49 protein-coding genes, 3 pseudogenes and 1 riboswitch (2 of these 53 cut by a window edge) are annotated in these 57,096 nt (G+C 61.2%); of the genes and pseudogenes, 26 read left to right on the top strand and 26 right to left on the bottom strand.

Going from position 1 to position 57,096, the window contains the following annotated elements:
* Window positions 1–536: the 3' portion of an SDR family oxidoreductase gene (locus QMO82_RS20555; RefSeq protein WP_183610589.1), read on the top strand. It extends 244 nt beyond the left edge of the window; 536 of the gene's 780 nt are visible here — the last part of the coding sequence; its start codon lies beyond the left edge, outside the window; its stop codon occupies window positions 534–536.
* A 20-nt stretch (window positions 537–556) separates the two neighbouring features.
* Here QMO82_RS20555 and QMO82_RS20550 read toward each other — a convergent pair whose 3' ends face one another.
* A complete protein-coding gene (locus QMO82_RS20550; RefSeq protein ID WP_183610588.1) occupies window positions 557–1,024 on the bottom strand; it encodes a MarR family winged helix-turn-helix transcriptional regulator in 468 nt (155 codons plus the stop codon).
* A 143-nt stretch (window positions 1,025–1,167) separates the two neighbouring features.
* On the opposite strand from QMO82_RS20550, the gene QMO82_RS20545 reads away from it, so the two are divergent.
* From QMO82_RS20545 to QMO82_RS20535, 3 genes and pseudogenes are all read left to right on the top strand, one after another.
* Window positions 1,168–1,962: an alpha/beta fold hydrolase gene (locus QMO82_RS20545; protein ID WP_183610587.1), complete on the top strand. Its 795-nt coding sequence runs from the start codon at window positions 1,168–1,170 to the stop codon at window positions 1,960–1,962.
* A gap of 185 nt (window positions 1,963–2,147) precedes the next feature.
* Window positions 2,148–3,782, top strand: a complete 1,635-nt coding sequence (locus QMO82_RS20540; protein ID WP_183610586.1) for a GMC family oxidoreductase — start codon at window positions 2,148–2,150, stop codon at window positions 3,780–3,782.
* Window positions 3,783–3,875: 93 nt separating this feature from the next.
* Window positions 3,876–3,980 (top strand): annotated as a pseudogene (locus QMO82_RS20535) (DUF3606 domain-containing protein); the annotation flags it as partial.
* A gap of 201 nt (window positions 3,981–4,181) precedes the next feature.
* Here QMO82_RS20535 and QMO82_RS20530 read toward each other — a convergent pair.
* Complete coding sequence (locus tag QMO82_RS20530) at window positions 4,182–4,313, bottom strand: hypothetical protein (RefSeq protein ID WP_275035615.1); 132 nt, start codon at window positions 4,311–4,313, stop codon at window positions 4,182–4,184.
* Between the two features lie 828 nt (window positions 4,314–5,141).
* Window positions 5,142–6,209: a cyclic nucleotide-gated ion channel gene (locus QMO82_RS20525; RefSeq protein WP_183610585.1), complete on the bottom strand. Its 1,068-nt coding sequence runs from the start codon at window positions 6,207–6,209 to the stop codon at window positions 5,142–5,144.
* A 236-nt stretch (window positions 6,210–6,445) separates the two neighbouring features.
* On the opposite strand from QMO82_RS20525, the gene htpG reads away from it, so the two are divergent.
* The gene (gene htpG, locus QMO82_RS20520) at window positions 6,446–8,332 is read left to right on the top strand and encodes a molecular chaperone HtpG (RefSeq protein WP_183610584.1); all 1,887 of its coding nucleotides are present in this window, start codon (window positions 6,446–6,448) and stop codon (window positions 8,330–8,332) included.
* A gap of 151 nt (window positions 8,333–8,483) precedes the next feature.
* The gene (locus QMO82_RS20515) at window positions 8,484–8,825 is read left to right on the top strand and encodes a hypothetical protein (protein ID WP_183610969.1); all 342 of its coding nucleotides are present in this window, start codon (window positions 8,484–8,486) and stop codon (window positions 8,823–8,825) included.
* A 202-nt stretch (window positions 8,826–9,027) separates the two neighbouring features.
* Here QMO82_RS20515 and QMO82_RS20510 read toward each other — a convergent pair.
* A pseudogene (locus tag QMO82_RS20510) lies at window positions 9,028–9,290 on the bottom strand (SMP-30/gluconolactonase/LRE family protein); the annotation flags it as partial.
* A 618-nt stretch (window positions 9,291–9,908) separates the two neighbouring features.
* Here QMO82_RS20510 and QMO82_RS20505 point away from each other — a divergent pair.
* The 3 genes and pseudogenes from QMO82_RS20505 (at window position 9,909) to QMO82_RS20495 (ending at window position 12,021) form a co-directional block, all read left to right on the top strand.
* A pseudogene (locus QMO82_RS20505) lies at window positions 9,909–10,702 on the top strand (hypothetical protein).
* 204 nt (window positions 10,703–10,906) lie between these two features.
* Window positions 10,907–11,695 (top strand): DUF2092 domain-containing protein, encoded by a 789-nt coding sequence (locus tag QMO82_RS20500; RefSeq protein ID WP_183610598.1) that lies wholly within the window; start codon window positions 10,907–10,909, stop codon window positions 11,693–11,695.
* A complete protein-coding gene (locus QMO82_RS20495; protein WP_183610582.1) occupies window positions 11,692–12,021 on the top strand; it encodes a hypothetical protein in 330 nt (109 codons plus the stop codon). The genes QMO82_RS20500 and QMO82_RS20495 overlap by 4 nt, the downstream gene beginning before the upstream one ends.
* Before the next feature lie 13 nt (window positions 12,022–12,034).
* Here QMO82_RS20495 and QMO82_RS20490 read toward each other — a convergent pair whose 3' ends face one another.
* From QMO82_RS20490 to QMO82_RS20435, 12 genes are all read right to left on the bottom strand, one after another.
* Window positions 12,035–15,217, bottom strand: a complete 3,183-nt coding sequence (locus QMO82_RS20490; protein ID WP_183610581.1) for an efflux RND transporter permease subunit — start codon at window positions 15,215–15,217, stop codon at window positions 12,035–12,037.
* Between the two features lie 41 nt (window positions 15,218–15,258).
* Window positions 15,259–16,455 (bottom strand): efflux RND transporter periplasmic adaptor subunit, encoded by a 1,197-nt coding sequence (locus QMO82_RS20485; protein ID WP_183610580.1) that lies wholly within the window; start codon window positions 16,453–16,455, stop codon window positions 15,259–15,261.
* Between the two features lie 288 nt (window positions 16,456–16,743).
* The gene (locus QMO82_RS20480) at window positions 16,744–17,508 is read right to left on the bottom strand and encodes a DUF4239 domain-containing protein (RefSeq protein ID WP_183610579.1); all 765 of its coding nucleotides are present in this window, start codon (window positions 17,506–17,508) and stop codon (window positions 16,744–16,746) included.
* Window positions 17,509–17,639: 131 nt separating this feature from the next.
* Window positions 17,640–18,773 carry a calcium:proton antiporter gene (locus tag QMO82_RS20475; protein WP_183610578.1) on the bottom strand — a complete coding sequence of 378 codons (1,134 nt, stop codon included), beginning with the start codon at window positions 18,771–18,773 and terminating at the stop codon, window positions 17,640–17,642.
* 295 nt (window positions 18,774–19,068) lie between these two features.
* On the bottom strand, window positions 19,069–19,776 hold the full coding sequence (locus tag QMO82_RS20470) for an SDR family NAD(P)-dependent oxidoreductase (protein WP_183610577.1): 708 nt from the start codon (window positions 19,774–19,776) through the stop codon (window positions 19,069–19,071).
* A 177-nt stretch (window positions 19,777–19,953) separates the two neighbouring features.
* Window positions 19,954–20,304, bottom strand: a complete 351-nt coding sequence (locus tag QMO82_RS20465) for a ribbon-helix-helix domain-containing protein (protein WP_105007475.1) — start codon at window positions 20,302–20,304, stop codon at window positions 19,954–19,956.
* Window positions 20,305–20,328: 24 nt separating this feature from the next.
* Window positions 20,329–20,925 carry a DJ-1/PfpI family protein gene (locus QMO82_RS20460; RefSeq protein WP_020051778.1) on the bottom strand — a complete coding sequence of 199 codons (597 nt, stop codon included), beginning with the start codon at window positions 20,923–20,925 and terminating at the stop codon, window positions 20,329–20,331.
* Between the two features lie 106 nt (window positions 20,926–21,031).
* Window positions 21,032–21,424, bottom strand: a complete 393-nt coding sequence (locus QMO82_RS20455; RefSeq protein ID WP_183610620.1) for a DUF779 domain-containing protein — start codon at window positions 21,422–21,424, stop codon at window positions 21,032–21,034.
* A gap of 165 nt (window positions 21,425–21,589) precedes the next feature.
* Window positions 21,590–23,098, bottom strand: a complete 1,509-nt coding sequence (gene adh, locus QMO82_RS20450; RefSeq protein WP_183610621.1) for an aldehyde dehydrogenase — start codon at window positions 23,096–23,098, stop codon at window positions 21,590–21,592.
* 166 nt (window positions 23,099–23,264) lie between these two features.
* The gene (locus tag QMO82_RS20445; RefSeq protein WP_183610622.1) at window positions 23,265–24,224 is read right to left on the bottom strand and encodes a helix-turn-helix domain-containing protein; all 960 of its coding nucleotides are present in this window, start codon (window positions 24,222–24,224) and stop codon (window positions 23,265–23,267) included.
* 115 nt (window positions 24,225–24,339) lie between these two features.
* Window positions 24,340–25,548 (bottom strand): TIGR03862 family flavoprotein, encoded by a 1,209-nt coding sequence (locus QMO82_RS20440; protein WP_183610623.1) that lies wholly within the window; start codon window positions 25,546–25,548, stop codon window positions 24,340–24,342.
* Between the two features lie 68 nt (window positions 25,549–25,616).
* Window positions 25,617–26,039, bottom strand: coding sequence for a helix-turn-helix domain-containing protein (locus QMO82_RS20435; protein ID WP_183610624.1), 423 nt, complete (start codon window positions 26,037–26,039; stop codon window positions 25,617–25,619).
* A 71-nt stretch (window positions 26,040–26,110) separates the two neighbouring features.
* Between QMO82_RS20435 and QMO82_RS20430 the strand changes: the two genes are divergently transcribed.
* From QMO82_RS20430 to QMO82_RS20405, 6 genes are all read left to right on the top strand, one after another.
* Window positions 26,111–28,372, top strand: a complete 2,262-nt coding sequence (locus QMO82_RS20430) for a heavy metal translocating P-type ATPase (protein WP_183610625.1) — start codon at window positions 26,111–26,113, stop codon at window positions 28,370–28,372.
* Window positions 28,373–28,588: 216 nt separating this feature from the next.
* Window positions 28,589–28,815: riboswitch (cobalamin riboswitch) on the top strand.
* A 280-nt stretch (window positions 28,816–29,095) separates the two neighbouring features.
* Entirely contained in the window at window positions 29,096–29,317 is a 222-nt protein-coding gene (gene nrdH, locus QMO82_RS20425; RefSeq protein WP_018243700.1) for a glutaredoxin-like protein NrdH, read from the top strand.
* Window positions 29,318–29,328: 11 nt separating this feature from the next.
* Window positions 29,329–29,733: a class Ib ribonucleoside-diphosphate reductase assembly flavoprotein NrdI gene (gene nrdI, locus QMO82_RS20420; RefSeq protein ID WP_183610626.1), complete on the top strand. Its 405-nt coding sequence runs from the start codon at window positions 29,329–29,331 to the stop codon at window positions 29,731–29,733.
* Window positions 29,712–31,916: a class 1b ribonucleoside-diphosphate reductase subunit alpha gene (nrdE, locus tag QMO82_RS20415; RefSeq protein WP_183610627.1), complete on the top strand. Its 2,205-nt coding sequence runs from the start codon at window positions 29,712–29,714 to the stop codon at window positions 31,914–31,916. The genes nrdI and nrdE overlap by 22 nt, the downstream gene beginning before the upstream one ends.
* Before the next feature lie 154 nt (window positions 31,917–32,070).
* Entirely contained in the window at window positions 32,071–33,045 is a 975-nt protein-coding gene (gene nrdF, locus QMO82_RS20410) for a class 1b ribonucleoside-diphosphate reductase subunit beta (RefSeq protein ID WP_183610628.1), read from the top strand.
* A 102-nt stretch (window positions 33,046–33,147) separates the two neighbouring features.
* Window positions 33,148–34,389 carry an adenylate/guanylate cyclase domain-containing protein gene (locus QMO82_RS20405; protein WP_183610629.1) on the top strand — a complete coding sequence of 414 codons (1,242 nt, stop codon included), beginning with the start codon at window positions 33,148–33,150 and terminating at the stop codon, window positions 34,387–34,389.
* Between the two features lie 76 nt (window positions 34,390–34,465).
* Here the strand turns inward: QMO82_RS20405 and queE are convergent, their stop codons facing one another.
* The 4 genes from queE to QMO82_RS20385 form a co-directional block, all read right to left on the bottom strand.
* Complete coding sequence (gene queE / locus QMO82_RS20400) at window positions 34,466–35,194, bottom strand: 7-carboxy-7-deazaguanine synthase QueE (protein WP_183610630.1); 729 nt, start codon at window positions 35,192–35,194, stop codon at window positions 34,466–34,468.
* Window positions 35,191–35,547 (bottom strand): 6-carboxytetrahydropterin synthase QueD, encoded by a 357-nt coding sequence (gene queD, locus QMO82_RS20395; protein WP_183610631.1) that lies wholly within the window; start codon window positions 35,545–35,547, stop codon window positions 35,191–35,193. Before queD ends, queE begins: the two co-directional genes overlap by 4 nt.
* Entirely contained in the window at window positions 35,547–36,257 is a 711-nt protein-coding gene (gene queC, locus QMO82_RS20390) for a 7-cyano-7-deazaguanine synthase QueC (RefSeq protein ID WP_183610632.1), read from the bottom strand. Before queC ends, queD begins: the two co-directional genes overlap by 1 nt.
* Window positions 36,258–36,366: 109 nt before the next feature.
* Window positions 36,367–37,419, bottom strand: coding sequence for a LacI family transcriptional regulator (locus QMO82_RS20385; protein ID WP_183610633.1), 1,053 nt, complete (start codon window positions 37,417–37,419; stop codon window positions 36,367–36,369).
* Window positions 37,420–37,724: 305 nt separating this feature from the next.
* On the opposite strand from QMO82_RS20385, the gene QMO82_RS20380 reads away from it, so the two are divergent.
* From QMO82_RS20380 to QMO82_RS20365, 4 genes are all read left to right on the top strand, one after another.
* Complete coding sequence (locus tag QMO82_RS20380; protein WP_275037925.1) at window positions 37,725–38,984, top strand: ABC transporter substrate-binding protein; 1,260 nt, start codon at window positions 37,725–37,727, stop codon at window positions 38,982–38,984.
* A 96-nt stretch (window positions 38,985–39,080) separates the two neighbouring features.
* A complete protein-coding gene (locus tag QMO82_RS20375; RefSeq protein ID WP_105005730.1) occupies window positions 39,081–40,034 on the top strand; it encodes a carbohydrate ABC transporter permease in 954 nt (317 codons plus the stop codon).
* A complete protein-coding gene (locus QMO82_RS20370; protein WP_183610639.1) occupies window positions 40,031–41,011 on the top strand; it encodes a carbohydrate ABC transporter permease in 981 nt (326 codons plus the stop codon). The genes QMO82_RS20375 and QMO82_RS20370 overlap by 4 nt, the downstream gene beginning before the upstream one ends.
* A gap of 3 nt (window positions 41,012–41,014) precedes the next feature.
* Entirely contained in the window at window positions 41,015–42,130 is a 1,116-nt protein-coding gene (locus QMO82_RS20365) for an ABC transporter ATP-binding protein (protein WP_283196521.1), read from the top strand.
* Between the two features lie 6 nt (window positions 42,131–42,136).
* On the opposite strand, the gene QMO82_RS20360 is transcribed toward QMO82_RS20365, so the two are convergent.
* The 3 genes from QMO82_RS20360 to QMO82_RS20350 form a co-directional block, all read right to left on the bottom strand.
* Window positions 42,137–44,380, bottom strand: a complete 2,244-nt coding sequence (locus tag QMO82_RS20360) for a glycoside hydrolase family 2 protein (RefSeq protein ID WP_183609394.1) — start codon at window positions 44,378–44,380, stop codon at window positions 42,137–42,139.
* Between the two features lie 101 nt (window positions 44,381–44,481).
* Window positions 44,482–45,480 carry a LacI family DNA-binding transcriptional regulator gene (locus tag QMO82_RS20355; RefSeq protein ID WP_183609395.1) on the bottom strand — a complete coding sequence of 333 codons (999 nt, stop codon included), beginning with the start codon at window positions 45,478–45,480 and terminating at the stop codon, window positions 44,482–44,484.
* Window positions 45,481–45,492: 12 nt separating this feature from the next.
* Window positions 45,493–46,497, bottom strand: a complete 1,005-nt coding sequence (locus QMO82_RS20350) for a Gfo/Idh/MocA family protein (protein ID WP_183609396.1) — start codon at window positions 46,495–46,497, stop codon at window positions 45,493–45,495.
* 203 nt (window positions 46,498–46,700) lie between these two features.
* Between QMO82_RS20350 and QMO82_RS20345 the strand changes: the two genes are divergently transcribed.
* The 5 genes from QMO82_RS20345 (at window position 46,701) to QMO82_RS20325 (ending at window position 51,785) form a co-directional block, all read left to right on the top strand.
* Window positions 46,701–47,993, top strand: a complete 1,293-nt coding sequence (locus QMO82_RS20345) for an ABC transporter substrate-binding protein (protein WP_183609397.1) — start codon at window positions 46,701–46,703, stop codon at window positions 47,991–47,993.
* Window positions 47,994–48,089: 96 nt separating this feature from the next.
* Window positions 48,090–48,977: a carbohydrate ABC transporter permease gene (locus tag QMO82_RS20340; RefSeq protein ID WP_183609398.1), complete on the top strand. Its 888-nt coding sequence runs from the start codon at window positions 48,090–48,092 to the stop codon at window positions 48,975–48,977.
* 1 nt (window position 48,978) lies between these two features.
* Entirely contained in the window at window positions 48,979–49,890 is a 912-nt protein-coding gene (locus QMO82_RS20335) for a carbohydrate ABC transporter permease (RefSeq protein ID WP_183609399.1), read from the top strand.
* A gap of 19 nt (window positions 49,891–49,909) precedes the next feature.
* Window positions 49,910–50,992 carry an ABC transporter ATP-binding protein gene (locus QMO82_RS20330; RefSeq protein ID WP_183609400.1) on the top strand — a complete coding sequence of 361 codons (1,083 nt, stop codon included), beginning with the start codon at window positions 49,910–49,912 and terminating at the stop codon, window positions 50,990–50,992.
* A 43-nt stretch (window positions 50,993–51,035) separates the two neighbouring features.
* Entirely contained in the window at window positions 51,036–51,785 is a 750-nt protein-coding gene (locus QMO82_RS20325) for a ThuA domain-containing protein (RefSeq protein ID WP_183609401.1), read from the top strand.
* Window position 51,786: 1 nt separating this feature from the next.
* Here the strand turns inward: QMO82_RS20325 and QMO82_RS20320 are convergent, their stop codons facing one another.
* The 3 genes from QMO82_RS20320 to QMO82_RS20310 form a co-directional block, all read right to left on the bottom strand.
* Entirely contained in the window at window positions 51,787–52,698 is a 912-nt protein-coding gene (locus QMO82_RS20320) for an SMP-30/gluconolactonase/LRE family protein (protein ID WP_183609402.1), read from the bottom strand.
* 95 nt (window positions 52,699–52,793) lie between these two features.
* Window positions 52,794–53,615, bottom strand: a complete 822-nt coding sequence (locus tag QMO82_RS20315) for an SDR family oxidoreductase (RefSeq protein WP_183609403.1) — start codon at window positions 53,613–53,615, stop codon at window positions 52,794–52,796.
* 88 nt (window positions 53,616–53,703) lie between these two features.
* Window positions 53,704–54,891, bottom strand: coding sequence for a phytanoyl-CoA dioxygenase family protein (locus tag QMO82_RS20310; RefSeq protein WP_183609404.1), 1,188 nt, complete (start codon window positions 54,889–54,891; stop codon window positions 53,704–53,706).
* 96 nt (window positions 54,892–54,987) lie between these two features.
* On the opposite strand from QMO82_RS20310, the gene QMO82_RS20305 reads away from it, so the two are divergent.
* The gene (locus QMO82_RS20305) at window positions 54,988–56,013 is read left to right on the top strand and encodes a LacI family DNA-binding transcriptional regulator (protein WP_183609405.1); all 1,026 of its coding nucleotides are present in this window, start codon (window positions 54,988–54,990) and stop codon (window positions 56,011–56,013) included.
* A gap of 70 nt (window positions 56,014–56,083) precedes the next feature.
* Window positions 56,084–57,096 carry the 5' portion of an adenylate/guanylate cyclase domain-containing protein gene (locus QMO82_RS20300; protein WP_183609406.1) on the top strand. It continues 205 nt past the right edge of the window, so only the first 1,013 of its 1,218 coding nucleotides appear in the window; its start codon is at window positions 56,084–56,086; the stop codon falls past the right edge of the window.

Genomic DNA, 57,096 nt, shown 5'->3' with positions numbered 1-57,096 from the left:
ATATGCTGGGTGGCTCTTCAGCAGCTGGCGGTGGATATTGCGCTCTTACGCACGACGAATGGCAAAAGGAACTGTCGCTCAACCTCTTTTCGGCCGTTCGCCTGGATCGGCAACTGGTTCCGGACATGGTCGCCCGGGGAAACGGTGTGGTGGTGCATGTGACATCCATCCAGAGAGTCCTGCCGCTTCCGGAATCGACGACCGCCTATGCTGCGGCCAAGGCGGCACTTTCCACCTACAGCAAGGCGATGTCGAAGGAAGTGTCGCCCAAAGGTGTCCGGGTCGTTCGGGTGTCGCCAGGCTGGATCGAAACGGAAGCTTCGGTTCACCTTGCAGAGCGCTTGGCGAAGCAGGCCGGAACAGACCTTGAGGGGGGCAAAAAGATCATCATGGACGGGCTTGGTGGCATTCCGCTCGGTCGTCCGGCAAAACCGGAAGAGGTCGCAAACCTGATTGCGTTCCTTGCCTCCGACCGGGCTGCATCGATCACTGGTACCGAATATACGATCGATGGAGGGACAGTGCCAACAGCCTAGGTGCCGACATGCACGGCAAATCAGGTCGGTGCGTCCCATCCGCCGATCTGGGAATAGATCGCGTTGCGGAGATGACGGACGTCGCGGTTCAGAGCGCCCAATTCCTGTGGCGTCTGGGTCGAAGCTGCAAGCAAGGTGTCGCTGAGACAACCAGCCTTATGCTGCAACGCCCGGCCTTCGTCGGTCAACGCAATCAGCACCTGCCGCTCGTTGCTCAGGTTTCTCGTCCTACGCAGCAGGCCGGATGTCTCAAGGCGCTTTAGAAGCGGCGTCAGCGTGCTGGATTCCAGGGCAAGGGCGTTGGCAATGGCACCCACCGTCTGCCCATCTTCGCTCCACAAAACGTTGAGCACGAGGTACTGCGGGTACGTCAGGCTCAACTCGTCGAGAAGAGGTTTGTAGGCGCGCTGGATTGCAATTCCGGCAGTATAAATCGCGTAGCACAGTTGGTCGTGCAGGGGGGGTGGGTCGTTATGGCGTTCGGTCATTCTGAGCTCCTGTGGATCTCCATATAACCTATGCAATAGCAAAATTAAATATCGCGATAAGAATTATGTTGACGCGGAATCTAAAATCTGACAGCTTATGTATATCGCGATAACAATTATCGCGGTTAACGAGGAGACAGCCCATGACACGCAAGACCACGACCACCGTAGCCGCAATCGCTGCTGCGGCCTCACTGTCCGCTGCCGCATTGCCGGCGAACGCCGCGGACACCATCTCTCAAGGCCAATCCGTGAGAAATGTTGTGCTCGTCCACGGCGCCTTTGCAGACGGTTCTGGCTGGAAGGGTGTTTATGACAACCTCACGAAGCGGGGCTATCGCGTTACCATTGTCCAGAACCCCCTGACGTCTCTCGAAGACGATGTCGCGGCCACCAAACGTGCGCTGGAACGGCAGGATGGTCCGGTCATTCTCGTTGGACATTCCTGGGGCGGCACGGTCATCACGGAAGCTGGCATTGATGCAAAGGTTGCAGGCCTCGTTTACGTCTCGGCTCTCTCTCCTGATGCAGGCGAGACGACGGCTCAACAATACGAAGGATTTGCTCCCGCATCGGAATTCGTCATCGAGACCACGAAGGATGGCTTTGGATATGTCAGTCCGGAAAAGTTCAAGGCTGGTTTCGCTCATGACGTCAGCGATGCGGATGTTGCGTTCATGAGGGATGCGCAAGTCCCGATCAACATGTCAGCGTTCGGCACGAAGCTCGAACATGCTGCCTGGCACACCAAGCCCAGCTGGGCTGTGATTGCTACCGAGGATAAGGCATTCGATCAGGCCATGCTGATCCACATGGCGGAACGCATCAAGGCGAAAATCACCAAGGTGTCAGCGAGCCACGCTCTGTTCATGACGCAGCCGACGGTGGTCGCGGATACCATTGATCAGGCCGCCAAGACTGTCTCAGCGAAGAAGTAATGACAGACGCAGTTTCATCGGGACAGCCCGCACTGTCCCGATGACGACGAGCAAGGGCTGTCGAACCGAGCGAGGTCGGCCCAAAGCGAGCACATAAAAGGCCGCACGATCTCGGACTAGGATCCATTGCCCGCATTCCCCAACACTTTTGCAATTTTCCTCAATCCATTCACGGAGGTAACCACGTGAAGCTGAATAGTCATGACAAGAATGCACCCGAAAATCCGCCCATTCCTCAGAGCGAGGTCGGTGTTGTTTTCGACTTCATCGTCTGCGGCGCCGGGTCCAGCGGCTCCGTTGTTGCCGCACGACTGGCAGAGGATGGAAACGCAAGTGTCCTGCTGCTCGAGGCAGGCGGGGACGATGCGGCCGAGACCGTTACAAACCCTGCGCAGTGGCCGCTCAATCTCGGCTCGATCCGGGACTGGGGTTTTGTCGGACAACCGGCACCTGGCCTGGACGGTCGACGTCTTCCTCTCAGCATGGGAAAAGGGCTCGGTGGCGGTTCGAGCATCAATGTCATGGTGTGGGCCAGAGGACACAAGGGAGATTGGGACCACTTTGCCGCTGAAGCCGGCGATGACGCGTGGGGCTATCAGTCTATCCTCAGCTACTATCGCCGGATCGAAGATTGGCAGGGCGCTCCGGACCCAACGCGTCGCGGCGTGGGAGGACCGGCCTACGTAGCGCAGCCGCAGGCCCCCCAACCGATCGCAGAGGCCTTGTTGCGTGCGGCATCCACTATCGGCATTCCGGTCTACGATAGCCCGAACGGTGAAATGATGGAGGGCCCGGGCGGCGCATCCATCGCTGAACTGCGGATCCGGGATGGCAAGCGGGAGTCTGTCTTTGGATCCTATGTCCGCCCGCTCATGTCGCGCCCAAACCTGACTGTGCTGACCGACGCACTGGTCACGCGCCTCATCTTCGATGGCAAGCGCGTGACGGGGGTGGAGGTTCTCGTCGATGATCAGCGATGTCAATTCACGGCGCGTTGCGAGACCGTACTGTCGCTAGGCGCGATCAACACTCCGAAAGTGTTGATGCAGTCGGGCATAGGTCCGGAAGATGAGCTGCAAGCCCACGGCATTCCCGTGGTTCAACACTTACCTGGCGTTGGGCGCAATCATCAGGATCATCTCGCATTCGGCTGCACCTGGGCATATCGAAAACCAGAAGCCGTCGGTGGTAGCGGCTGCGAAGCAAAACTCTACTGGAAAAGCGTCTCGCGTCTCGCGCAGCCGGACATTCTTCAGTGCCAGTTGGAGTTCGCTGTGCCGTCGCCGATCGAGACGGGTCTCGAAACCCCGCAACATGGCTGGACAATGTTTAATGGTCTCGCCCAGCCGAAAAGCCGCGGTCGGTTGCGGCTCTCCGGCCCGAATGCATACGACCAGATCCTGATTGAGCCAAATTCGCTCAGTGAGCCGGAAGACATGGGTGCCGCGTTGGCGGCGGTTGAGCTATGCCGCGAACTGGGAAACAGCGAAGCATTCACCTCGCTGGTATCCAGAGAGACTGCACCATGCGCACACGACCGATCGGGGATGATCGACTTTATCCGGCGTTCGGCCGTGACCTATTGGCATCAATCCTGCACAGCCAAAATGGGACGCGACAGCATGTCCGTGGTCGACAACGAACTCAAGGTCTACGGTATCGATGGCCTGCGCATCGCAGACTCCTCGATCATGCCGCGGATCACAACTGGAAATACGATGGCACCCTGCGTTGTCATTGGGGAGCGGGCGGCTGATCTCATTCGGACGACGCATAGCCTTCCGAACTTGAGCGGAGGACCGGCATTCTCTGGGGCCTGAATGTTGCCTCGAGCTTCGACAAGAGGCCGCGTATAATGTAGATACGATTTTGCGAAGCGTTGCTGGCATCGACCCCGATCGGTTGGAGCAGGGTACGAAGCAATGAAGGAAGCCGTCTCGAAAGGTGCCGTCAAGAAGGCCGTGAAGAGCGCTGGAAACTCACGGAAGAAGGTCGAGGCCGAGATTGGTCGCCGTTAGGCGGCCGCGCGGCGTTGCCTTGTCCGCGGACGAGGCAGTCCCTGTGATCCGACCGCGCCTTCTTCCAGTCGTAGACATATTCCCCTGGTCGATTGCCGAGCAGCTCCTTCCAGGCAATACGGTACCGGATGGATTGCTCGCTGCTTTCCGAGCGATGGACCGAGATGCCCTAGACGCGAGACCGGACGTCGAGCGCTACCCCTATTGCCCGCCGAGTTTCCAACTGTCCCCAGACGGGCAGGCTACGCCGTTGAAGCGCGTCATGCCGTCGAGCGATTGCCGACTAGTTACAAAACCGCGACATCCGTTCGGCCCATCGTTACTGGCATCGATCTGTTCGATTACGCCCGCGCTGCCCGTCGATGGGTTGGCCCATGCAAGAGCAGTTGCACCGACAGCACCGCGACCGACTGCACCGCCTGATCGGTCAAAGGCGGCTGGTGCTGAATTGCTGACTGGGCGAGGGGCGTCTCAAGCGGCTCGATATGCGAGCATGCCGCCAAAGCCGCGATGCTCATCGCCGAGATGAAGTGCTTCGGATTCATCGCTTGGATAAAGCGCTTTGCCTGTTGTGTTTCAAGTTACGAATAGTTCACAATCTGGCGAGGTCCGAAGAGAACGCGGTCAATTGGAGACGGCGCGAACTTGTTCTCCAAAGTGTGGAGAGGCCTTTAATGAGCTTGGGGCCCGAAGCTGCCATTGCGACGCTTCGGACGACTTCGATTTACCAATTTTTCCGAGCTGTCCATTTACGCTGCCTTTGCTCAAAAGAGGCGGCGATAATGGACCCGCTGGGAACCTCCGAAAGGACATCGAAACAGCACTGCTTCCTTTACCAGGGGGTGGATGAGCGTGGATGAAGGCAGCAATCACGCGGGCATAATCGGCCTCAGACTTGCCGTAGCTGCCGCTGGCCTTGTGATTTAGCCTCTCGGGCTGCCTACAACGATGGTCGCGCGGGACGCCTTGATCATTCCTTCGCCCCCCTGTTTGCCTCGACGAAGTCCAGCATATGGCGCTGAAGATTAATCTCGTAGGGAGCAGCATCATGAGCCGGCCGACGCTCCCCGCCGACGGCGGCCCGCGCAGTCATCCTGCGCTATGAGTCGGTCAGTGCGTAACCCCACCGGCTGCGGCAATGCCGCAGCCATCAGGCTTGGATTATTCCTTCGGCGGCCCACCCCGCCGCTCCAGCGCCGTCTTGCGGATGGTCTCCGCGATCTCCGGACTACTGCTCGACAACATCTGGAAATCCACGGCATAGAGCGACAGCAGCGATACCTCGGTTGCTGCGCTGACCGTCGCTGAGCGCGGTTCGCCACTGATCAGCGCCATCTCGCCAAAGAAGTTTCCGGCACCGAGTTCCACTGGATGGTCGGGTGTCGCCACGGTGACCCGCCCCTCGACAATGAAGAACATCTGATCGCCAATATCGCCCTTGCGGCAGATCACGGCACCAGCGGGGACAATGCGCGTTCGCAGCGCCCGAACGATCTCGATCAGTGCAGCGGAACCAAGCTTCTGGAACAGGGGTACGGCAGCTACCAACTGCCAGTTGCGAACGAAGTCTTGGCGGCGAACCTCTTCGTAGAAGCCGGTGGCGAGGATGCCGGCCCAAAGTGCAAAAATACCGATCCCGCTCATCATCACCAATCCGGCCAGAACTCGACCTGCAAGGCTCTGAGGGATCTCGTCACCGTAGCCGGTCGTCGACAACGTTACGACCGCCCACCACATCGCCTGCGGAATGCTGCCGAATTTCTCGGGTTGGGCATCTCGCTCGATGATATAACCGGCCAACGCAGCGCCAAAAAGAACGATGCCGAACACCGATGTCACGCCAAGCAGATTGCGCGATTCATTCGCGACCACCTTTGCCAGCAGCCTGAAAAAGGTCGAGTCGCGCAACGGCTTGAGAAGCCAAATGGCGCAATAGAGGTTTCGATCACGGGACCCGACGAACAAGAATGCAGCAGCCGGAACCAGAACCGCGAGTAAATCGATCACGAGGGCCGGCATCCCGCCCGACAAGCGGTGTCGCCGTGAAAGCAATGTGCCGCTCAATTGGAGGACATAGGCCAGCCAAATTGCCCCAAGTAGCAGCTCAAAGACAAGCCTCTCCTGACGACTAAGGCCCTGCGTCGTCAGTGTAGCAACGACCAAGAGACCGATTGTAGCGAACAGCGCGTTGAGCGGCGTCGAAATCTTTGAGAACGGCACTGCCGACATTACATACTCCCCAACCGCCCGGTATTCGTCGACAATAGATACCTTCGGGCCACACACAAGGGAACGAGGGACTGATGCAATGTGTCTTCATACCGGCCATTCAGCCGTTGCAATGAAAATGGCACTGCGCGACGGTATATTTCGGCCCGCGACTACCTGTTTTTGGATCTTGAATTTTGAGCCTGGTTTCGCCAATTGATCGGCGCAAATTGCATTTCTTTGGAGAATCCGAGCACATGACGACAACTGTCGAACAGACCGCTGAAAGCCACGTCTTTGAGGCCGATGTTGCCCGCCTTTTGCAGATGATGGTCCACTCCGTTTACTCGGACAAGGGCGTTTTCCTCCGCGAATTGATCTCGAATGGCGCCGATGCCTGCGAGAAGCTGCGCTATGAGTCGATCGAGACGCCGTCGCTGCTGGCGGCCGATCCCGAGAGCCGCATCACGCTGCGGCTTGATGAAGAGCGCCGGCAGCTTGTCGTGGAGGACAACGGCATCGGGATGCGGCGTGACGAGATGATTGAGGCGCTCGGTACGATCGCGAGGTCGGGGACGCGGGCGTTCATGGAGCGGATCGCAGAAAACAAGGCCGCTGAAGGCGCACAATTGATCGGACAGTTCGGCGTCGGCTTCTATTCCTGCTTTATGGTCGCCGAGCATGTCGATGTGATTTCCCGTCGCGCCGGCTCAGAGGAGGCCTGGAAATGGTCCTCGGACGGGAAGGGGAGCTATAGTGTCGAGGCGGCAAACCTCGTCGAAGCGCCACCCCGCGGTACGCGCATCGTCCTGCATCTGATGGAAGATGCCAAGACGTACACCTCAAGGTGGACCGTCGAAAGAATCGTCAAAGAACAATCCGGTCACGTCCCGGTCGCGATCCGCATTATCGACAAACCCGGTGGCGAGCCGGTCCAGATAACGGACGGGACTGCGCTGTGGACCAAATCGAAGAGCGAAGTCAGCAAGGAAGACTACACCGACTTCTACCGCGGCCTCTCTGGGCAATACGACGAACCGGCCCTGACCGTGCACTTTCGTGCCGAGGGGCGGCACGAATACACAGCCCTGGCGTTTGTACCGGGAACGCAGCCGTTCGACATGTTTGATCCGGAACGCAAAGGAAGGATGAAGCTTTACGTCAAGCGGGTCTTCATCACCGACGATGCGGAACTGATGCCCCGATATCTGCGCTTCGTGCGAGGGCTGATCGACACGGCTGATCTGCCGCTCAACGTTTCCCGCGAGATGATCCAGGAGAGCCCCATCCTGGCGGCAATCCGCAAGGGTGTCACCAACAGGGTTATCACAGCGGTCGAGAAACTGGCTGACAGCGAGCCGGAGACCTATCTCAAGTTCTGGGAGAATTTCGGACCCGTCTTGAAGGAGGGCATTTACGAGGATTACGAGCGGCGCGCGCAATTGATGGCGCTTGCACGATTTCACACGTCGGCTTCGCCGGAAGGGCACCGTTCACTTGCCGAATACGTCAAAGACGCCAAAGAAGGCCAGAATGCCATCTACTATCTTGCGGGTGGCAGCCTTGACCAGCTGAAGGCGTCGCCGCAGCTCGAAGGTTTCCGGGCGCGAGGCATCGAAGTGCTGCTGCTAACAGACTCGGTCGACAGCTTCTGGGTGGTGAACGCGCCGGAATTCGAAGGAAAGGCGTTCAAATCGATCACGCAGGGAACTGCGGATCTGTCGCAATTTCCAAGGCTCGACAATCAAACGCCGCCCGAACAGGACAGCGCCGGTTTGGCGACATTTATTGGCTTCGCTAGAGAAAAACTGGCCGGTCAAGTCGCCGATGTTCGGGCATCCGACCGCTTGACGGAGAGCGCGGTCTGCCTGGTTGCGCCGGAGGACGGCTATGACAGGCAGATGGAAAAGATCCTGCAAAACGCAGGCCGTCTCCAGGGAGCCACCAAACCGATCCTCGAAATCAACCTGGCACATCCCGTGATTAAAGCCATCGCGGCCGTCGAGGACGATGCGCCCTATCAAGAGGACGCAACGTTCCTGTTGCTCGACCAAGCGCGCATTCTCGACGGGGAGCGGCCACAAGATCCCCGAAAATTCGCGCAACGGCTGGCAAGGGTTTTGGAGAGGTCAGTTCGGACGTAGGGTTAGCCTGTTCACGCTTTGCTGACCGACGTGGCGATCTTGCTGGGTCAGCTCAAACCCGCTCGGCGCCATGTCAGGAGCCGAAGCCTTCCCGGCTCCCATGGCCAAGGGTTGCATCAGCTTGCTGTCGCGGCCCTCGCCGCTCGGGACAATGCGCATCATCATCGGCTGGCTGGGGTTCGGTGGCTGCGAGGAGTTCCGTCAATGCTCCAAAATGCTCCCGCGCCGTCCGCAGTACATCAGCGCCGGCAATAGGAAGATCGATGACGGCTTCGAGCGCACGAACGACACGGCGGGCAGCTCGGCGGATTTCACGAGAAGACATATCGGATTTCAGGATCTCCGTCGCCAGGATGAATTTGGCGCGGTAGCTCATCGCGTTCTGGGAAGAGAGCTGCCATTGGCGGTAAATCTGTTGCATGGCGTCTTAACGCGTCAGTTGCCGAAAACGTCGCCCATCATCTGCAAACATAGTGAATCGCATTTTAACTAAAACTTAAGCGTAAGTTAGTGGAGTCTTATTAAACTGTCGCGCTTGGGCCGGCGCTCGCATTGTTTCAGTGCCCTGCCAATAGCCAGATAGGGCGACGGCCGCCGGGGGCACGCCTCGATGAGAATCCCGTCATACAGGAAGTAGGAACGTGCCGTGTCCGCCGGGTGGCCCGATATAGGCGCCAGTTCGCCAGCCTACGCGTCTGGGCGCCGGTTGCTGCGACGTAGACCGAATAGAGTGAGCGGGTGGCGGCGATGAAGAGGTGGTTGCGTTTGGGCCCGCCGAAGGGTGAGGTTTGCAACCGTCAGGGGGACACGGATCTTGCCGATCAGTTTCCCCGTCGTGTCGAAGGAAAAGACGCCATCGGCTGCGCTCGACCAGAGTTCCGTCCACATCGGTGCGGATGCCGTCCGGAATGCCGTTGTCGAAGTGGCAGAAGACGCGACCGTTTGCGAGTCGGCTGCCAACTGCTCGGGTTCGATAACTTCAGGGACTTCCTACAGGTTTTCCGTCAGCACATCCGGGAGATTTCGATTCAAGTCGCGGACACCCTGTGCTGACAGGGAAGCCGCAATCCGCCACGAATGACATGAGTTCGATAAATAAGCGTTACGCCTCAGAGACACCCTCGAATCTCGACCAATTTTACAAGCCTCTGTGCGATCAGGCCCCCGCAACCAAACAAAAAGGCCCGCTGCAAAGCGGGCTTTTTGTTTGGTAATGGGTCGAGGAGTTAACGCCTCGTCAGAGGCCCGCAAGAAGGCGAAGCCGACGCGGCGGGACAGAAAACCACAAATCCTGCCCCCGCAACCAAATGCCTTCAAAGATAAGCTACACAAATGCCCGCCGCGTGCGGGCTTTTGCGTTGCTAGACGTCAGAAACGATAGTCCTCCGAGTTGCGATCGATCTTCGCGCGGCGACTAGATAGTTGCTAAAGAGATAATATTCTAATATACGTAGATCAGGCGCTTCTTATATTTCCATGAAAGCAAGCAACGTCCGCCCATTCGGCGGCGCCTATTATCCTATTCAGAGGGCATTCCGATTTCATGAAGTAGATCAGAGATTTATAGGGGGGAATCATGCGAAAATTTCGATCTTCTCTACCGACCTCTCCGTATCGGAGGCGTCGTCTTCTATCGGTAATCTCCGGGTTGTCCGCGTTCTGCGCGGTGGTGTTCTTCGCCGGGATTGCTTCAGCGCAAGCGCCGACCGAAGAGCAGCGCGATGCCATCAGGGCAGAGTGCCGCTCCGATTTCATCGCAAAATGCTCCGGGGTGACACCGGGAGGCATCGAGGCACTCACCTGTCTGCAGCAGCATAGCGCGACGCTTTCGGCGGGCTGCCGGAAAGCAGTTTCGGCGGTGAACGTCAAACCTAAATCGACATCCGCGGAGCCAACGCCGACTGCACCTGCAAATACAGCAGTGACCGCCCCGGCGCCTGCGACCGGCACGCCGGCGGCTCAACCGACGCAGGCGCAGCGAAATGCGGTCAAATCGGCCTGCCAGCGCGATTTCATGGCGCAATGTTCCGGTGTCACGCCGGGAGGTGCAGCGGCGCTCAGCTGTCTGCAACAGCATAACGCTGCTCTATCGACGCCATGTCAGCAAGCGGTTGCAGCATTGGGGGGATCGTCGGCGCCGACGACTGGCGATGCGGCTGCCACCGGTGCGATTACGCCGGCCCCTCGGGCAATGATGCCGGCCTTCTCCCCACGTGAGGAAGTGATGATCCTGCGGGAAACCTGCGGAGCGGACTTCCAGGCCCTGTGCCGCAGGTGCCTTTAGGCGGAGGGCGGGGCATTGCCTGCCTGCGCGACAATCTGCAACGCGTGTCACCGGCCTGCCATCGCGTGTTGACCTCGGGATTGTAGTGCGCGTTTGAAATTTGCACTCTGAAAGAGTTCATCGCGCGCCAGCGAGAAATTCGGTGCGCGATCCTGCAAAGGCCGGCTGACGGCCGTTTTTCCGCATGCATGCATTGCATCTCTCACATTTCATGTCCGGCTGCGGCAGGTCCGGCAGCCGCCATCTGCAATTCGATGAAATCAATGACGACACCAACGAAAGGCATTGCCATGTCATCGACTTTCTCTTTGCCGCGATTGAAGCGGATCCTCCTCTATACTTCGCTTGCCGCCAGCCTCGCGCCGGCGGGCAACGCATGGGCGGATGATGCGAAAGCCCTGCTCAAGACGATGTCCGATTTTCTGACGGCGCAGAAGACGATATCCTTCACCTACCAATCGTCGCTCGAAGCGGTAACGCCTGCCTTCGAGAAACTCCAGTTCGTAAGCTCGGGCACGGCCAACCTGACGCGTCCCGACAAGTTGCGCGTCACCAGGACCGGCGGCTTTGCCGACCTCGACGTCAGTTTCGACGGTTCGTCGCTGACGGTGCATGGCAAGAATCTCGACGCCTATGCCAAGATCGATGGCAAAGGTTCGCTCGATGAGTTGATCGACAGGCTGATGACCGCCGGCGTCGAGGCTCCCGGCGCCGATCTGCTGTCCACCAACGTCTACGACACGCTGATGTCCGATGTGACCGAGGGCAAGCATATTTCCAGCGCTTTCGTGGACGGGGTCGAATGCGAATATCTGGCCTTCCGGACAGCCGAGATCGACTGGCAGATATGGATACAGAGCGGCCCGCAACCGATACCCCGCCGTTATGTCATCACCAGCAAACATGTCGTCCAGGCGCCGCAATACACGCTCGAAATCAGCGATTTCAAAAGTGGAGCGGATGTCGCGGCCGTTTCCTACACCATCGAGGTTCCAGCCAGCGCCAAGACAGTCGATCTCAGTGAGCTGCAATCGCTTGATGAGTTGCCTGAGGCTGCCGATGTAGGAGAGGTAAAATGACCTATAGGAAGCTGTTTTTCGCCCTCGGCCTGGCCGGTGTTCTGACATTCACCGGCTTTCACATCGAGGGGCAGGGGTCCATGCCGGTGCCGATCGGCTTGGCCACGCCGGCGGGCGCTGTCATCGGCAGGCCGCTGACGCCGCTCTCTTATGCGGGCGTGGCCCGCCGGACGACGCGGCGGGTCGTCACACGCACGACGACGACCATTGCCGTGCTTCCGGCGGGCTGCCGCTATGGTCCTTATTACGGCGGCTATTATTACCGATGCGGCGGGTATTATTACGCCAAGAGCGGCAACGTCTATGTGCAGGTGATCGTCCAATAATGCTGCGATCGCCTTACCGGACGTTCGATATCTCCGGCTCCGCCACGCTCGCGGCCGTGTTTGCGGTCGCGCCGCGCCGCTTCCAGTATTCCTCGAGGCGCTGCAGCAGCACGTAGAAGGAGGGAACGAAGAGGATGGCGAGGCAGGTCGAGGCGATCATGCCGCTAAAGACCGATATGCCGATCGACTTACGGGCCGATGCGCCGGCGCCCGTCGCCAGCACCAGCGGCAGGACCCCGAGGATAAAGGCGAAGGACGTCATCAGAATCGGCCGGAAACGCAGCCGGGCCGCCTCGACCGCCGCCTCCAGGATTTCCAGGCCTTCCGCCCGTTTTTCCCGCGCATATTCGACGATGAGGATGGCATTCTTGGCTGCCAGCGCAATCAGCAGGATGAGGCCGATCTGCGTGTAGAGATTGTTGGCGACGCCGGCTGCCGTGAGTGCCGCCACCGTGCCGAGCAAAGCAAGCGGCACGGCTGATATGACCGCCAGCGGCAGGATCCAGCTTTCATATTGGCCGGCGAGCACAAAATAAACGAGCAGCATGGCGAGCGCGAAGATGAAGTAGATCTGCCCGCCCACGGCCTTCTCCTGATAGGAGAGCGCCGTCCATTCGAAGCCCGTCCCTGTCGGCAGCGTCTGATCGGCGATTTGCTCCATGACCGCGAGCGACTGGCCGGAGCTGAAACCGGCGGCCGGTCCACCGACGATGGTGGCGGTGGGATAGAGATTGTAGAGGCTGATCAGCGAGGGGCCTCGCGTCGCGGTGACATCGACGACGGTGCCGAGCGGCACCATCGTCCCGTCGCCCGCCTTGACCTTCAGATTGCGGATGTCGTCAGGGCTGACACGGAAATCGGAAGCGGCTTGTGCATAGACCTGGAAGGTGCGGCCGAATTTGTTGAACTGGGTCACATAGCTCGATCCGACATAGCCGGAGAGTGCGGAGAAGACCTGCCCCACGGTAATTCCCAGCCTCTCCGCCTTGATGCGATCGACGGATACTGCAAGCTGCGGCACGTTCGAGCGAAACGGCGTGCTCAGCCTCTGCAGCGATGATTGGGCATTGCCGTTCCTGACGATTGTATCGGCAAGCGATTGCAGCAGCGGATAGTCGGATACGCCGTTGCGGAGCTCCACCTGCATGGTAAAGCCGTTGGCATTGCCGACGCCCTGGATCGGAGGCGGAACGACCACCAGCGTTTTGGCGGTCAGCACATGCTGCAGCGCGTCGTTCAAATGCTGATAGATCGACAGCAGGTCCTGTCCTTTCTCCTTGCCGCGTTCGTCCCAATCCTTGAGAACGACATAGGCGACGCCGGCATTCTGCAGGCTGGCATTGTTGTCGAGAACGGAGAGGCCGCTGATGGTGAGTACCTGATCGACGCCAGGGGTGGCCTCGGCGATCTTGCCGACCTCTTCCATGACCGCATCGGTCCGCTCCTTCGAGGCGCCATCGGGCAATTGCGTACTGATCAGCACATAACCCTGATCCTCGATGGGCAGGAATGCGGTCGGCAGGCGGGCGAGGCCCCAGACGGCGACCGCGATCAGCACAAGTGCCGCGATCGCCATCATGCCGGCATGACGGGTCATCGATCCGATCAACCCGGCATAGCCGCGTTCGCCTTTGTCGTAGACACTGTTGAAGCCGCGATAGAGGATGTTGCGTTTCTCGGGCGGCGCCGGCGGGCGCAGCCAAAGCGCGCATTGCGTCGGTTTCAGGGTGACCGCATTGATCGCGCTGATCAGCGCGGTCGCGGCAATCACGAGGGCGAACTGCCGGTAGAGCTGGCCGGTCAGGCCGGGCAGGAAAGCGGCCGGAATGAAAACCGCCATCAGTACCAGCGTAATGCCGATGACAGGGCCGAGCAATTCCTCCATCGCCTTCTCGGCGGCCTTTCGGCCGGACATGCCGGCCTCGATGTGCCGGGCCACACCTTCGACAATGACGATGGCATCGTCGACGACGATGCCGATGGCGAGAACGATGGCAAACAGCGTCGACAAATTGACGGTGAAGCCCAATGCGGCCATGGCCGCGAAGGCGCCGATGATGGTGACCGGAACGGTGGTCGCCGGCACCAGCATTGCCCGCCAATCCTGCAGGAAGACGAGAATGACAATGAGAACGAGAATGCCGGCCTCGATCAAGGTGACGTAAACCTCGTCGATGGAGGCCTCGACGAATTTCGTCGTGTCGAACGGCAAGTGATATTCAAGGCCCGCCGGGAAGCTCTTCGAGAGCTCTTCCATTTTTGCGCTGACCGCCTGCGCCACTGCGATGGCGTTGGCCTCCGGCAATTGAAAAATACCGATGCCGGCCGCCGGCCGGCCGTTCTGCATGAAGGACTGGCTGTAGGTCTGGGCGCCGAGTTCGACGCGGCCGATATCGCGGACACGGGTGATGCGGCCGCCCTGTCCGCTCTCGACCTTGACGACGATGTTCTCGTAGTCGGCGGCCTCGTTCAGCCGGCCATTGACGTTCAGCGTGTATTGGAAGACCTGCCCCTTCGGCACCGGCGGAATGCCGATCTGGCCGGCGGCAACCTCCTGGCTCTGCTGCTGCACGACATTGACGACGTCCTGCGGCGTCAGGCCGCGTGCCTGCAGCAGGTTCGGATCCATCCAGATCCGCATGGCATACTGGCCGGCGCCGAACACGGTGACATTGCCGACACCCGGCAGGCGGGCGAGTTCGTTCTGCAGGTTGATGACGGCGTAGTTCGACAGGAACAGGCTGTCATAGCGGCTGTCGGGCGAGGTCAAGCTGACGAAGCCCAGGATCGCCGTTGATTTCTTCTGCGTCGTGACGCCCTGAAGCTGCACCGCTTCGGGAAGCGACGACATTGCGATGGCGACGCGATTCTGCACCAGAACCTGGGCCTGATCCGGATCCGTTCCGATGGCAAAGGTGACGATCAGCGAATATGTGCCGTCGCTGGCGCTGGTCGACTGCATGTAGAGCATGTCCTGCACGCCGTTGACCTGCTGCTCGATCGGCAGCGCCACGGTGTCGACGAGGGTCTGGGCGCTGGCGCCGGGAAAACGCGTCGTCACCTGCACCGTCGGCGGAACGACATTCGGATATTGCGCCACAGGCAGCTGGAACAGGGCGACCGCGCCGACGAGCACGAAGACCAATGCCAGGACGTTGGCGAGTACCGGTCGCTCGATGAAGAAACGCGAGATCATGCTGTTGTCCTCAGACTTTCAGATGAAGCATGGCGGCGAATTCATTGCGTCGTGGTTTTGGCCTCAGCATCGCCGGCGGCGTTGGCCGTCGGGTTCATTTCCATCTTCTCCGGCGTGACCTTGCTGCCGGGAATGGCCTGCTGGATACCTTGGGTCACCACCCAGTCAGCCGGATCGAGGCCGGACTGGATGACCCGAAGCGGACCTTCACGCTGGCCCGTCTTGATCTGCTTCTGTTCGACGACGTCGTCCTTGCCGAGAACCAGCACGTAGCTGCCGAGCTGGTTCGTTCCGATCGTATCGTCGCGCACCAGCAGAGCCTTGTCGTTGTGGCCGACCGGCACCCGAACTCTGACGAAGAGGCCCGGCAACATGGCGTGATCCTTGTTGTCGAACAGGGCACGGACTTGAAGCGTGCCCGTGGAGGCGTCGAGCTGAGGTGATGCGTAGTCGAGATGCCCCTTGTGCGGGTAACCTTCTTCCGTCTGCAGCCCGATCTCCGCCGGTATGCTCGGAAGGTCCGTCTGCCTGAAAGTATGTCCTTGTTTTGCCATGGCTTCCTTGATCATCAGCACCTGCGTTTCGCTGACGCTGAAATAGGCATAAAGCGGATCGGTCTGGACGATGCTGGCGAGTTTGGTGGGGCCGGACACGCCGACCAGCGTGCCGATATCGACGAGGTGATCGGTGACGATGCCGTCGAAGGGGGCGAGCACTTCGGTATAGCCGAGATTGATGGTCGCGAGTTCGACATTGGCCTGGGCGTTGAGGATGGCGGCATTCGCCTCGTCGAGGGTCGCCTTGGCGCTGTCGACAGCGGTCTGGGTGGTGACCTGTTGCTTCGACAGATTGAGCTGGCGGTCATACTCCTGTTTTGCGCCGACCTGGGAGGCCTGCTGCGAGGCGAGTGACGCCTTCGCCTGATCCAGTTGCGCCTGATAGGTGTCGCGCTCGATGCCGAAAAGCTTGGTGCCCTTCTTCACCATCATGCCGTCTTGGTAGTCGATGGATTGGATATAGCCCTGGACGCGCGCCTCGATATCGACGGCATTGAGCGGCGCAGTATTGCCGGTGAGCTCGAAATAGAGCGTCACCGCTTGCTGGACCGGCTGCGCGACCCGAACCGCAGGCAGCGGTGGGGGAATATAGCTGTTGCCGCTCTCCCCACAGCCGGCGAGAATGGCCATGCCGGCAAATGTCAAAAAAAGTCGCAGATCCTGATGCAATCTCCCACACATTGCCGCCGCCTCGACAGGTCAAGAGCCCACTGCATAATTCCTTCAATCGGAATCGATTGAAGGATAAATGATGCTGCAATTCAAAATGCGACAGCGTCCCTTGCATGTCTGAAAGACGCGCGGCGCTGTCGTCTTCATGCGTGCCTCGACGGCGGCCCCCAATCGACCTGCCGAAGGTTTTAGGCATGCGATATTATGTCGCGGCATTGCTAAAAATTGCAATAGCCCTTGGTGCACAATTGAACTGTGTTGGGGCCGGACTAGCCGAGGCCGGGGCGTGTACCGCGGTTACGGTTTCCCGAGCCGTTCTATGGCGGACTGCAAGGGTGCGTCGGAAACGCGGACCAGCCCGATATACGGATTGGCCATATCCGAGACCAGGAAGACCGCGCCGGCGACAGAGAGAGCGCAAACAAGGAGAATTGACATCACCGTCGGGTTCGGTGGCGCCTGCAATCCGAAAGTCGCAAAAAGCAGGGAGAGCCAACAGACGAGAACGGCGAGAAATGCCCAGGGCAGGCCCTCGCTGCCGGATTCGACCAGCAGCCAGTGGGTTTCCGCCACCATGCCGCTGACATCAAGAGCGCGCGTCTGGAGAGAGCGCTGGACGGCATCCCTGGGCGACAAGGATCGAAGGTCGCCCTGAACGGCCTCGATATCCTGATATTCTCCAAGTGCCTTGCCGGACGACGCGTCGGTGGTCTCGGCAGTCCAGCCGCGGCTCAGCCGTCTTTCGATGAGTTGGCGCAGCAGCCGGCGCGCATCGTCGGTTTCCGGGCCGTATTGCGCCATGACGCGATCCAGCAGGAGAACCCGCGCTGCCGCCGTTCTCATTTCCACCTCGGCATTGTCATAGGCCGATTCGGCGGATGCGATCAGCAGGCCGAGCGCCAAGGCGGACAGCGTCCCCACCACCGCGGTCGCCAGCCTGATGACGTCCTTGGATTCCGAGCTGAGATGATGATCGGGCAAGCGGCCGCGCACCATCATTCCTATCGATGTTGCCGCCGACAGAAAAACAAATACAAGCCCGCCAAGCAACAGTGAGCTCAAGTCCAGTCTCCGTATCGTCACGTCTATCCCGCGGTGCAATGCCTGCAAGCGGTGCAATAGCCTTTGTCAGCATAGCGGAAGACAGCGGTGGCGCGGAACCCTTTGCCTTCCTGGTCTTGCACGGCCTGGTGTCATTGCTGGAAAATGAGCAGCACGTAAGCCAGGAAAAGCACCAGGTGGACGGCACCCTGCATCAGATGCGTGCGGCCGCTGGCAAAGGTGATGATGCTGACCGCAAGAGTGAGCAGCAGCATCACCAGATCTCCATGCTCCAGGCCGAGTGTCACGGGGTGTCCGTAGAGTTGACTGACAACAAGCATCGCCGGCACCGTCAGCCCGATCGTTGACAATACCGAACCAAGGAAGATGTTGACGGAACGCTGAAGATTGTTGGCGATGGATGCACGCACGGCGCTGATTGCCTCGGGCGTCGCGACAAGGACGGCCATGACAACACCGCCAAATGCGGTTGGCGCGTGCAGGGTTTCGATGATGTAGTCTATCGGCCGCGCAAGCTGTTCGACCAGGAAGACGACAGGCCCCATATAGGCGACAAGCAGAATGGCATGAGGCCAGACCGGTCCATGGTGAGGGACATGTCCGCCGCGAGGTTCGTGACGGTCGGTGTCGTCAGCGAAATAGTCCCGATGGCGGCCGGTCTGCAGAAACAGAAACGTGGCGTAAAGGCCGACCGATATGACGCCCAGTATCAGTTGTCTTGCTGCCGACGGATGCTGTCCGTCCGGGCCTGCAAGAAATGTCGGCATCACCAGGCTCAAGGTCGCCAGCGGCACGATCACTCCGAGATAGGCGTTGGCGCCCTGCAAATTATGCTGCTGTTCCGGTCGCCGCCAGGCGCCGAGCAGCAAGGACAGGCCGACCATGCCGTTCAGAATGATCATGACGACCGCAAACAGGGTGTCGCGCGCAAGCGTCGGATTGTTTTCGCCGTGAAGCATGACGGCTGATATTGCCATCACCTCGATTGAGGTGATGGCAAGTGTCAGAATGAGCGTGCCGTAAGGCTCCTTCAGCCGCTCCGCCAAATGATCCGCGTGCCGGACAACCGACAGAGCGGAACCAAGGACGGCAGCGAACAGCCACGCGAAAACGACAGTGAACCAAAGCGGATCGGAAAGCTGCCCGAAGAGCTGCTCCTGGAAAACAAGAAACGCCAAGCTCGTCGCGACGCTGACGCCGAGGAACCATTCCTCGCGTATCAGGCTGCTTGCGCCGACAGCGCGCAATGCCGGACCGTCCGTCATCGAAACCACCCGCCTTCTGGCAAATGCCGCCGCAATGCGATCCTCAAGACCATTGTGTCCGCCTGCTGTCTTGTGCCCGTCACATGAGCAGGCGGAGACGAGGCTGCCTCAAGGCGAAGCGAAGCTCAAGCCAGATCGTGTGTCACTGACTAAAACTTGCAGGTCTCCCTATTCTTATCACCCATTGCTCCCGACAAGGGACTGCCGCCGAAACAGAGGGTAAGGTGAGACCCGGTCAAAGCTCGGCGCGGGCGGTTGCAGCGCGTTGCGGCTGCCGCTCACGCCGCGTCTTCTATTATTCGCGGCCGGTCGCCGGGATTGCTGCGCCAGTGACGACGGCTGCGGCCGGCGAAATCAGGAAGGCGATGAGGCGGGCGATCGATTGCGGCGATACCCAGCCGTCCGTTTTCGCATTGGGCATGGCGGCGCGGTTCTCAGGCGTGTCGATCGTCCCGGGCAGGATGCAGTTGGCGGTGATGCGGTCGTCGCGGCATTCGGCGGCGAGCGCTTCCGTCAGCCGGATGACGGCGGCTTTCGAGGCGGCGTAAGCGGCCTGATTGGCGCCGGCCTTCAGGCCGGGCGCGGCAGCGACATGAACGATGCGGCCGTAGCCTGATGCCTTCATGGTCGGGAGAACTGCGGCGCTGATCGTCAGCGCAGTGCGGGCGTTTGCGGTCATCATCGTGTCCCATTGGGCGGGGGCATCCGGGCCGACCGGTCCCATCTGGAAGCCGCCGACGGTATTGACCAAGGCGCCAACGCCGCCGAAGCGCTTGACGGCCCGGGCGACGGCGGCAGCGCAGGAGGCATAGTCGGTGAGATCCGTCCCCGCGATCGACAGAAACTCGGTAGAGGCAGGAAGATCGACGGCCAAGGCTTCCAGTTCCTGACTCGAACGGTTCATGCAGACGAGTTTCGCGCCGGCGCTCGCAAGCTCGCGGACAACGGCGCTGCCGAGGTTGCCGCCGGCTCCGGTGACGATCACCGCTTTCTGGCTATTCATGGCAATCGATCTCCTGATGGTGCCGGTGCTGGACGATGCCGCGCATTGTTGATCCAGCCTGCGCCGCAGTGCAAGACCACCGCAGGGGTAATGTCGAGACGTCTTGCGGAACTGCCGGCGAAGCTATCCGCGGGCAGTTCCGTTCTCATTGCCCGATAGTCCTGTCGGGCCTGGCTTTCAATGATACTTCGCCCGTTCGCGGCCGAGGATGACAGGTGCGTCGAGGCCGGAGATTGGACGGCTGACGTCTGCCGGAATGTCGCCGGTGAGCTGCAGGTCGAGATAGCGGGCACAGCAGACTCGCAGGAAGGACGTGAAGTTGCCGAGATCATGGCCGGCATCGATCGATTCATGATGGAGCCGGGTGATCAGCTGGACGACATTCATACCGTCGCGCCGGGCGATCTCCTCCAGCTTCGACCAGAAGAAGTTCTCCAGCCTGACGCTGGTGACCATGCCATCGATGCGCAGCGACCGGGTGGCGCTTTCCCAAAGTCGCGCATCCGCCTTGATGAACAGTTCACACATGTCGTCCTCCCCGTGTCACCCTTCTCAGGCGGCGTTGGTTTCCAGCAGGGCTGCGGCATCGAGTACGGCCATAAACTGGCGCAGCCACGACGGATGCGCCGGCCAGGCGGGCGCCGTGACCAGATTGCCGTCCGAGACTGCATCGCTGATTGATATGTCGGCATAAATGCCGCCGGCAAGTTCGACTTCCGGCCGGCAGGCGGGATAGGCCGAGCAGGTGCGGCCCTTCAAAACGCCGGCAGCGGCAAGCAGCTGCGCGCCGTGGCATATAGCGGCGACGGGTTTTCCGGCGTCGAAGAAGTGCCGCACGGATTTGATGACGTCGGCATTGAGGCGAAGATACTCGGGTGCGCGGCCCCCGGGGATGACGAGCGCATCGTAATCTTCGGCGCGCACGCTGTCGAAGGTGGCGTTCAGCGCGAAATTATGACCGCGTTTTTCGGAATAGGTCTGGTCGCCCTCGAAATCGTGGATGGCGGTGGCGACGGTATCGCCGGCCTTCTTCCCGGGGCACACGGCGTCGACCGTGTAGCCGCAGGCGAGCAGCGTCTGGAACGGCACCATCGTTTCGTAATCTTCGGTGAAATCACCTGTTATCATCAGGATCTTTGAGGCTGGCATCGTTTCCTCCCTTTGAAACCAACTGGCGGAGAGTAGCAAAGAGCTGTGGAGAGCAGGTACTATGGGAATACTACAGGCAAAATTCGTACTCGATAAGGCGACGGCATTAAACCGCCCTGACCTTCACGTCAGGTACTGCGCAAGCCTCGCCGCCGCCGAAGAGGCGGGAACGGGTGAGGAAGCGCTTCTCCCGGCCATTGTCGAGAGAGAACATGCCGCCGCGGCCGGGTACGACGTCGATGATCAGCTGCGTATGCTTCCACGCCTCGAACTGGCTGGCGCTGATATAGACCGGTACGCCGCCGATCTCGCCGAGCTTGACGTCGCTGTCGCCGATCGTAAATTCGTTGGCCGGATAACACATGGGTGAGGAGCCGTCGCAGCAGCCGCCGGACTGGTGGAAGAGGATCTCGGGATGATCCCGCTTGATTTCTGCGATCAAATCGAGGGCTGTGTCGGTTGCCAGAACACGCTCTTCGCCGTTGACGGTGGTTTCCATGGCTGTCTCCTCCAGCGCATAACCCCGAAAATCGGATCGATTTTCGGAAAGATTGTAGGCAAATTCAATGTGTTAGAGCGTCCTACGGAATGCGTGGTGCTCTAAAGATAAGACCTTCTCCCCGTGTCGGGGAGAAGGCTTTCATCATATCACCATTGGCTGCTCTCAGAAGAAGCCGAGTGCTTTCGGGCTGTAGCTCACCAGCATATTCTTGGTCTGCTGGTAATGCTCGAGCATCATCTTGTGGGTTTCACGGCCGATGCCGGACTGCTTGTAGCCGCCGAAGGCGGCATGAGCCGGGTAGGCGTGGTAGCAGTTGGTCCAGACGCGGCCGGCCTGGATCTCGCGGCCGAAACGGTAGCAACGATTGGCGTCGCGGCTCCAGACACCGGCGCCGAGGCCGTAGAGCGTGTCATTGGCGATTTCGAGCGCTTCCTTCTCGTTCTTGAAGGTCGTGACCGAAACCACCGGTCCGAAGATCTCCTCCTGGAACACACGCATCTTGTTGTGGCCCTTGAAGATCGTCGGCTTGACGTAGTAGCCGTTCGCCAGTTCGCCGCCGAGATCGTTGCGCGCGCCGCCGGTCAGCACCTCGGCGCCTTCCTGCTTGCCGATGTCGAGATAGGCGAGGATCTTTTCCAGCTGCTCCGACGAGGCCTGGGCGCCGATCATCGTCGCGCTGTCGAGCGGGTTGCCCTGCTTGATCGCCTCGACGCGTTTGACGGCCTTTTCCATGAAGCGGTCATAGATCGATTCCTGGACGAGGGCGCGGCTCGGGCAGGTGCAGACTTCGCCCTGGTTGAGGGCAAACATCGCAAAGCCTTCGAGCGCCTTGTCGAGGAAATCGTCGTCTTCGGCCATCACATCGGCGAAGAAGATGTTCGGCGATTTGCCGCCGAGCTCCAGCGTCACCGGAATGAGGTTCTGGCTGGCATATTGCATGATCAGCCGGCCGGTCGTCGTTTCGCCGGTGAAGGCGATCTTGGCGATGCGGGGGCTGGTCGCCAGCGGTTTGCCGGCTTCGAGGCCGAAGCCGTTGACGATGTTGAGCACGCCCGGCGGCAGGAGATCGCCGACAAGTTCGGCCCACAGCAGGATCGAGGCGGGTGTCTGCTCCGCGGGCTTCAGTACGACGCAGTTGCCGGCGGCGAGTGCCGGCGCCAGCTTCCAGGTGGCCATCAGGATCGGGAAGTTCCACGGGATGATCTGACCGACGACGCCGAGCGGCTCATGGAAGTGATAGGCGACGGTATCGTGGTCGATCTCGCCGATCGAACCTTCCTGGGCGCGGATGCAGGAGGCGAAGTAGCGGAAGTGGTCGATCGCCAGCGGAATGTCGGCGGCCATGGTTTCGCGGATCGGCTTGCCGTTGTCCCAGGTCTCGGCCTGGGCGAGCAATTCCAGCTTGTCCTCCATGCGCTGGGCAATCTTCATGAGGATGTTGGAGCGCTCGGCGGCGGAGGTGCGGCCCCATTTTTCCTTAGCCGCATGGGCGGCGTCGAGGGCAAGATTGATGTCCTTTTCATTGGAGCGGGGAATGTCGCAGAGCTTGCCGCCGGTGACGGGTGTCAGGTTTTCGAAATATTTGCCCTCGACCGGCTCGCGCCATTCGCCGCCGATATAGTTGCCGTATTTCAGCTTGAATGGCGACTCGACGATTTTCTGATGAAGCATGTCATCCTCCCATGATGATCCAGGTTCCCAAACGAACCAGTGGGAGGAAAATGTGCGTGTTTTGTCGAAGGGAACAGGGTGGGGGATCAATACCGCAGCGCACACTGTCGCAGACCTGCGACAGGAGGGGCTCACGATTGCCGCAGCAGCGGAACCTTCAGCCCGATCAGTGGAGATCGAGCTTCTTCATCTTCCGGTGCAGCGTGGCGCGGCTGATGCCGAGTGCTATGGCTGCCTGCGAAACATTGCCGCCGGCACGCGACAGAGCCCGCAGCAGCGCCGCCTTTTCCGCCTCGACGATCTCGTCCTGCTGGGAAACGCCGGCCTCATGCAGGGCATCGGCGGCCGGAATGCCGGCGGCGATGCGCTTGTCGTCCAACTGCAGCGCGATGCGGGCGGCGCGCGTCGCCCCGAGCACCAGATCGTGCCTGTCGACGGCAAGCAGGGCGGCGGCGGAATTGGCGCCGGCCGGGACCATCAGGAAGCGGGCGCCCGTAAAGGCCGAGCGGAAGAGGTTGAGCTCAATGCGCATCGCCGCATCCCGCACGGTCTGCGTCAGGATCGCCAGCGTCATCTCGTTGACGTCGTCGCGGCAGGTGGAAATATCGAGAGCCGCGGCCAGCCGGCCACAATGATCGCGGATCGGCGCCGTCGTGCAGCTGAGGCTGGTATTTGTGCAGAAGAAATGCTGATCGCGGAAGATGGCGACGGCGCGCTCGTCGGCAAGGGCGGTGCCGATGCCATTGGTGCCGATGCTCGCCTCGGTCCAGACCGAGCCGGTCCAGAGGCCGAGTTCGCGGAATTCCTTGTCGTCGCCGGCAGCCCCACGGCGCTCCAGGGCAATGCCGTTCTTGTCGGTTAGAAGCAGGCAGCAGCCGGCTTTGCCCACTGTCGTAAAGAGACGGTCGAGCTCTTCCGTCGCGCTGGCGATCAGCTGCTCGGACTGCTCGCGCGCGCTCTGGAATTCCTGGTCGGTAAGGCGCAACGGCGCCCGTGCGTCCTCGGGGGCGAGCTGATGCATGGTCATGCATCGCCGCCATGAGGCAACAACCGGGGAACTGGCTGCGGCGGAATCGCGCTGGGCAGACGTGTAGACGTGCTCGGCGTGTGCTGAGTGTTCGTGCATCGGCTCCTCCCACCGAACGTCAGCATAGTCTGATGGAAAAGCGGCTGGTTGGCAATCGGCCGGCGCTGGCGGCCGATTGAGCAGCAAGCTTGTCCAAGCGCTGCGACCACCGAACCTAGCGCCGCAACCAGGCCTCGATGCCGCGCGCGGCCGCCCGGCCGGTCGCCAGGCAGGCGGTGAGGAGATAGCCGCCTGTCGGCGCTTCCCAGTCGAGCATCTCGCCGGCGGCGAAAGTGCCCGGCAGTGCCTTCAACATGTAGTCTTCGTTGACGCCGCTCCAGCGGATGCCACCCGCCGACGAGATCGCCTCGGCGATCGGCCGGGTTTCGATCACCGGCACCGGCAGGGCCTTGATCATGCCGGCAAGACGTTCCGGATCGGTCCGGTCGCGCTCGGGAGCGTGTTCGCGCAGCAACGCCGCCTTGACGCCGTCGAGGCCGGCTCCCTTGCGCAGGCGGTTTGAAAAGCTCGATTTGGCGTCCTGCCGCTTGAGGTCGTGGGTCAGCCTTTCGATCGTTCGGCCCGGGGCGAGGTCGAGCGTCAGGACAGCGCAGCCACGGTTCAGCAGTTGGTCGCGGAGGCTCGCCGCATGGGCATAGACCAGGCTGCCCTCGATGCCGCTTGCAGTGATGACGAATTCGCCGGGAAAGGTGCCGGTTTCCGATGTGGCGGTGACCGACTTCACCGGCTCGCCGGCGAAACGATCGCTGAAGTTTTGACTCCAGTCGACGACGAAGCCGCAATTGGCGGGCTGGAAGGCATCGATCTCCACGCCCCTCTCCGAGAGCCAGGGCAGCCAGCTTGCATCGGAGCCGAGGCGCGGCCAGCTTGCGCCGCCGAGCGCCAGCAGGGCTGCGTCGCAATAGACGATGCTGCGCCCTTCGGGCGTTTCGAAAGTGTAACCCTCGTCGGCAAAACCGATCCAGCGATGGCGAGTGCGCAGCGTGGCGCCCTGCGCCTCCAATCGCCTGAGCCAGGCGCGCAGCAAGGGAGACGCCTTCATCACCGTCGGAAAGACCCGGCCGGACGAGCCGACGAAGGTCTCGGTCCCGAGGCCCGTGGCCCAATCCCTGATATCGTCAGGGGTAAAGGCATCGAGCGCGGGGCGCAGAGGGGCGGCGGCGGTGCCGAAGCGTGTGGTGAAGCGGGCATAATCCTCGGAATGGGTGATATTGAGACCCGACTTGCCGGCCAGCAGGAATTTGCGGGCGAGGGTCGGCATGGCGTCGTAGACCGTCACCGCATGACCGGAGAGCGAGAGCAGTTCGGCGGCCGCAAGGCCCGCCGGGCCGCCGCCAATGATGGCAATCTGCTTCTGGTTCATTGATATCTCGCCCGATTCTGTCTGCATGCAGTTTTGGCGCGGGCTGGGATTGCCTGCAAGGGCAGGGATCAGTGGTGCGGATGCGTGCACTGGCCGTGATCGGCGAGCACCTCGATGACGCGGCATTGGTCGACGCGGCCGTGGCCGCAGCCTTCCACCATGGTTTCGAGCTCGGCCTTCAGCGCCATCAGGCTGCGGATGCGCTGCTCGACCTCGATGAGGCGGGCCTTGGCGATGGCGTCGGCCGAGGCGCAGGATTGGTGCGGATCGTCCTGCAGGGTGAGCAGCGTGCGGATCGCCTCGATCTCGAAGCCGAGTTCACGGGCATGGCGGATGAAGGCGAGGCGGTTGATATCGGTGGGCTCGAAGGAGCGCTGGTTGCCTTCGCTGCGGCTCGGGGCCGCGAGCAGGCCGATGCTTTCATAGTAACGCACCGTCGGCACCTTGACGCCGCTCCGGCGCGCAGCTTCACCGATCGTGATCTTTTTCATGATTTCTCTCTTGCACCTCTAGTCGCTAGAGGATGTAGGAGGGATGCTTCTGTTTGACAAGGAAGCGGATGATGGTTGAGACGAGCGAGACACGATACCGGGTCGGCGGCATGGATTGCGCCTCCTGTGCGACCAAGATCGATACCGCGGTCAGACGCGTTGCCGGTGTCGCCGATGTTTCCGTCTCGGTGATGGCAGGCACGATGACCGTCCGGCATGACGGCAGCAGCGACCTCAAGGCGATCGAGAAGAAGGTGACGGGGCTCGGTTATTCGGTCTCGCCCTTTGCCGGAAACGCAGCACCCGCGCATGACCGTGGCGCGCACGATCATCACGACCACGGCGATCACGCGGGCCATGACCATCACGATCACGAAGGTCATAATCACGATCATGCGGGCCATGATCATGGCCATGCCCGCGGCGGGAAGGAAATCGAAGGTCTGCATGGGCACGACCATGCGCTGATGGCCGGTCCCTGGTGGCAGAGCAAGAAGGGCAGACTGACCATCCTTTCAGGTGCGGCGCTGATTGCCGCCTATGCCATCGGCCATCTGGTGCCTGCGATCGCCTCCTACGCCTTCATCATCGCCATGCTGGTCGGCCTGGTGCCGATCGCGCGGCGCGCGGTCATGGCTGCCTTCTCGGGAACGCCGTTTTCAATCGAGATGCTGATGACGATCGCCGCCGTCGGCGCCGTCATCATCAATGCCGGCGAGGAAGCGGCAACCGTCGTGTTCCTGTTCCTCGTCGGCGAGCTGCTGGAGGGCGTGGCGGCGGGCAAGGCGCGCGAAAGCATCCAGTCGCTGACGGCCCTGGTGCCGAAGAACGCGTTGCTCGAAGACAATGGCCAGACGCGCGAAGTGCCGGCGGAAAGCCTCGCCGTCGGCGCCATCATCATGGTGCGTCCGGGCGACCGCATCTCGGCGGACGGCATCATCGTCTCGGGCGAGAGCGCGATCGACGAGGCGCCGGTGACGGGCGAGAGCACGCCGGTGCGCAAGGGTGTCGATGCCGTCGTTTTTGCCGGCACGGTGAATGGCGATGCGGTACTCAGGGTTCGCGTCACGGCGGCCGCTGCCGATAATACCATTGCCCGTGTCGTCAAGCTGGTGGAGGAGGCGCAGGAATCCAAGGCGCCGACGGAACGTTTCATCGATCGCTTCTCGCGCTATTACACGCCCGGCGTGGTGGTGGTCGCCGCACTCGTTGCGGTCGCTCCGCCGCTGTTGCTCGGCGGCTTCTGGAGTGAATGGGTCTATAAAGGCCTTGCCATCCTGCTGATCGGCTGCCCCTGCGCGCTCGTCATTTCGACGCCGGCGGCGATCGCCGCCTCGCTTTCGGCAGGTGCCCAGCGCGGGCTGCTGATGAAGGGCGGTGCCGTCCTGGAAACGCTCGGCAAGGTGACGATGGTCGCCTTCGACAAGACCGGCACGCTGACGGAAGGCAAGCCGCAGGTGACCGATCTGGTTTCCTTCGGATTGAGCGAGGCGCAGTTGCTGTCGCGGGCCGCAGTGCTGGAGAAGGGTTCCAGCCATCCCTTGGCGCTGGCGATCCTCAACCGCGCCAAGGCGGACGGCGTTCCCGTGCCGCCGGCCTTCGAGCTGGAAGCACTGCCGGGCAAGGGTGTCAGCGGCAAAGTCGGCGGCGAGACGCTGGATCTGCTGTCGCCGCCTGCCGCTCGCGAGCGGGGGGCGCTCAGCGTCGAACAGGATGCACGCATCACGACGCTGAACGACGAGGGCAAGAGCGTATCGGTGCTGCTCGTCAACGGTGCCACGGCCGGCCTGATCGCCATGCGCGACGAGCCGCGCGAGGATGCGCAGGCGGGGCTTTCCACGCTCAAATCGGCCGGCGTCAAGGCGATGATGCTGACGGGCGACAACAAGCGGACGGCGGCGGCCGTCGCCGGCATGCTCGGCATCGACTGGCGCGGCGAGATGATGCCGGAGGACAAGCAGCAGGTCGTTGGCGAATTGAAGCGCGAGGGCTTTGTCGTCGCCAAGGTTGGCGACGGCATCAACGACGCGCCGGCGCTGGCGGCTGCCGATATCGGCATCGCCATGGGCGGCGGCACCGATGTGGCGCTGGAGACGGCGGATGCCGCAGTGCTGCACGGACGCGTCGGCGACGTGGCGCGGATGATCGAACTGTCCAAACGCACGATGCGCAACATCCTGCAGAATATCACCATCGCGCTCGGGCTGAAGGCGGTGTTCCTGGTGACGACGATCGCCGGCATCACCGGACTCTGGCCGGCGATCCTCGCCGATACCGGCGCCACCGTGCTGGTGACGATCAATGCGCTCAGGCTGCTTCGGATAAAGATATAACATCGCGGGTCACCGGCGGGATGTCCCATCGACGATTCGGGCGTGATCTCGAATCGAAATCTTGGCGCCGGCCATAGCCGGCTCTCATCAAGGCTTTCTCCACAGCCTGCTTTCTTTAAGCTTTGGTTATCCCTGTTTTTCACAGGAATACAGCAATTTCAAACCTGTCGTAACGCAAGGCAAAAACCATCCGTTGACGCGAATTTGGATTGAGGTACTATATCTAGTGTTCGAGGTTCCGTCGATTCGTGAGGATCGGCGGCTAAGACGGGAATTCGGTGCGCTTCGCCATCATGGCGCGGCAATGCCGGAGCTGCCCCCGCAACTGTAAGCGGTGAGCAACTGTCCGATTTCAGGTCACTGGAGCATGATGCTCCGGGAAGGCTGGGGCAGGGTGCTTTGACCCGTGAGCCAGGAGACCTGCCTCGAACAAAACGTCCACGGGCGGGGTGTCCGGATGGTCGCGTTGCATGGCTGCGGGGATGTCTCCGCATCGCGTTTCGCAGGCCCGAACCTTCGCCCCCGAAACCTTCGCATTGAGTCACTTCGGGGTGAAGTCATGTCAGTATCTCAGTCCAGGCCGCCGCCCGCACCAAGAGGGCGGATCACGCCCGGCGGCTGAACGAGCCGCATAGCTGCAAAACATCAGAGTGTTTTTCGACGGATATCAAGAGATTTCCGATCGATGTCCTGCGTCCCAATCGCGTCGTCACGAGGAATATCATGACCATTACCGTCTACAGCAAGCCTGCCTGCGTCCAATGCACCGCCACCTACCGCGCCCTCGACCGGCTGGGCGTCGACTATGACATCGTCGATATCTCGCAGGATGCCGAAGCGCTCGATCGCGTCCGCAGCCTTGGCTACATGCAGGCTCCGGTCGTCATCGCCGGCGAGCAGCATTGGGCGGGCTTCCGTCCCGACATGATCAGCGCACTTTCCTGATCGGAAAAGCGATGGGGCTGATCGTCTATTATTCCAGCCGGTCCGAGAATACCCATCGGTTCGTCGCCAAGCTCGGACTGCGCGCGGCGCGCATTCCCTCAAGCGGTGCAGACGCGTTCCATATCCGCGAACCCTTCGTGCTGATCGTGCCGACCTATAGCGGCGACGGCGGCAAGGGGGCCGTTCCCAAGCAGGTGATCCGTTTCTTGAACGATGCGGAAAACCGAGGACACATCCGCGGCGTGATTGCCGCGGGCAACAGCAATTTCGGCGAGACATACGGGCTCGCCGGCGACGTGATCTCGCGGAAATGCCAGGTACCTTACCTCTACAGGTTCGAGCTGCTGGGCACCGAAGACGACCTCGCCAACGTCAAACACGGAATGGAACGGTTTTGGACACGGGAACAACTCTGACGCGGGATGCGGGCGCAAAACCGCATAACACTTTTGCTCATCCCGCCGGCGAACGCCCTTTGAAAGCGGCTGATGCGGTCGACTACCACGCGCTGAACGCGATGCTGAACCTCTATGACGATGAGGGGCGGATCCAGCTCGACAAGGATCGTTTGGCAGCCAAGCAATATTTCCTGCAGCATGTGAACCAGAACACGGTGTTTTTCCACAATCTCAGGGAAAAGCTCGATTACCTCGTGACCGAGGGTTATTACGAGCAGGAGGTTCTCGACCAGTATTCCTTCAATTTCGTCCGCGATCTGTTCGACGAGGCCTATGCCAGGAAATTCCGTTTCCCGACCTTCCTCGGCGCCTTCAAATATTACACCAGCTACACGCTGAAGACCTTCGACGGAAAGCGCTATCTCGAGCGATATGAGGACCGCATCTGCATGGTGGCGCTGGCCTTGGCGCGCGGCGACGAGGCACTTGCCCGCGACCTAGTGGACGAGATCATTTCCGGCCGTTTCCAGCCGGCGACGCCGACCTTTCTCAATGCCGGCAAGAAGCAGCGTGGCGAACTGGTCTCCTGCTTTCTGCTGCGGGTCGAAGACAATATGGAATCGATCGGCCGATCGATCAATTCGGCGCTGCAATTGTCGAAGCGCGGCGGCGGCGTGGCGCTGTCGCTGACCAACATCCGTGAGGCGGGCGCGCCGATCAAGCAGATCGAAAACCAGTCGTCGGGCATCATCCCGGTGATGAAGCTGCTTGAAGACAGTTTCTCCTATGCCAACCAGCTCGGCGCGCGCCAGGGGGCGGGTGCCGTCTATCTGAACGCCCACCACCCCGACATCATGCGCTTCCTCGATACCAAGCGCGAAAATGCCGACGAGAAGATCCGCATCAAGACGCTGTCGCTCGGCGTCGTCGTGCCGGACATCACCTTCGAGCTCGCTAGGAATAGTGAGGACATGTACCTGTTTTCACCTTATGACGTGGAACGCGTCTATGGCGTGCCTTTCACCGAGATTTCGGTGACGGAAAAGTATCGCGAGATGGTCGCGGACGCCCGCATCTCGAAGAAGAAGATCAAGGCGCGCGAATTCTTCCAGGTGATCGCCGAAATCCAGTTCGAGAGCGGCTACCCTTACATCATGTTCGAGGACACGGTGAATCGGGCGAACCCGATCGCCGGGCGCATCTCGATGAGCAATCTCTGCTCGGAAATCCTGCAGGTCAGCGAGGCGAGCGAATACAACGACGACCTCTCCTACAAATATCTCGGCAAGGACATTTCCTGCAATCTCGGCTCGCTGAACATCGCCGCGGCGATGGATTCCGCCGATTTCGGCAAGACGATCGAGACTTCGATCCGGGCTTTGACGGCCGTTTCCGACATGAGCCACATCTCCTCGGTTCCCTCGATCGAGAAGGGCAATGACGAGAGCCATGCGATCGGCCTCGGTCAGATGAACCTGCACGGTTACCTCGCCCGCGAACGCATCTTCTACGGCTCCAGGGAAGGCGTCGATTTCACCAACATCTATTTCTATACGGTGACCTATCACGCGATCCGCGCCTCGAACCTTTTGGCGGTCGAACGCGGCCAGAGCTTCAAGGGCTTCGAAAATTCGAAATATGCCTCCGGCGACTATTTCGACAAATATACGGAGCAGGAATGGAAGCCTGCGACCGAAAAGGTGCAGGCGCTGTTCGACGATGCCGGAATCCTCGTTCCGACGCAGGAAGACTGGGTGGCGTTGAAGACGGCGGTGATGGCCTCCGGCCTCTATAACCAGAACCTGCAGGCGGTGCCACCGACAGGCTCTATCTCCTACATCAACCACTCGACCTCCTCGATCCATCCGATCGTCTCGAAGATCGAGATCCGCAAGGAAGGCAAGATCGGCCGCGTCTATTATCCGGCGCCGTTCATGACCAACGACAATCTCGATTATTACCAGGACGCCTACGAGATCGGGCCGGAGAAGATCATCGATACTTATGCGGCGGCGACCCAGCATGTCGACCAGGGCCTGTCGCTGACCTTGTTTTTCCGCGATACGGCAACGACGCGCGATATCAACAAGGCGCAGATTTACGCCTGGAAGAAGGGCATCAAGACGATCTACTACATCCGCCTTCGCCAGATGGCGCTGTCCGGCACCGAGGTGCAGGGCTGCGTGTCTTGTACGCTATGATTTGAATTCGGCCTTCGAGCCAGAGGCCCCTCACCCTAACCCTCTCCCCGCCGGGGAGAGGCGATGACGCTGCCGCAAGTCTCCCAGCGGGTAGAAGGTGCCGGCAGGCGGATGAGGGCGCTGCGCACACCGACTTCTCAGGAAGGACCACCTTATGAACATGCAAATCAAACCCGCCTCCCGGGTGCGCGCCGTCAACTGGAACCGCATCGAGGACGATAGGGATCTCGAAGTCTGGAACCGGCTCACTGGCAATTTCTGGCTGCCGGAGAAAGTGCCGCTCTCGAACGACATTCCCTCCTGGGCGACGCTGACGCCGGCCGAGCAGCAGCTGACCATCCGCGTCTTCACCGGGCTGACGCTGCTCGATACGATCCAGAACGGTGTCGGTTCCGTCAGGCTGATGGAGGATGCGGCGACGCCGCATGAGGAGGCCGTGCTTTCCAACGTCTCCTTCATGGAGGCGGTGCATGCCCGCTCCTATTCCTCAATCTTTTCGACGCTCTGCTCGACACCCGATGTCGACGATGCCTATCGCTGGTCGGAGGAGAATGAATTCCTGCAGCGGAAATCGACGCTGATCATGGAGCAGTACGGCTCCGGTGATCCGTTGAAGAAGAAGGTCGCCAGCGTCTTCCTCGAAAGCTTCCTGTTTTATTCCGGCTTCTACCTGCCCATGTACTGGTCGAGCCGCGCCAAGCTCACCAATACGGCCGACATGATCCGGCTGATCATCCGCGACGAGGCGGTGCACGGCTATTATATCGGCTACAAGTTCCAGCGCGGGCTGGAGCGGCTTTCCGAGGAGAGACGGCAGGAGATCAAGGATTTCGCCTTCGACCTGCTGCTCGAGCTCTATGATAATGAGGCGAGATATACCGAGGCGCTCTATGACGGCGTCGGGCTGAGCGAGGACGTCAAGAAGTTCCTGCATTACAACGCCAACAAGGCGCTGATGAACCTCGGCTACGAGGCGCTTTTCCCCTCCGAGGCCTGCAAGGTCAATCCGGCGATCCTGTCTGCGCTTTCGCCGAATGCCGACGAAAACCACGACTTCTTCTCCGGCTCCGGTTCCTCCTATGTCATCGGCAAGGCGGTTGCGACCGAGGACGAGGATTGGGATTTCTGAGACTTGATTGCGGTCTGCCCCTTATCATTTGCTTCCCTATCGCCCACATTCAGCGAAACCGAATTCGGCACCCGCCGATGATGTGGCGCAGCGGAGTTTTTAATGTCGTCTTTTCCAAACAAAGCCGGGACTGCCGTCGACGCGGAGGGGGGCGTCTGGCCGATCCGCAGGAGACGTATCCTCGATTGGCTGGTGAACGAGACGCGCGGCGAGCGGTTCATCGACAACATCCTGGTGGAGATGTGCGAGAAGCTGCTTTCGGCAGGGGTGCCGGTGGCGCGGGCGACGTTGCATTTCCGGACGAACCATCCGCAATGGATCGGTGCCCGCATCCTCTGGAAGGAAGGCCTGGCGGAGGCCAAGATCAACACATTCGCCTATGGTGTCGAAAACACGCCGGAGTTCCTGAACAGTCCCGTCAACGCGATCCATCAGGGTGCGGAGGAGGTCCGCAAACAGTTGGAAGGCAAGGCCGACGGCGAGCTGGATTCATTCTATCAGGAACTGCATGATGACGGCCTGACCGAGTATATCGCCTGGCCGGTCGAGCACACCTTCGGCAAACGGCATGTTGTGACATTTTCCACCAGCCGGCCGGGCGGTTTTACGAGCGACTATGTCGATTTCCTGCGCGATCTCCTGCCGGCCCTGACCCTTGTCAGCGAAATCCGCCTGAAGAACATCATGGCGCGCACGCTGCTGCAGACCTATGTCGGTCCGCATGCGAGCGAACAGATCCTGTCGGGCGTCACGACGCGCGGCAGCGGCGCCACCGTCGGCGCGGCAATCATGATCTGCGACCTGCGCGACTTTACGGCGATCTCCGATCTCTGGCCGCGTGACGATGTCATCCATCTGCTCAATGATTATTTCGACGCCATGTCCGACCCGATCGAACGCTATGGCGGAGAGATCCTGAAATTCATGGGCGACGGATTGCTGGCGATCTTCCCGCTGAGCAAGGACACGGCCTGTCACGATCTGCTGCAGGCGATCCGCGAAGGGCAGGCGTTGATGGCGCAATTGAACCAGCAGTATGCGGGCAACGGACGCGAGCCGCTGCGCTACGGCGTCGGCGTACATGTCGGCGACGTCATGTACGGCAATATCGGCTCGCGCCGGCGGCTGGATTTCACCGTCATCGGCCCGGCGGTCAATGTCGCCTCGCGGCTGGAAAGCCTGACCAAGGAGGTCAAGCGTCCGGTGCTGCTGTCGCGGGCCTTCGTCGAAATGGCGGGCTGTGCGGAAGACATGGACAGTCTCGGCACCTTCCCGCTGCGCGGGCTCGGAGAGCCTGTCGATGTCTTCGCCTTTCCGGAGCAAGCAATTCCAGGAAAAGTGTGAAGCGGTTTTCCCAGGCAAAGCACGAAGCGCTTTTGCCGGGAATTGCGTAAAACGAAAGGTTTTCAGGGCAGGTAGCTCAGACCCCTCGCTTGTTTCCCCACAACAGCACGTGCAGTTGCGGCAGCACGCGGGCCTTAAACCATCGGTCGGCCGTTACCTTGTCGACAAGCCAGTGCATCCGATCCATCACGCCGTCGATATCGATGCGGGCGTCGTCGTCATCGGGTGGCGGCGGCGTGTGGTTTCCCGGTTGGAGGAACAAGGGAATATAGGGATAACGCTTACCCACCTCTTGAGCGAACGCATAGTCGGCATCGTCGAAGACGACGATTTTCAATGCGATCTCCGGCCCGCCGGCGCTGAGCCGAAGACAGTTATCGATTTGGTCCCAATCGGTCAGCATTCCGCTTGACGGCGGCTTGGGGCTCAAGACCAGCATGTCGAGATCGCGAAACCAGTTCCGGGCCACACTTCCCTGCGTTTCCAGCGCGAAGCGGTATCCCTGGGAATGGCCGAGCTCGATCAGCGGCCCCAGAGGTTGGATCGCCGGATTGCCTCCGGAAAGGGTAACCGTCATCGGCTTACCTCCGGAGAGCTTCGTGACCTCCTGCCAGATTGCATCGGCCGCCATCGGAATCCATTGATCCCGGAACGCGCTGTCGACCGCGTGAAGACTGTCGCACCAGGAACAGCGATAGTCACAGCCGCCTGTCCTGACGAACACGGTCGGCAACCCGATCAGAGCGCCTTCGCCCTGGATGGTCGGGCCGAAGATCTCGCTGACGCGAATGGTCTCGCCGCTCATGGCCGGTACTCCGCCCAGGTCTTCGGCGTCTCGCTGACGCGGACGGACGATGTTTCCGGGAAACGCTGCTTGCACCAGTCGTAAAAGTGCTTTGCCAGGAATTCGGAGGTGACTTTCGAGTGGCCGAAGACGTCGTTCAGGTGGCGATGATCGAAGGTTTCGTCGATATAGCGTTTGAGCGGCGAGAGGTCGTGATAGTCGCGAACGAAGCCGTCATCATTCAGGCTTTCGGCAGCGAGCTCGACGACCACGACATAGTTGTGGCCGTGGAGCCTGGCACATTGATGATCGGCCGGCAGGTGATCCAGCTGGTGCGAGGCGGAGAGATGAAACTCCTTGGTGATGCGGTACATCAACGCACCTCCGTGGCAGAATATTGCGACACCGCCGCTTTCCAGAAATCGCGGTCTTCGTATTCGGTGGGATCGGGAATGCCGGCAAGATGGAACGCTTCGCGGCGCTCCACGCAGGTTCCGCAGCGTCCGCAATGGAGCCTGCCGCCTTTGTAGCAGGACCAAGTCTCTGCGAAGGGTGTGCTGTGTTTCGCGCCGTCGATCACGATCGCCGCTTTGGAAACCTCGACATAGGGTGCAAGCAGTTTGACGCTGGCATAACCGTCCAGCGCTTCGTTCTGCATGCGCTGGAAGGCGTCGATGAAGCCGGGCCGGCAGTCCGGGTAAATGAAGTGGTCGCCGCCGTGCACGGCGACGGCGACGGCATCCGCTTTCTGGGCAGCCGCCAGGCCGAATGCGATCGCCAGCATGATGGCATTGCGGTTCGGCACCACCGTGGCCTTCATGGTCTCCTCGGCATAATGGCCGTCCGGAACCTCGACATTATCGGTCAGGGCCGATCCGCTGAGATGGCCGCCGATGGCGGCGATGTCGATGATATGGTGGGGGACGGCAAGGCGTGCGGCGCACCGGGCGGCGAAGTCGAGTTCCTTGCGATGCCGCTGGCCGTAGTCAAAGGAGACGAGGCCGATAAGCTGTTGTTCCGCCGCTATTTTGTTGGCAAGCGAAACGGAGTCGAGTCCGCCGGAGCAGACGACGATGGTTTTCATATTTTGGATCCCTTGTTTTGACCGGGTGGGCTGCGACCGGATTACGGCGTGCTTCTAGGACAAATCACGCCTGTTGGGAATAGCCTTGAGGCACGAGCCTTCAGAGGGGTTAACCGATCGGGAAATTGATCTGCGGCGGCAGCAGCAGATGCAAATCTTCGAGGTCAACATTGTTGATGCGCTGCAGCAGCATACGTCCGAGATCCTCGCCCGCCGCCGTCAGGTCCTCGTGGATCGTATCGACCTTCGGCTGCAACTGGGTGAGAAGGCGGGACGTTTCCTTGGCGACGATATCGTAATCGACCCCGAGTGTCCGGCCGGCGTCGCTCATGCCGCTGATGACGGCGAGTGCGGAGACTTCGCCGGGACAGATGAAGCCATCGGGCGCATCCGGAGCGGCGGCGCGGCTGCAGATGAAATCGCGCAGCACATCCGCCGGCGTATCGAGATCGACGGTTTCGGGGATCTCATAGGCAATGCCTGCCTCCCGCACCGCCGTCATGAAGCCGTGCAGGATATGCTGGCAGAAGGTCAGCCGTTTCGGTGGCAGGATCACCGCCACCTTTCTGCGCTGCTTGGCGATCAGCCGGCGTGTGGCCTCATAGGCAAAGCTGAAATTGTCGTAGTCGACATAGGGGTGCGGCGTCGAAAATTCCGTGCGGCCATGACAGATGAAGGGAAAGCCGGTTTCGAGCAGCAGGCGGACGCGGGCGTCGAGCGGTTCGGTCCGAGTAAAGATCAGCCCGTCGGCGAGGTGGTTGCGGATGATGTATTCGGCCGCCTCGACATCGGTCGTCGACAGGAAGTTCGGGGCGACGACGAGATGGTAGGAGGTCTCCTTCAATGCCTTGGCGATGCCGTACATGATCGAGGTGCTGAAACCGACCACTTCTTCGTGCGAATCCAGCAGGATGGCGATGACGTTGGTGCGGCCGGTCTTCAGGCGCTGCGCGGCCCGATCAGGGAGATAGCCGATCTCACGGGCGATACGGTGCACACGCTGGCGGGTCTCCAGCGAAATCTGCGGTGCATCGGAGAGCGCCCGTGACACCGTCGTCACGGCCAGGCCGGCGATCGTCGCGATCGTTCGCAAGGTCGGCTTGTCGCGCTTGTGGGTGATATCGAGATTTTCGCCGCGTCGCGGCCGGGACGGTTCGGTCACTCTCGGCTTTCCGTGCTGGAATTGGCGATACAATAACACGATGACTCAGGCGCGCAATCGAGGAATGAAAACGTTTTAAATTTTCACCACCTGTTAGCTAGTATGATAATTACTATAAAATTCAATCGGATATCGAAATGACTATATTTTCTCGGGAGTCGAGAAAGGGCTTGACGACCCGTGACTTATAACGTTTTAAATTAGCAACCGCGCGGAGGAGCGCGGCTGTATGTCGACCGCCAACGGGCGGAAAACATCGGGCGGCAGGGAGGGCCCGCCGCCGATCTTCAAATGGGAGGAAATTCATGCGCAAGTTTTTGAGCTCGGCGGCTGTTGCCGTCGTGATGATGGCTGGCCTCGGTGCGGCGCAGGCTGCCGACGTGAAGGAAGTGCAGATGCTGCACTGGTGGACGTCTGGCGGTGAGGCAGCGGCGCTGAACGTCTTGAAGCAGGATCTGTCGAAGGAAGGTTTTGCCTGGAAGGACGTTCCTGTTGCCGGCGGTGGCGGTGACGCGGCGATGACGGCGCTGAAGGCGATGGTTGCGGCCGGCACCTATCCGACAGCCTCGCAGATGCTGGGTTATACCGTGCTCGATTATGCCCAGGCCGGCGTCATGGGCGATCTGACGGAGACGGCGAAGAAGGAAGGCTGGGACAAGTCGGTGCCGGCAGCGCTGCAGAAGTTCTCGGTCTATGACGGCAAATGGGTTGCAGCCCCGGTCAACGTGCATTCGGTCAACTGGCTGTGGATCAACAAGGCTGTGATGGACAAGATCGGCGGCACGCAGCCGAAGACCTTCGAGGATCTGATCGCCCTGCTCGACAAGGCCAAGGCCGCCGGTGTCATCCCGCTCGCCCTTGGCGGCCAGAACTGGCAGGAAGCGACGATGTTCGATTCCATCGTACTGTCGACCGGCGGTCCGGAGTTCTACAAGAAGGCCTTCAACGACCTCGACGAGGAATCGCTGAAGTCCGACACGATGAAGAAGTCCTTCGACAATCTGGCGACGATCATCAAATATGTCGACCCGAACTTCTCGGGCCGCGACTGGAACCTCGCCACCGCCATGGTCATCAAGGGTGACGCGCTGGTGCAGGTGATGGGCGACTGGGCCAAGGGCGAATTCGTCGCCGCCAAGAAGACGCCGGACACCGACTTCCTGTGCTACCGCTTCCCCGGCACCGACGGCAGCGTGATCTACAACTCCGACATGTTCGGCATGTTCAACGTCCCCGACGACCGCAAGGCGGCGCAGGTGGCGCTGGCAACGGCGACGCTGTCGAAGAGCTTCCAGTCGGCCTTCAACGTCGTCAAGGGTTCGGTGCCGGCTCGTACCGATGTTCCCGATACCGACTTCGACGCCTGCGGCAAGAAGGGCATCGCCGACCTGAAGGCCGCCAATGAGGGCGGCACGCTGTTCGGCTCGCTGGCGCAAGGCTACGGCGCTCCTCCGGCCATCGCCAATGCCTATAAGGATGTCGTCTCGAAGTTCGTCCACGGCCAGATCAAGACCTCCGACGAGGCCGTCAAGCAGCTCGTCCAGGCGATCGACGACGCCCGCTGAGACCATTGTGACAAACGCTTCCCCGCATCGTCGCGGGGAAGCTTCAGGCGCCGCGCCGATCATGTGGGGCCGAGAATGTAGGGGAGATGACATTCCATGAGCACAGTTGCGACCACCGATCCGGTTCTGACGCCGCGGCAATCGACGGGGATCTCGCTGCGGGGCCGACTGCAGGATGCGCTGCCGAAGATCGTGCTGGCGCCGAGCTTCGTCATCACCATCATCTTCGTCTACGGCTTCATCGTCTGGACGGCCTATCTGTCCTTCACCAATTCCAAGACCTTTCCGTCTTATGCGCTGACGGGAGCGCGCGCCTATCAGCGGCTGTGGCGCTGGACCTTCGAGAGCGATCCGCCGTCCTCCTGGTACACCTCGATCACCAATATGGCGATCTTCGGCTTTCTCTATATCGGCATCTGCCTGGCGCTCGGTCTGTTCCTGGCCATCCTGCTCGACCAGAAGATCCGCGGCGAGGGTCTGCTCAGACCGATCTTCCTCTATCCGATGGCGCTCTCCTTCATTGTGACAGGCGTTGCCTGGAAATGGTTCCTCGATCCCGGCCTCGGGCTGGAACAGACGCTGCACCATTTTGGCTGGACGAGCTTCCACTTCGACTGGATCAAGAACAAGGACTTCGTCATCTACACCGTCGTCATCGCCGGCGTCTGGCAGGCGTCGGGCTTCGTCATGGCGATGTTCCTGGCGGGCCTGCGCGGCATCGACGGCGAGATCATGAAGGCCGCCCAGATCGACGGCGCCTCGCCCTTCCAGCTCTACCGCCGCATCGTCATCCCGCTGCTGCGGCCGATCTTTCTCTCCGCCTTCATCGTGCTCGCCCATATGGCGATCAAGTCTTATGACCTGGTGGTGGCGCTGACCTCGGGCGGCCCCGGCGGCTCGGCCTGGCTGCCGTCGAACTTCATGTATGAATACACCTTCAAGCGCAACGAGATGGCCGTCGGCTCGGCCAGCGCCATCATCATGCTGATGACCATCTCGGCGATCATCGTGCCCTATCTCTATTCCGAACTGAAGGAGAAGGCGCGATGAGCAGTCTGACCTCTTCAACAGTAACCTCGGCAGCAACGCTTTCGCAGGCCAGCGACGACAGGAACGACAGCAACAACAATGCCCGCTGGATCGGCCGCATCGTCATCTACGGCCTGCTGGTGATCTTCGCGATCCTCTACCTGATGCCGCTCTTCGTCATGCTGACGACCTCGTTCAAGACCATGGACGAGATCCAGAACGGCAACATGCTGGCGCTGCCGCAATCGCCGACCTTCGATCCCTGGATCAAGGCCTGGGGCGAGACCTGTGTGGGGCTCACCTGCGCCGGCATCAAGGGTTACTTCTGGAACTCGATCAAGATGGTGGTGCCGGCTGTCGCGATCTCCACCATCATGGGGGCGCTGAACGGCTATGTCCTGACCAAATGGCGCTTTCCCGGCCACACGCTGGTGTTCGGGCTGATGCTGTTTGCCTGCTTCATCCCGTTCCAGTCGGTGCTGCTGCCGATGGCGACGATCCTCGGCAGCCTCGGCCGCTTCGGCATGACGCTGCAGAATGCCACCGGCTGGAACTTCGGCTTCGGCAATCCGACGGTCAATCTGGTCTTCGTCCATGTCGTCTATGGCTTGGGCTTCACCACCCTGTTCTTCCGCAATTTCTACGAGGCCTTCCCGACCGAACTGGTGCGGGCCGCCCAGGTCGATGGCGCCAGCTTCTTCCAGATCTTCCGCCGCATCATGCTGCCGAACTCGCTGCCGATCATCGTCGTCACCGTGATCTACCAGTTCACCAATATCTGGAACGACTTCCTGTTTGCCTCGGCTTACGCCGGCACCGGTGACTCCATGCCGATGACGGTGGCGCTGAACAATGTCGTCAACACCTCGACCGGGGTGGTCGAATACAATGTCAACATGGCGGCGGCGATGATCGCCGCCGTGCCGACGCTCATCGTCTATATCCTCGCCGGCCGCTACTTCGTGCGTGGCCTGATGGCGGGCGCTGTCAAAGGGTAATCCATGGCCTTCCTCGAAATCTCCGGTCTTAAAAAACGCTTCGGCGCCGTCGACATTCTCAAGGGGATCGACCTCGAACTCGACAAGGGCGGCTTTCTCGTGCTGGTCGGCCCGTCCGGCTGCGGCAAGTCGACCCTGCTCAACACCATTGCCGGGCTGGAGACGATCACCTCTGGCGATATCAGGATCGACGGGCGCGACATCAGCGGTCTGCATCCCTCCAAGCGCGACATCGCCATGGTGTTCCAGTCCTATGCGCTCTATCCGAACATGACGGTGGCGGGAAACATCGCTTTCGGCATGGAGATCCGCGGCGTTCCCAAGGAGGAACGGGAAAAGGCGATCAAACAGGTCTCCGACATGCTGCAGATCGGCCATCTGCTCGACCGCAAGCCGAGCCAGCTGTCGGGCGGCCAGCGCCAGCGTGTCGCCATGGGGAGAGCCTTGGTGCGCAATCCGCAGGTCTTCCTGTTCGACGAGCCGCTCTCCAATCTCGATGCCAAGCTGCGCGTCGACATGCGCACCGAGATCAAGCGGCTGCACCAGCGCATGGGCACCACCTTCGTCTATGTCACCCATGACCAGATCGAGGCGATGACGCTGGCGACCAAGATCGCCGTGCTGAAGGACGGCGTGCTGCAGCAGTTCGGCACGCCGGCCGAGATCTATAACAGCCCCGCCAATATCTTCGTCGCCGACTTCATGGGCTCGCCGGCGATGAACCTGCTCACCGCCACCGTCGAGACCGGCGCCGGCGGGCTTGAGGTCTCGCTGGAGCGGCCGAATGCCGCCCCGCTGAGGCTCCCGGTCATGGCAGGCAATAATGGCCTGACCGGCTATACCGGCAGGCAGGTGATCTTCGGCATCCGGCCGGAGGCGCTGACCGATCCCGACGGCGCCGACCGCAAGGCGCGCATGCTGAGCGAGGGCGACTGCCTGATCGAGGTGGTCGAACCGGCCGGCTCCGACACCTTCGCCGTCACCAAGCTCGGCGGCAAATCCGTCATCGCCCGCCTGCGCGCCGATACCGGCATCGCTCCAGGACAAAACACCCGCCTCGCCTTCAATCTCGACAAGGCCGTCTTCTTCGATCCCGAGAGCCAGGCGCGGATCGGGTGACGGCCGTTAGGCGGCCGTCACGATTGTTGTCACCGGAGGGAAACGCGAGGAGACCGCTTCGACGGTGATCTCGCCAGTGAACCCCGTCGCCTCCAGCCAGAAACCGGCCGTGCCACCCTGCAAGGGTACATTGGTCGGGCCGATGACTTTCGCCGGGCCATGCACCTTCAGCGATATGCTGTCATTCATGAAGGGCAGGCGCTGGCCGCACTGATCGAGGGCGCGGATGACGACACGGGTGCTGTCGCGTTCGCGGGCTTTCAGCGTCGAGCTGTCGGCGATGATTTCCAGCGTCGTCGGCAAGGGATCGGCCGCCAGCGTCAGGCTCGTCACCGGCTGGCCGTCGATATAGCCGGTCAAGGTGCCGTCGATCCATTCGAGACCCCAGGTGCCAAGTTCGTCGGCGGTGAAGTGTCGATGGTCGAGCACGACGGGCGGATGCGGCAAATGCGGATAATTCTCGCGGTCCGGACCGATGCGCTTCGAAAGCGCGCCATATCGCAGCTCCACCTCGTCGCAGTTGGTGAGGATGATCAGCGGCAGCACGCCGCCGATATTGCGTTCGCCGCGCGCCCAGAAGGTTGCCGGCTTCATGACGATCTCGTCGGACGGATCGCACTGGCTGATATAGGCATAGGCCGCGAATTTCGGCTCGCGGAACATGTCCATGACACCGTGATAGCAGATGCGATCGCCCGAGCCGAAATCCTTATGGGTGTTGTAATCGAACATGCACCAGCCGATGGCGCCCGATATATCGGGGTCGCCATAGGCGGCGTTCAGCACATCCAGGTGCCGGCGCACATGCTCGGCCTGGCGCTGTTCCTGGTCGTAGATCTTCGTCGGGTGCATGTGGCCGTTGAACTCGGTGATGAGGTACGGCACCTTGCGCGACAGGCCGGTGTTTTCCAGCTGGGCGCGCAGCGCCGTGCGCGGGCGGTTGGCGCCCGGCAGTTCTTCATTGCCGAGGATGAAGTCGTTCATCGTATAGACGTCTTCGAGCAGCTCGCTCTCGGTGATATAACGCACGCCGCCGGTCTGGCGGGTGCTGTCGAGTTCACGGGCCAGCCGGTTGGTCTCGGCGTAGAAATCGTGATTGTCCTGCGATTCGTTGATGCGCACGCCCCAGATGATGATCGAGGGATGGTTCCAGTCGCGCTCGATCATGCGGCGGACGTTTTCGATCGATTCCTGCTGCCAGTCGGCATCGCCGATATGCTGCCAGCCGGGAATCTCCTCGAAAACCAGCAGGCCGATCGCATCGCAGCGGTCGAGGAACCATTTCGACTGCGGATAGTGCGAGGTGCGGACGATATTGCATTTCAGCACCGACTTCATGATGTCGGCGTCGCGCTCCTGCGCGGAGCGGCCGGCGGCATAACCGACATAGGGGAAGGCCTGGTGACGGTTGAGGCCACGCAGCTTCAGCGGCTTGCCGTTCAAGAGGAAGCCTTCCGGCGTGAACTCGGCGGTGCGGAAGCCGAAGCGGGCGGAGAGACGGTCGGAGCCGTGTTCGGTCCGGAGCTCGACGGCGACTTCGTAGAGCGTGGGATCGGTGATGTCCCAAAGGGCAATGCCGGTAAGGCTGCCGAAGGAGAGGGTCGTGCGGCTGCCGATCGTTTCGGTGGCGGCGGTGGCCACCACCGTGCCGTCTGCCTGCTTCAGCGTGGCGGTGACGGTCGCCGAGAAGCTACGGCTCTCGGGATTGGCGACGTCGACGCGCACGCTCGCCGATTTTTCCGGACGAAGAACGTCTGTGGTTTCGATCTTGAGATTGCCGATCGACACCGGGTCGGTGACCTTCAGCCAGACGTCGCGGTAGATGCCGGCATAGGTGAGATAATCGATGCGGCCGCCGAAGGGCGGAATGGCGGGGTTTTCGCTGCCGTCGATCTTGACGGTGACGAGATTCTCGCCCTTGAGGAGCCTGCCGGTGAGGCGGGCCTCGAAAGGGGTGTAGCCGTCCTTATGAGCGATGATCTCTTCGCCGTTCAAATAGACGACGCTGTCGGCCATGGCGGCGTCGAAGACGAGCGAGACCTCGCGCCCCTCGAATTCCGGCAGCCAACGCAGCATCTTCTGATAGGTGAAGGCGCGCTGATAGCTGGTCTCATCGAAATAGTTGAAGGGCAATTCGACGGCGGTATGCGGCAGGCTGACTGACTTGGCGGCATCGAAAGTTTCGAGCAATCGCTGGCCGAAGCCCTCATGGAAACTCCAGCCTTCGTTGAAGGAGACGACGGAACGCATTTCAGGCTCCTCCGGCAAGGGCGTCAGAAACGCTGCGGCGCCTTTCAGCGCGTGAAAATCTGGTCATCGGTATTCCTCCTCGATGCAATGGATGTGTGCCGCTATGCGGTCGAGCCCCAGCGGGCGGTGCAGGTGAGTGTGATGCTGTGCGGGCCTTCGATCTCGGCGTCATGGCGTTCGATCAGTTCGACGACGGCATCGATGAAGGCGACGTGGTCGAGGCTCAGCGTGGTGAGGTCGTTGCAGTCCCAGGCAGCCATGGCGATGCCGTCCTGACCGACGATGGCGATATCATCCGGTGTGTTCTTGCCGAGCACCCGGCGGGCGGCATCGCGCGCACCGATCGCCATCACGTCGTTGCCGCAGATGACGGCGTCGACCTTGTCTCGATGCAGCAGGAGCACGGCTTCCTTGAAGCCGGAATCATAGGAATAATCGCCGACGGCTTGCGCCTCGAAGGCGAGGCCGCGCTTGGCCAGCGCATCGGCGAACCATTTGCGCCTGAGCTTGTCGATCCAGCTGGAATTGGTGCCGGAGAGGTAGGCGAAACGCTTCTTGCCGTCACGGACGATCTTGTCGATGATCTCGTCGGCGGCCTCAGAGCCGTCGATGCGGATGCTGGAGACGTTTCCGTTGTCGAGCGGCTCGAAGGAGACGATGATCGGCTTGGTCGTGTGGAAGATGTCGACGGCATCCTGCATCGACACCATGTCGGAGAAGACGACGACGTGATCGACCTGATAGGTGGAGGCAAGGCGCATCAGCTGCAGCCGGTCGGAATGATCGGCGCAGCAGAGGATGATCGGCAGCAATTGTCTTGCCTGCAGGCGGTGGACGAGAAGCTGCTGCTCCTCGGCCTCGCAGGGGTTGCCGATCGCATTGACAACAAGGGCGACGAGGCGCGAGCGCTGGTTGTTCAGCGAGCGGGCGATCGCGTTCGGCTGGTAGCCATGTTCACGGGCGACGGCGAGGATGCGGTCGCGCGTGGCGCTGCCGATGCGCGAATCCGGCGAAAAGGCGCGGGAAATGGTGGCGGAGGAGACGCCGGCGAGTTTCGCCAGTTCCTTCGAGGTGATCCGCCGTCTGCTCATACCGCTCATCTTCAGCGCCTGTTAGGCGACGATCCTGACGGAAGCGCCGTCGGCCGCTGCCGATTCCTTGATTGCATCCCATAGCCTAGCGAATCTGAGGCCCATTTCAACGGAGCCGGAGTTTTCCATCTTTCCCTCGCGAATGGCGAGGAAATTCTTCATCGGATTGCCGAGAATCTCGGCCTCCTCGCGCGGCTCGGCGGTGCGCCCGACGCTGATCTCGCGCCAGCCGCCCCAGGCGTCGATGCGCACGATCGCCTTCGAATAGAAGAAGGTGATGTAGGAGGCGCAGCCCGGAGGGCCTTCGCCGGCGGCCGTCAATGTCGCCAGCGCGCCGTTCTTCAGCCGCGCTGAGACGGCGGTGGCGATGTCGACCTTTTTGCCATGATTGGCCATATAGGCCGAAACACTGTCGAAATCGGAATTGGCGAGCAGGCAGACGGTGTTCATCATGTGGGCGCCGGTATCGAACATGAAGCCGCCTCCTGATATCTCAGGCTGCTGCTTCCAATGGCCGTCGTAGTTGGACGACCAGCTTTCCCAGATCATGCCGGATATGACGATCAACTCGCCGAATTCGCCGGCGAGAGTCCGCCGGCGTGTGTCGAGCACCAGCGGCGAGAGGCCGCCCTGGAAGGCGGTAACGATGGTGACGCCGCTCTTTTTCTGCGCGGCGATCAGCCTCTCGGCCTCGTCGACCGTCGTCACCATCGGCTTTTCCAGGAAGAGGTCGAGGCCGGCCTCGGCAACGGCGGTTGCCTGCTCGGCATGGAAGGCATGCGGGGTGGAGACGTAGACGATGTCGAGATCGCCCCGGCATTCCGCGAGCATCTGGCGATAATCCTCGAAGCTCTTCGGTTCTGGTGCGCCGGCGGCGAGGCAGACGTCGATCAGGCGCTGGCGCGAAGCCGCCGTGGTGTCGGCGAGTGCAGCAAATTCGATCTCCGGCATCTTGACCCAGCTCTCGGCATATTCTGCCGCCTTCAAGCCGGCGCCGATGACGCCAAGGCGTAATTTCCCAGTCATGAAATTTCCTCCCTGAATGTATTGTGCACACGATTACACAAACGGTTTGGTGATGGCAATGTCTAAATAGATAAGCAATATCAGTATATTAAAACTCACATATAAATCCTTTCAAAAACCGCCTTGTCAGCGTTAGGAATGCGTGTACATTTTCGCAGCCGGTGCTGGAGGGCGCCGTGTCTCTACAAAAGGGAGGACTTCCGTTGAAGAAGATGATTCTTGGCGGCCTGTGCGCCGTTCTGCTCGGCGCGGTTTCGACGCTGGCGCAGGCAGAAACAATCCGAATTGCAAATCATGGTCAGGCCGGCATCGACGCGATGAAGTCGACGGTCGAGCGGATCGAAAAGAAATATGGCGTCACCGTCGAGGTCATCGAATATCCGGCACCCGACAAGGATTACCTGACCAAGCTCCTGACCGAGCTCGGCGCCGGCAACGCGCCCGACCTGTTCTCCATTCCGACGACGGCCGCCGTCGCCGACATGGTGGAAGCCGGCTATCTCGCGCCTGTTACCAAGGAGTTCAAGGCCTGGGATGGCTACGCCAACCTTTATGAGGTCGCCAAGGAACTTGCCGTCAGCCCGGATGGTGAAACCTATGTGATGCCGTTCATGCTCGGCATCCAGGAAATCTATTACCGTAAGGACGTTCTCGAAAAAGCCGGCATCTCCACCGAACAGCCGAAGACCTGGCAGGAGCTTCTCGATCGTGCGGCCGAGATCAAACAGAAGACCGGCGCTTACGGCCTGCTGTTCCCGGCCGGCGTTTCCTGGGGAAGCGGTGCCTTCGATGAAGGCTTCCAACACCTGCTCGTCGGTTCCAAGACGCCGCAGCTTGTCGATGCCGACGGCAAGCTCGACCTCAATGGCGAAGGCATCAAGGATGTCTTCAACGTTTACAAGGAATTGATCGACAAGGATCTGATGCCGACCCAACCGCTGCTCGGGCCCGAGCCCTGGGTCGTGCCGAAGTATCAGATGTTCCCGGCCGGCAAGCTCGTCGCCACCACCTGCGGCTCCTGGTGTTATATTTTCGACTGGGGCCGTGAAAGCAAGAACCCGATCCCTGACGTGACGAAGGTGGTCGGCACCTGGACCGTTCCGGGTCAGAGCAGCGGCCAGTATGTGCTGGCCAACCTCGCCGCACCGTGGGCGGTCAATTCCAAGTCGGCCAATACCGAGCTGGCGATCAAGGCGCTGATGGAGATCGGCTCGATCGAGACACAGGTTTCCTACGCCGCCCGCATTGGCAACATCCCGGCCAGCAAGGATGCGGCTGACAATGCTGACTTCCAGAAGCTAACGGAACTGGTTCCGATCCATGCAGCGGCCGGAAACGGCGTGTTCCTGAAACAGGCCTCCGGTTTCGGCACGGTTTCGGAAGGTGTGGCGCGGGCCACCGAAGCGCTGCTGCGCAAGGAAACCGATGCCGCCGGCGCCCAGAAGATCCTCGTCGACTATGTCAAGGAAACGCTCGGCGACGACATGGTCAAGTAAGCGCCGACACCCGCTCTTCCGCCAGGACGGGGACGCGGCACCATCGCCCGCGTCTTCCCGCTTTCATTCGATAAGCCGATAAGGTTGTGAGCTTCCATGGCCCGAAACTCTCATGAAAAGCGCGCCGAGCGGCAATGGCTGCTGATCCTGCTGCCCTCGCTGGTGTTGCTTCTGGCCTTCGTCATCTATCCGGCCCTCTATTCCATCTATCTGAGCTTCACCAACGAGGCGCTGACCGGGGCGGCGGCCCTTCGGCCCCGCTTCGTTGGCTTCAGGAACTATGTCAGGCTCTTCAACGACGCGAAGTTCTGGAATTCGCTGTTCGTCACCTTCGTTTTCGTCATCGGTTCGGCGGTGATCGGCCAGTTCGTGCTCGGCCTGATCTCGGCAATTGCGCTGCGCCGCCCGATCCGCTTTCGGCGGGTGTTCTCGTCGATCATCCTGTTGCCGAACGCAGCCCCTGAAGTCGTCGCCGGTTTCATGTGGATATCGATGCTGGCGGGTGGCGACAATGCCACACTCAGCCGCATCGTCAGCTTCTTCGGCATCACGCCGGCCGACTGGCTGCAGGTCTTCCCGCTGTCGATGATCATTGTCGTCAACACCTGGCGCGGCATCGCCACGGCGATGATCCTGTTGACGGCCGGCCTCAGTACCATTCCGGCGGAGATTTATGAGGCAGCGCGCATGGACGGCGCCACTCCATCGCAGATGTTCCGCCGCATCACCCTGCCGCTGATGATGCCGACGATCCTGCTCTATATGTTGATCTCGGCCGTCTCCACCATCGCCGTGTTCGGCCTCGTCTATGCGCTGACGCGTGGCGGGCCGGGCGGGGCGACCGAGGTGGTCAGCATCTATATCTACAACCAGTCCTTCACGGCGTTCCAGCTGGGCTATGGTGCTGCGGTCGCCGTCGTCGCACTCGTCATCTCGCTGATGTTGGGCATCGCCTATGTCCGAGCGATGAAGGTGGAGGTCTGACATGGCCGTCGTTTCCCCGAGCGAGACCGCAAACAAGGTGCGCTCCGACCTCATCGCCTATGCGACGCTGTCGCTGATTTCGATCTTCTGCGCCGTGCCTTTCTTCTGGGTGCTGCTCGCCTCGTTCGACGGCAATGCGCAGCTCTTCCTGCACTGGCCGGAGCAGTGGACTTTCGCCAATTACATCAGGGTCTTCACCAAGGAGGACGGGGCGAAGTGGCTGTTCAACTCGCTTTTCGTGGTCGGCGGCGCCACGCTGCTCGTCATGGTGCTTTCCGGGCTTGGTGGTTATGCGCTGTCGCGCACCCGGGCCTGGTGGAAGCTGCCCTTCCTCTACGCGATCCTGCTCATCCGGGTGCTGCCGCCGACGGCGCTGGTCGTGCCGCTCTACAAGTTCCTGCTGACGCTGAACAATGCGGAGGCGGCGGTGCTCAGGCCGATCTTCGGCAGCTATGCCCGCGACATCATGCGCTGGACCGGCTTCATCGACGGTTATCTTGGGCTAATCCTGGTGCTGGCGACGATGCAATTGCCGCTGGCGCTCTGGATCATGAAGACCTTCTTCGATGGGCTGCCGCGGGACTACGAGGAGGCGGCGCTGATGGATGGGGCGACACTCATCCAGCGCATCCGCCGGGTGCTGATACCGCTGGCGCTGCCGGGGCTTGCGGCCGCCGGGCTCTTCGCGTTCATGTCGGCCTGGGGTGACTTTCTCCTGCCACTGATCTTCCTGTCGTCACCGGAGCTGCAGACGCTGCCGCTCGGTCTCTTCCGCGCCTTCCTGCGCATCAACGAGATCGATTACGGCCTGCTGACAGCGCTGGCCTTCATCTACCTGCTGCCTGCCGTCGTCGCTTTCGGCTTTGCGCGGCGCTTCCTCGTCCAGACATTCTCGGGCGGCGTGAAGGGCTGAGATCAAGAAAGAGAAACAGATGATCAATCTCAGAAACGTTCGCAAGTTCTACGGTGCGCTCGAGGTCATCAAGGGCGTCGACATCACCGTCGAAGACGGCGAATTCGCGGTCTTCGTCGGCCCGTCCGGCTGCGGCAAGTCGACGCTGCTGCGGATGATCGCCGGCCTCGAAGGCATCGACGAGGGCGACCTCATCCTCAACGGCAAGCGCATCAACGATGTGCCGCCGGACAAACGTGGCATCGCCATGGTGTTCCAGTCCTATGCGCTCTATCCGCATATGAGCGTTGCCGAAAATATCGGTTTCTCGCTCAGCCTGAAGAAAGTGCCGGAGGCGGAAATCCGCCGGCAGGTCGAAGCTGTCGCCGAGATCCTGCAGCTCACCGACTATCTCGACCGCCGCCCGGCCGCTCTTTCCGGCGGCCAGCGCCAGCGCGTCGCGATTGGCCGCGCCATCATCAAGAAGCCGGCGCTGATCCTGTTCGACGAGCCGCTGTCGAACCTCGATTCGGCGCTGCGCGTGCAGATGCGCGCTGAGCTGCAACGCCTGCACCGCGAGCTGAAGGCGACGGTCGTCTACGTCACTCACGACCAGGTGGAAGCGATGACGATGGCCGACCGCATCGTCGTGCTGAACAAGGGTGTGGTGGCGCAGGAGGGTGCGCCGATGTCGCTCTATCATGAGCCGGACAACGAATTCGTCGCGACCTTCATCGGCTCGCCGAAGATGAACGTCATTCCCGTCACTATAACGCGGCCGGCGGCCGGCAAGGTGCATCTCAACAGCCCGATCGGGCTTTCGCTTGATCTCGCCGATGCCAACGGCGCGATGCCGCAGGGCGATGCCAAGCTCGGCATCCGGCCGGAGCATCTGAAGATCGCCGCCGCGGGCCAGGACCACTTTACGGCCGAAGTCGTCATCGTCGAGCGCCTCGGCGTCGAGACCTACCTGACCGTCGGCTCGCAGCAGCAGCCGATCGTCGTGCGCGCCGAGGGCGATATCGCCGTGCGCCCGGGTGACCGCGTGGCGCTGACGGCCGATCCCGCCGCCTGCCATCTGTTCGATTCCGCCGGCCGGGTGATCCGTCCGGCAACCGCCTGACAATTTCGCCTGAAACATCAAAGCCTAGACATCGAGGAATGCCATGACAATCAAGGTCACCATCTGGAACGAGGGACGCCACGAGCAGCTCCATAAGGAGGTTCAGGAGATCTATCCTGATCGTATCGACGGAGCGATCGCGTCAGGCATCGCCCATCCGGATTTCGAAATCCGCCGCGGCACGCTGGATGATCCCGATGAAGGCCTGCCGGACAGCGTGCTCGATGATACCGACGTGCTGCTCTGGTGGGGACATATGGCGCATGAGGAGGTCAGCGACGGGCTGATCGACCGCGTGCAGCAGCGCGTACTGAAGGGCATGGGTCTGCTGATGCTGCATTCCGGCCATCACTCCAAGCTCTTCCGCCGGCTGATGGGCACCAATGCCAACCTCTCCTGGCGAGAGACGCCGGACGGCGATCTTGAACGCGTCTGGGTGGTCAACCCTTCGCATCCGATCGCCGAGGGACTGCCGCCCTATTTCGAGGTCAATGCCTCGGAAATGTACGGCGAGCCCTTCGACATTCCGCAGCCGGACGAGCTTGTCTTCATCTCCTGGTATTCCGGCGGCGAGGTGTTCCGCAGCGGCTGCACCTTCCAGCGCGGGCGCGGGCGGATCTTCTTCTTCAGCCCCGGCCACGAGACCTACCCGATCTATCACGACAAGACCGTGCATAAGGTGATCTCGAACGGCGTCCGCTGGGCGCGGCAGAAACACACCGATGGCCGCATCCTGGAAAACTGGCATCGGGCCGAGCCGCTGCACGGCCGCCCCGATAGACCGAAGGCCTGATCTATGGATATTGTGCGCCGGTCGTCTTGATATAAATCGAATAGACCGAACGCGTTGCGGTGATGAAGAGCCGGTTTTTCTTGGGGCCGCCGAAGGTGAGGTTGGACACCGTCTGCGGCACCCTGATCTTGCCGAGCAAGGTTCCCTCGGGCGAAAAGCAGTGCACGCCGTCGGAGGCACTCGTCCAGAGATTGCCGGCGATATCGAAGCGGAACCCATCGGGATGGCCGACATCGAGGCTGCAGAAATAGCGGCTGTTGGCAAGCGCCCTGCCGTTGATGACGTCGAAAACGCGGATATGGCGCGGCACGTCGTGTTTTGCGGAGCCGGAATCGGCAATATAAAGCTTCGTCTCATCGGGCGAGAAGGCAAGGCCGTTCGGCTGGATGAAATCTTCGACGACGGCGTCGATCGCGCCGCTTGCCGGATCGATCCGGTAGACGTTGCGCTTGGGCTGCTCGGGCTCGGCCTTATGGCCCTCGTAATCCGACAGGATGCCGTAAGTCGGATCGGTGAACCAGACTCCGCCGTCGGAGTGCACAACGACGTCGTTCGGCGAGTTCAGCCGCTTGCCCTGGTAGCTGTCGGCGAGAACGGTGATCGTGCCGTCCGTCTCGGTGCGGGTGACGCGGCGGCCGCCATGTTCGCAGGAGACCAGCCGACCTTGCCGGTCACGGGTATTGCCGTTGACGTAGTTGGAGGGCGAGCGGAAGACGGAGACCGTCCCATCGGGCGTCCAGCGCATCATGCGTTCATTCGGGATATCGCTCCAGAGAAGGCAGTTCAGATCGGAAAACCACACCGGACCTTCCGTCCAGCGGCAGCCGGAATGAAGCTCCTCGAGGCCGGCGCTGCCGATGATCATTGCACCGAAGCGTTCGTCGCGGATCTCATAAATCGGATTGTCGCCCATGCCAGTTTCCTCCCTGAATGCTGCCGTTCTTTTCCTAGCGATAATTCCTGAGAGGTGCCAGAGCCCGGCAATGGAAATGCCGGGCTCCGGTTTCGTCAGAGGGCGGCGTCCGGATGCGGCGAGCCGTCGTAAGCGCCCCAGATCGACTGGTCGAAGCAGATGACCGAGCCGGTCATCAGGCCGGATTCGGAAGACGACAGGTAAGCGCAGGCGCGCGCCACTTCGTGCGGATCGACGAGGCGGCCGAAGGGCTGACTTGCCGCCGCCTTCTCCAGCCAGTCGGCGGGTGCATGGTGATATTCGCGCTGGATGCGATCCTCACCTTCGGAGGCCATCCAGCCGATGTTAAGGCCATTGACGCGGATGCGGTTGCGCAGGAGCGCATAAGCGGTGTTCTTCGTCAGCGTTTCCAACGCGCCTTTGGAGGCGCAATAGGCGGCGATGAAGGGCTGACCTGCTTTGGCCGACATCGAGCCGATGTTGACGATGGTACCCTCGATCTTTTCGCGGCGCATGACCTTTACCGCCTCCTGCATCAGGAAAAACGGCGCGCGCACATTGACGGCGAACATGGCGTCGAAGAGCTCCGGGCTGGTGTCGAGAATGGTGCCGCGATCGGTGATGGCGGCGGCATTGACCAGCGCGTCGACACGGCCGAAGACCTCGTCGCAGGCGCGCACGACATTCTGCGCCTCCTCGACCTTGCCGAGGTCGGCCTTCACATAAACGACCCTGGCGCCGGTCACGTCCGAAATCTCCGCGGCCTTTGCCTTACCCTTGGCTTCGTTGCGGCCGCAGATGACGATGCCCTTTGCGCCGCGCTCGGCGAAGAGACGGGCGATGGTGGCACCCAATCCTTGCGTGCCGCCGGTGACGATGGCGATCTTGCCGTCGAGGCGGCTGTGGTCTGTGCTCATGTGGTTCCTCCTTGGTGATGTGCGAATGGCCTCCCGCGGGTGCGGGAGGCTTGTGTCAGTGCGGATACGAGAAGACTTACGCTACCAATCAGCTCAGCTTCTTCTGCGCCTGCTCCGCAAGTGCTGCCGTAAAGGCCTCGTCGCTCCAGCCTTCCTTCAGCGCCTCGTGAATCAGTTGCGCCTGGGTCTTCGGCGCCAGTCCGCCGAGCGGCGGGTCACGGTCGAGATTGGTCGGGAACGAATAACCTTCGGCGCAGGCGGCGACGGCGTTGGCGATTTCGGCTGGTGAGAGCCTGCCCCGCAACGTCTTTAGTGCGGGAAACAATCTGGCGCTCATCTTCTCGCGGTTGACGGTTTCCATCGCCCGGCCGAAGGCGGAGGAGACTTGCAGGAGGTTGGCGACACGCTTGATGCCGGCCGAGCGGTTGGTGCCGGCGGCATGGAAGAGGGCGGGATTGAAAAAGACGACGTCGCCTTTTTCGAGCGGCAGCTGGACATGGTTCTTCTCGAAATAATCCCGGAACTCCTGCCGTTTCAGCGCGAGATAGCCAGGCACATAGGTCTGGCTGTGCGGCAGGAAGAGTGTCGGGCCGCTTTCGAGCGGCATGTCGCAATGGGCGACCGCGCCCTGGAGCGTCAGCACCGGCGAGAGCCGGTGCACATGCGCCGGGAACTGTTCGATCACCTCTGACGATTGGAAGCCGAGATGGTAATCGCGGTGGGCCGACTGCGCCGCGCCGCCCGGATTGACGCGGTTGACCTGCGCCGTCATCTGGTAGCTCGGACCGAGCCAAGCTTCGCTGGCCAGCGCGATAATGGCGTTGCCGTAATATTCGGCGAAATTTGCCGGATCGGCGAGACAATGCTTCTCCAGCGAATTCCAGATGCGGTCGTTGGCGCCAGGCTTGGCGAAGTGATCGCCGCCGCCGGTCGCGGTGCGGTGCTGTTCCTCGATGATCGCGTCGAAGATCGCGCTGGCGCGATCGATGGTGCGGGGGTCTTCGTAAGCGTGCTTGAAGACGACGACACCGGGACCTTCGCCGAAGGCTTCGCAGATTTCCGCCAGCACGGCGCGCCGGCCTTCCGGGGTTGCGGCCGCCGCCATCACCTTACGGCTGTCATAGATCAGCACGTTTTTTTCGACCGCAGACGCCGAGGGATAATCGGCAAGCACAGTCGTTTTTTCCGCAAGCCTGCGGAAATCGTCGAGATCGCAGGCCTCTTCGCTCAGCCAGACGCGGTCGGCACGCAGTTTCTGCCAGTTGTCGGTTTTCATGGCGGGCTCCTCCCTCATTCCGATGGAGGCACTATACGCCGCGATGCCGAGTGATATAGATCAGGAAACCATCAAAAAACCATCAGATCGAGCCCCATGGCACATCTCTTTCTCGTCAAGGACATCGCCTTCCAGGCGGGGCTCAGCACCGCGACCGTCGACCGGGTGCTGAACGGCAGGCCGGGCGTGCGCCGGCAAACCGAGATGCGGGTGAAGGCGGCAATCGCGGAGCTGGAGAAGCAGCAGGCGGGGGCGATGGGCAGCGGGCGGGTGCTGGCGATCGATATCGTCATGGAGACGCCACAGCGTTTCAGCGACGCGGTGCGCGCCGCCTTCGAGGCTGAGATGGCGACCTTCCTGCCCGGGATCTTCCGCTGCCGGTTTCATTTCGCCGAGGTGATGAAGCCCGCCGAACTGGTGCAGCTTCTCGATCGCATCCGGCTGCGCGGCACGCACGGCATCGTGCTCAAGGCGCCTGACGTTGCCGAGGTGGCGGCGGCGGTTGCGCGGGCGGATGCGGCCGGCATTCCCGTGGTGACGCTGGTGACCGACCTGCCGAATTCGGCGCGCATCGCCTATGCCGGCGCCGACAACCGGGCGGCCGGAGAGACCGCGGCCTATCTGATCGGCGAATTCCTTGGGGACCATGGCGGCAAGGTGCTGGTGACGTTGTCGAGCGGCCGGTTCCGCGGCGAGGAGGAGCGCGAAATCGGCTTTCGCCGCAGCATTCGCGCTCAGTATCCCAACATCGGCATCACCGAAATCAGCGAGGGGCACGGCACGGATGCCGCGACGGGAACGCTTGCGTCGGCAGCGCTTGCCGCCGATCCGGCCATCAACGCGGTCTATTCGATCGGCGGCGGCAACCGGGCGGTGCTTGCGGCCTTCGATGCGGCCAAACGTGCCGTCGGCGTCTTCGTCGCCCATGATCTCGATGCAGATAATCGTGCCCTGCTTGCGGCGCGCCGGATCGGCTTCGTGCTGCATCACGATCTCAGAACCGATGCGCGCTCGGCCTTCCGGGCGATCATGAGCCGGGCACAAGCATCGGGGCGGGCGGTGCCGGCCTCGCTTTCCTCAGTCGAAGTCATCACGCCCTACAATATGCCCGCGAGCGATTGAGCCAATTGACTTTCCTTCCGGGCCGAATTCGGGCTACTGCTCAGACTAAGCACGAGTGAAGGTGAGCGCCATGGATTACAGCGACGTCAGCACGATTGCAGCCTGGGTGACCGAGCAGGGACTGAAAGGTGTTTCCGAAGCCGAGCTCATGACCGGTTTCTGCGCGGCCTGCCGCAATGCCGGCCTGCCGCTCGACCGCGGTCTGGCGCTGATGGATACGCTGCATCCGGTGCACGAGGGTCGTGCCTTCCGCTGGGACAGCGTGGAGGAGATCCAGACGGAGTTCGAATATGGTTCGACGAGCTCTGGGGAGGCGGCGTCGAACTGGCAGCGTTCGGCCTTCTATTATCTTTGGTCTAAGGATGAACGGGAGATACGCCGACGCCTCGGCTTTGGCGATCCGATCGATTTCAGCCTGCTCGATACGATCGCTGAAGCCGGTCATACCGATTTCGTGGCGATGATGCATCGTTTCAGCGAGGCTGGCACGATCGGTGAAATGGATTGCTTCTTCTCGCATTTCGCGACGAAACATCCCGAGGGCTTTTCCGATCACGACCTTGCCATCCTGCGCAAGCTGGTGCCAGTGCTGGGGCTGGCGATCAAATGCACCGCGCTTGGGCGTATTGCCCGCACCATCGCCGAGGTCTATCTCGGCGAGGACGCCGCGCGGCAGGTGATGGAAGGCAAGATCAGCCGCGGCAAGTCGGAGCGGATTTCCGCGGCACTCTGGTTTTCCGATCTGCTGAATTACACCAAGATCTCCGACAGCGTGCCGCCGGAGGAGATCATCCCGCTGCTCAACGACTACAGCGAGGCTGTGATCACGGCGATCCACGCATCCGGCGGCGACGTGCTGAAGCTGATCGGCGACGGCGTGCTGGCGATCTTCAAGGGCGAGGTTCCGGCGGAGGCGTGTTCCGCGGCGCTACGCGCCGAATTCCTTCTGCGGGAAAAGCTCCGCACGTTGAACGGTGAACGCCGGGCCGCCGGCCGGGCCGTGACCGACGTCTATATCGGCCTGCATATCGGCGACGTCTTCTACGGCAATATCGGCAGCCAGGACCGGCTGGACTTCACCGT

Origin of the sequence: Rhizobium sp. BT04 (assembly GCF_030053135.1) — a bacterium.
In the GTDB taxonomy this organism is placed as follows: Bacteria; Pseudomonadota; Alphaproteobacteria; order Rhizobiales; family Rhizobiaceae; genus Rhizobium; species Rhizobium binxianense.
Note: the sequence above shows the minus strand (reverse complement) of the source record. Positions and strands in the feature narration are given on the sequence as shown.

Excerpts from the sequence above, each read along its gene's own strand:
- QMO82_RS20315 (WP_183609403.1), bottom strand. The coding sequence starts at position 53,615 with ATGAGCACAGACCACAGCCGCCTCGACGGCAAGATCGCCATCGTCACC.
- QMO82_RS20490 (WP_183610581.1), bottom strand. The coding sequence starts at position 15,217 with ATGATCTCGCGTTTCTTCATCGAGCGACCGGTACTCGCCAACGTCCTG.
- QMO82_RS20310 (WP_183609404.1), bottom strand. The coding sequence starts at position 54,891 with ATGAAAACCGACAACTGGCAGAAACTGCGTGCCGACCGCGTCTGGCTG.
- QMO82_RS20375 (WP_105005730.1), top strand. The coding sequence starts at position 39,081 with ATGAGCACAGTTGCGACCACCGATCCGGTTCTGACGCCGCGGCAATCG.
- queC (WP_183610632.1), bottom strand. The coding sequence starts at position 36,257 with ATGAAAACCATCGTCGTCTGCTCCGGCGGACTCGACTCCGTTTCGCTT.
- QMO82_RS20330 (WP_183609400.1), top strand. The coding sequence starts at position 49,910 with ATGATCAATCTCAGAAACGTTCGCAAGTTCTACGGTGCGCTCGAGGTC.
- queE (WP_183610630.1), bottom strand. The coding sequence starts at position 35,194 with ATGAGCGGCGAGACCATTCGCGTCAGCGAGATCTTCGGCCCGACCATC.
- QMO82_RS20305 (WP_183609405.1), top strand. The coding sequence starts at position 54,988 with ATGGCACATCTCTTTCTCGTCAAGGACATCGCCTTCCAGGCGGGGCTC.
- QMO82_RS20380 (WP_275037925.1), top strand. The coding sequence starts at position 37,725 with ATGCGCAAGTTTTTGAGCTCGGCGGCTGTTGCCGTCGTGATGATGGCT.
- QMO82_RS20325 (WP_183609401.1), top strand. The coding sequence starts at position 51,036 with ATGACAATCAAGGTCACCATCTGGAACGAGGGACGCCACGAGCAGCTC.
- nrdH (WP_018243700.1), top strand. The coding sequence starts at position 29,096 with ATGACCATTACCGTCTACAGCAAGCCTGCCTGCGTCCAATGCACCGCC.
- adh (WP_183610621.1), bottom strand. The coding sequence starts at position 23,098 with ATGCTTCATCAGAAAATCGTCGAGTCGCCATTCAAGCTGAAATACGGC.
- QMO82_RS20440 (WP_183610623.1), bottom strand. The coding sequence starts at position 25,548 with ATGAACCAGAAGCAGATTGCCATCATTGGCGGCGGCCCGGCGGGCCTT.
- QMO82_RS20370 (WP_183610639.1), top strand. The coding sequence starts at position 40,031 with ATGAGCAGTCTGACCTCTTCAACAGTAACCTCGGCAGCAACGCTTTCG.
- QMO82_RS20320 (WP_183609402.1), bottom strand. The coding sequence starts at position 52,698 with ATGGGCGACAATCCGATTTATGAGATCCGCGACGAACGCTTCGGTGCA.
- QMO82_RS20460 (WP_020051778.1), bottom strand. The coding sequence starts at position 20,925 with ATGCCAGCCTCAAAGATCCTGATGATAACAGGTGATTTCACCGAAGAT.
- nrdF (WP_183610628.1), top strand. The coding sequence starts at position 32,071 with ATGAACATGCAAATCAAACCCGCCTCCCGGGTGCGCGCCGTCAACTGG.
- QMO82_RS20455 (WP_183610620.1), bottom strand. The coding sequence starts at position 21,424 with ATGGAAACCACCGTCAACGGCGAAGAGCGTGTTCTGGCAACCGACACA.
- htpG (WP_183610584.1), top strand. The coding sequence starts at position 6,446 with ATGACGACAACTGTCGAACAGACCGCTGAAAGCCACGTCTTTGAGGCC.
- QMO82_RS20430 (WP_183610625.1), top strand. The coding sequence starts at position 26,111 with ATGGTTGAGACGAGCGAGACACGATACCGGGTCGGCGGCATGGATTGC.
- QMO82_RS20445 (WP_183610622.1), bottom strand. The coding sequence starts at position 24,224 with ATGCACGAACACTCAGCACACGCCGAGCACGTCTACACGTCTGCCCAG.
- QMO82_RS20525 (WP_183610585.1), bottom strand. The coding sequence starts at position 6,209 with ATGTCGGCAGTGCCGTTCTCAAAGATTTCGACGCCGCTCAACGCGCTG.
- queD (WP_183610631.1), bottom strand. The coding sequence starts at position 35,547 with ATGTACCGCATCACCAAGGAGTTTCATCTCTCCGCCTCGCACCAGCTG.
- QMO82_RS20435 (WP_183610624.1), bottom strand. The coding sequence starts at position 26,039 with ATGAAAAAGATCACGATCGGTGAAGCTGCGCGCCGGAGCGGCGTCAAG.
- QMO82_RS20515 (WP_183610969.1), top strand. The coding sequence starts at position 8,484 with ATGCGCATCATCATCGGCTGGCTGGGGTTCGGTGGCTGCGAGGAGTTC.
- QMO82_RS20335 (WP_183609399.1), top strand. The coding sequence starts at position 48,979 with ATGGCCGTCGTTTCCCCGAGCGAGACCGCAAACAAGGTGCGCTCCGAC.
- QMO82_RS20405 (WP_183610629.1), top strand. The coding sequence starts at position 33,148 with ATGTCGTCTTTTCCAAACAAAGCCGGGACTGCCGTCGACGCGGAGGGG.
- QMO82_RS20550 (WP_183610588.1), bottom strand. The coding sequence starts at position 1,024 with ATGACCGAACGCCATAACGACCCACCCCCCCTGCACGACCAACTGTGC.
- QMO82_RS20545 (WP_183610587.1), top strand. The coding sequence starts at position 1,168 with ATGACACGCAAGACCACGACCACCGTAGCCGCAATCGCTGCTGCGGCC.
- QMO82_RS20360 (WP_183609394.1), bottom strand. The coding sequence starts at position 44,380 with ATGCGTTCCGTCGTCTCCTTCAACGAAGGCTGGAGTTTCCATGAGGGC.
- QMO82_RS20485 (WP_183610580.1), bottom strand. The coding sequence starts at position 16,455 with ATGTGTGGGAGATTGCATCAGGATCTGCGACTTTTTTTGACATTTGCC.
- nrdI (WP_183610626.1), top strand. The coding sequence starts at position 29,329 with ATGGGGCTGATCGTCTATTATTCCAGCCGGTCCGAGAATACCCATCGG.
- QMO82_RS20470 (WP_183610577.1), bottom strand. The coding sequence starts at position 19,776 with ATGAATAGCCAGAAAGCGGTGATCGTCACCGGAGCCGGCGGCAACCTC.
- QMO82_RS20475 (WP_183610578.1), bottom strand. The coding sequence starts at position 18,773 with ATGACGGACGGTCCGGCATTGCGCGCTGTCGGCGCAAGCAGCCTGATA.
- QMO82_RS20350 (WP_183609396.1), bottom strand. The coding sequence starts at position 46,497 with ATGACTGGGAAATTACGCCTTGGCGTCATCGGCGCCGGCTTGAAGGCG.
- QMO82_RS20500 (WP_183610598.1), top strand. The coding sequence starts at position 10,907 with ATGTCATCGACTTTCTCTTTGCCGCGATTGAAGCGGATCCTCCTCTAT.
- QMO82_RS20495 (WP_183610582.1), top strand. The coding sequence starts at position 11,692 with ATGACCTATAGGAAGCTGTTTTTCGCCCTCGGCCTGGCCGGTGTTCTG.
- QMO82_RS20355 (WP_183609395.1), bottom strand. The coding sequence starts at position 45,480 with ATGAGCGGTATGAGCAGACGGCGGATCACCTCGAAGGAACTGGCGAAA.
- QMO82_RS20465 (WP_105007475.1), bottom strand. The coding sequence starts at position 20,304 with ATGTGTGAACTGTTCATCAAGGCGGATGCGCGACTTTGGGAAAGCGCC.
- QMO82_RS20365 (WP_283196521.1), top strand. The coding sequence starts at position 41,015 with ATGGCCTTCCTCGAAATCTCCGGTCTTAAAAAACGCTTCGGCGCCGTC.
- QMO82_RS20340 (WP_183609398.1), top strand. The coding sequence starts at position 48,090 with ATGGCCCGAAACTCTCATGAAAAGCGCGCCGAGCGGCAATGGCTGCTG.